This is a genomic window from Acinetobacter sp. NIPH 2100 (assembly GCF_000369805.1).
GTDB lineage: Bacteria > Pseudomonadota > Gammaproteobacteria > Pseudomonadales > Moraxellaceae > Acinetobacter.
In genome coordinates this window covers 461,371-519,041 of the sequence record NZ_KB850224.1, presented here as the reverse complement: position 1 = coordinate 519,041, position 57,671 = coordinate 461,371, and the positions used below count along the sequence as shown (strand labels likewise).

At 42.1% G+C, this 57,671-nt stretch carries 59 protein-coding genes, 2 tRNA genes and 1 riboswitch (2 of these 62 only partly in view); of the genes, 29 read left to right on the top strand and 32 right to left on the bottom strand.

Features of this window, described 5'->3' with window-relative positions; all coding sequences use genetic code 11:
- Window positions 1-348 carry the 5' portion of an endonuclease/exonuclease/phosphatase family protein gene (locus F887_RS15450; RefSeq protein WP_005291602.1) on the bottom strand. It extends 777 nt beyond the left edge of the window, so 348 of the gene's 1,125 nt are visible here — the first part of the coding sequence; its start codon is at window positions 346-348; the stop codon falls past the left edge of the window.
- 188 nt (window positions 349-536) lie between these two features.
- Between F887_RS15450 and asd the strand changes: the two genes are divergently transcribed.
- The 5 genes from asd to truA all read left to right on the top strand — a co-directional run bounded on the left by asd (window position 537) and on the right by truA (window position 6,415).
- A complete protein-coding gene (asd, locus tag F887_RS15455; protein ID WP_005210320.1) occupies window positions 537-1,655 on the top strand; it encodes an aspartate-semialdehyde dehydrogenase in 1,119 nt (372 codons plus the stop codon).
- Between the two features lie 140 nt (window positions 1,656-1,795).
- Window positions 1,796-3,271 (top strand): FimV/HubP-related protein, encoded by a 1,476-nt coding sequence (locus tag F887_RS15460; RefSeq protein ID WP_005291600.1) that lies wholly within the window; start codon window positions 1,796-1,798, stop codon window positions 3,269-3,271.
- A gap of 61 nt (window positions 3,272-3,332) precedes the next feature.
- Entirely contained in the window at window positions 3,333-4,589 is a 1,257-nt protein-coding gene (locus tag F887_RS15465; RefSeq protein WP_005291599.1) for a hypothetical protein, read from the top strand.
- Window positions 4,590-4,633: 44 nt separating this feature from the next.
- The gene (locus F887_RS15470; protein ID WP_005291598.1) at window positions 4,634-5,602 is read left to right on the top strand and encodes an asparaginase domain-containing protein; all 969 of its coding nucleotides are present in this window, start codon (window positions 4,634-4,636) and stop codon (window positions 5,600-5,602) included.
- A 15-nt stretch (window positions 5,603-5,617) separates the two neighbouring features.
- Entirely contained in the window at window positions 5,618-6,415 is a 798-nt protein-coding gene (truA, locus tag F887_RS15475; protein WP_005291597.1) for a tRNA pseudouridine(38-40) synthase TruA, read from the top strand.
- A 47-nt stretch (window positions 6,416-6,462) separates the two neighbouring features.
- Here truA and F887_RS15480 read toward each other — a convergent pair whose 3' ends face one another.
- On the bottom strand, window positions 6,463-7,470 hold the full coding sequence (locus F887_RS15480) for an AraC family transcriptional regulator (protein WP_005155109.1): 1,008 nt from the start codon (window positions 7,468-7,470) through the stop codon (window positions 6,463-6,465).
- A 229-nt stretch (window positions 7,471-7,699) separates the two neighbouring features.
- Here F887_RS15480 and infA point away from each other — a divergent pair, with 229 nt between their 5' ends.
- The gene (gene infA / locus F887_RS15485) at window positions 7,700-7,921 is read left to right on the top strand and encodes a translation initiation factor IF-1 (RefSeq protein ID WP_001284370.1); all 222 of its coding nucleotides are present in this window, start codon (window positions 7,700-7,702) and stop codon (window positions 7,919-7,921) included.
- Window positions 7,922-7,983: 62 nt separating this feature from the next.
- On the opposite strand, the gene F887_RS15490 is transcribed toward infA, so the two are convergent.
- Complete coding sequence (locus F887_RS15490) at window positions 7,984-8,355, bottom strand: lysozyme inhibitor LprI family protein (protein ID WP_005291596.1); 372 nt, start codon at window positions 8,353-8,355, stop codon at window positions 7,984-7,986.
- Window positions 8,356-8,503: 148 nt separating this feature from the next.
- On the opposite strand from F887_RS15490, the gene F887_RS15495 reads away from it, so the two are divergent.
- Complete coding sequence (locus F887_RS15495) at window positions 8,504-8,914, top strand: hypothetical protein (protein WP_005291595.1); 411 nt, start codon at window positions 8,504-8,506, stop codon at window positions 8,912-8,914.
- A gap of 50 nt (window positions 8,915-8,964) precedes the next feature.
- On the opposite strand, the gene leuB is transcribed toward F887_RS15495, so the two are convergent.
- The 4 genes from leuB to leuC form a co-directional block, all read right to left on the bottom strand.
- Window positions 8,965-10,044 (bottom strand): 3-isopropylmalate dehydrogenase, encoded by a 1,080-nt coding sequence (leuB, locus tag F887_RS15500; protein ID WP_005291594.1) that lies wholly within the window; start codon window positions 10,042-10,044, stop codon window positions 8,965-8,967.
- Between the two features lie 46 nt (window positions 10,045-10,090).
- Entirely contained in the window at window positions 10,091-10,669 is a 579-nt protein-coding gene (locus F887_RS15505; RefSeq protein ID WP_005291593.1) for a hypothetical protein, read from the bottom strand.
- Between the two features lie 136 nt (window positions 10,670-10,805).
- A complete protein-coding gene (leuD, locus tag F887_RS15510) occupies window positions 10,806-11,456 on the bottom strand; it encodes a 3-isopropylmalate dehydratase small subunit (RefSeq protein WP_005291592.1) in 651 nt (216 codons plus the stop codon).
- Window positions 11,457-11,468: 12 nt separating this feature from the next.
- Window positions 11,469-12,887: a 3-isopropylmalate dehydratase large subunit gene (gene leuC / locus F887_RS15515; protein WP_005291590.1), complete on the bottom strand. Its 1,419-nt coding sequence runs from the start codon at window positions 12,885-12,887 to the stop codon at window positions 11,469-11,471.
- Between the two features lie 342 nt (window positions 12,888-13,229).
- Between leuC and F887_RS15520 the strand changes: the two genes are divergently transcribed.
- Window positions 13,230-13,469 carry a DUF2061 domain-containing protein gene (locus F887_RS15520; protein WP_005291589.1) on the top strand — a complete coding sequence of 80 codons (240 nt, stop codon included), beginning with the start codon at window positions 13,230-13,232 and terminating at the stop codon, window positions 13,467-13,469.
- Window positions 13,470-13,490: 21 nt separating this feature from the next.
- Window positions 13,491-14,354: a LysR family transcriptional regulator gene (locus F887_RS15525; RefSeq protein WP_005291588.1), complete on the top strand. Its 864-nt coding sequence runs from the start codon at window positions 13,491-13,493 to the stop codon at window positions 14,352-14,354.
- 9 nt (window positions 14,355-14,363) lie between these two features.
- Here F887_RS15525 and F887_RS15530 read toward each other — a convergent pair whose 3' ends face one another.
- The 4 genes from F887_RS15530 to F887_RS15545 all read right to left on the bottom strand — a co-directional run bounded on the left by F887_RS15530 (window position 14,364) and on the right by F887_RS15545 (window position 18,243).
- A complete protein-coding gene (locus F887_RS15530) occupies window positions 14,364-15,149 on the bottom strand; it encodes a glycine-rich domain-containing protein (RefSeq protein WP_005291587.1) in 786 nt (261 codons plus the stop codon).
- A gap of 75 nt (window positions 15,150-15,224) precedes the next feature.
- Window positions 15,225-15,968 (bottom strand): sporulation protein, encoded by a 744-nt coding sequence (locus F887_RS15535; protein ID WP_005291586.1) that lies wholly within the window; start codon window positions 15,966-15,968, stop codon window positions 15,225-15,227.
- A 50-nt stretch (window positions 15,969-16,018) separates the two neighbouring features.
- Entirely contained in the window at window positions 16,019-17,455 is a 1,437-nt protein-coding gene (locus tag F887_RS15540; RefSeq protein WP_005291585.1) for a DUF2252 domain-containing protein, read from the bottom strand.
- Between the two features lie 137 nt (window positions 17,456-17,592).
- Complete coding sequence (locus F887_RS15545; RefSeq protein ID WP_005291584.1) at window positions 17,593-18,243, bottom strand: HAD family hydrolase; 651 nt, start codon at window positions 18,241-18,243, stop codon at window positions 17,593-17,595.
- Between the two features lie 183 nt (window positions 18,244-18,426).
- On the opposite strand from F887_RS15545, the gene F887_RS15550 reads away from it, so the two are divergent.
- Window positions 18,427-18,903: an RNA pyrophosphohydrolase gene (locus F887_RS15550; protein WP_004656060.1), complete on the top strand. Its 477-nt coding sequence runs from the start codon at window positions 18,427-18,429 to the stop codon at window positions 18,901-18,903.
- A 93-nt stretch (window positions 18,904-18,996) separates the two neighbouring features.
- Window positions 18,997-21,291 (top strand): phosphoenolpyruvate--protein phosphotransferase, encoded by a 2,295-nt coding sequence (ptsP, locus tag F887_RS15555; RefSeq protein ID WP_005192157.1) that lies wholly within the window; start codon window positions 18,997-18,999, stop codon window positions 21,289-21,291.
- Between the two features lie 80 nt (window positions 21,292-21,371).
- On the opposite strand, the gene F887_RS15560 is transcribed toward ptsP, so the two are convergent.
- Window positions 21,372-21,830 carry a hypothetical protein gene (locus tag F887_RS15560; RefSeq protein WP_005291581.1) on the bottom strand — a complete coding sequence of 153 codons (459 nt, stop codon included), beginning with the start codon at window positions 21,828-21,830 and terminating at the stop codon, window positions 21,372-21,374.
- A 616-nt stretch (window positions 21,831-22,446) separates the two neighbouring features.
- On the opposite strand from F887_RS15560, the gene F887_RS15565 reads away from it, so the two are divergent.
- From F887_RS15565 to F887_RS15575, 3 genes are all read left to right on the top strand, one after another.
- Window positions 22,447-23,967 carry a catalase gene (locus F887_RS15565; protein WP_005291579.1) on the top strand — a complete coding sequence of 507 codons (1,521 nt, stop codon included), beginning with the start codon at window positions 22,447-22,449 and terminating at the stop codon, window positions 23,965-23,967.
- A 92-nt stretch (window positions 23,968-24,059) separates the two neighbouring features.
- The gene (locus F887_RS15570; RefSeq protein WP_005291577.1) at window positions 24,060-24,500 is read left to right on the top strand and encodes a thiol-disulfide oxidoreductase DCC family protein; all 441 of its coding nucleotides are present in this window, start codon (window positions 24,060-24,062) and stop codon (window positions 24,498-24,500) included.
- Window positions 24,497-24,904 carry a DoxX-like family protein gene (locus tag F887_RS15575; RefSeq protein ID WP_005291574.1) on the top strand — a complete coding sequence of 136 codons (408 nt, stop codon included), beginning with the start codon at window positions 24,497-24,499 and terminating at the stop codon, window positions 24,902-24,904. Before F887_RS15570 ends, F887_RS15575 begins: the two co-directional genes overlap by 4 nt.
- On the opposite strand, the gene F887_RS15580 is transcribed toward F887_RS15575, so the two are convergent.
- A complete protein-coding gene (locus F887_RS15580; RefSeq protein WP_005291573.1) occupies window positions 24,891-25,943 on the bottom strand; it encodes an MBL fold metallo-hydrolase in 1,053 nt (350 codons plus the stop codon). The genes F887_RS15575 and F887_RS15580 overlap by 14 nt on opposite strands.
- Before the next feature lie 388 nt (window positions 25,944-26,331).
- On the opposite strand from F887_RS15580, the gene hcaR reads away from it, so the two are divergent.
- Entirely contained in the window at window positions 26,332-27,252 is a 921-nt protein-coding gene (gene hcaR / locus F887_RS15585) for a DNA-binding transcriptional regulator HcaR (protein ID WP_005291571.1), read from the top strand.
- 40 nt (window positions 27,253-27,292) lie between these two features.
- On the opposite strand, the gene F887_RS15590 is transcribed toward hcaR, so the two are convergent.
- The 4 genes from F887_RS15590 to F887_RS15605 form a co-directional block, all read right to left on the bottom strand.
- On the bottom strand, window positions 27,293-27,901 hold the full coding sequence (locus tag F887_RS15590) for a glutathione S-transferase family protein (protein WP_005291568.1): 609 nt from the start codon (window positions 27,899-27,901) through the stop codon (window positions 27,293-27,295).
- Window positions 27,902-27,953: 52 nt separating this feature from the next.
- Window positions 27,954-28,652, bottom strand: coding sequence for a helix-turn-helix transcriptional regulator (locus tag F887_RS15595; protein WP_005291567.1), 699 nt, complete (start codon window positions 28,650-28,652; stop codon window positions 27,954-27,956).
- Between the two features lie 74 nt (window positions 28,653-28,726).
- Complete coding sequence (locus F887_RS15600; protein WP_005291565.1) at window positions 28,727-29,401, bottom strand: HAD-IA family hydrolase; 675 nt, start codon at window positions 29,399-29,401, stop codon at window positions 28,727-28,729.
- Window positions 29,398-30,330: an RluA family pseudouridine synthase gene (locus tag F887_RS15605; protein WP_005291563.1), complete on the bottom strand. Its 933-nt coding sequence runs from the start codon at window positions 30,328-30,330 to the stop codon at window positions 29,398-29,400. Before F887_RS15605 ends, F887_RS15600 begins: the two co-directional genes overlap by 4 nt.
- 432 nt (window positions 30,331-30,762) lie before the next feature.
- Here F887_RS15605 and F887_RS18585 point away from each other — a divergent pair, with 432 nt between their 5' ends.
- The 5 genes from F887_RS18585 to F887_RS15625 all read left to right on the top strand — a co-directional run bounded on the left by F887_RS18585 (window position 30,763) and on the right by F887_RS15625 (window position 36,965).
- The gene (locus F887_RS18585; RefSeq protein WP_004637771.1) at window positions 30,763-30,909 is read left to right on the top strand and encodes a hypothetical protein; all 147 of its coding nucleotides are present in this window, start codon (window positions 30,763-30,765) and stop codon (window positions 30,907-30,909) included.
- 207 nt (window positions 30,910-31,116) lie between these two features.
- Complete coding sequence (locus F887_RS15610) at window positions 31,117-34,476, top strand: Rne/Rng family ribonuclease (RefSeq protein WP_005291561.1); 3,360 nt, start codon at window positions 31,117-31,119, stop codon at window positions 34,474-34,476.
- Between the two features lie 195 nt (window positions 34,477-34,671).
- Window positions 34,672-36,513 (top strand): long-chain-acyl-CoA synthetase, encoded by a 1,842-nt coding sequence (locus tag F887_RS15615; protein WP_005291559.1) that lies wholly within the window; start codon window positions 34,672-34,674, stop codon window positions 36,511-36,513.
- A gap of 184 nt (window positions 36,514-36,697) precedes the next feature.
- Window positions 36,698-36,773 (top strand) — tRNA-Lys (locus tag F887_RS15620).
- Between the two features lie 116 nt (window positions 36,774-36,889).
- Window positions 36,890-36,965 (top strand) — tRNA-Lys (locus F887_RS15625).
- 122 nt (window positions 36,966-37,087) lie between these two features.
- Here F887_RS15625 and hemW read toward each other — a convergent pair.
- Entirely contained in the window at window positions 37,088-38,242 is a 1,155-nt protein-coding gene (hemW, locus tag F887_RS15630; RefSeq protein ID WP_005291557.1) for a radical SAM family heme chaperone HemW, read from the bottom strand.
- A 139-nt stretch (window positions 38,243-38,381) separates the two neighbouring features.
- Here hemW and F887_RS15635 point away from each other — a divergent pair, with 139 nt between their 5' ends.
- The 4 genes from F887_RS15635 to F887_RS15650 all read left to right on the top strand — a co-directional run bounded on the left by F887_RS15635 (window position 38,382) and on the right by F887_RS15650 (window position 42,294).
- Window positions 38,382-38,843 carry a DMT family transporter gene (locus tag F887_RS15635; RefSeq protein WP_005291554.1) on the top strand — a complete coding sequence of 154 codons (462 nt, stop codon included), beginning with the start codon at window positions 38,382-38,384 and terminating at the stop codon, window positions 38,841-38,843.
- Window positions 38,844-38,873: 30 nt separating this feature from the next.
- On the top strand, window positions 38,874-40,235 hold the full coding sequence (locus tag F887_RS15640; RefSeq protein ID WP_005291552.1) for an MATE family efflux transporter: 1,362 nt from the start codon (window positions 38,874-38,876) through the stop codon (window positions 40,233-40,235).
- Window positions 40,236-40,485: 250 nt separating this feature from the next.
- A complete protein-coding gene (locus F887_RS15645) occupies window positions 40,486-41,778 on the top strand; it encodes an ABC1 kinase family protein (RefSeq protein ID WP_005291549.1) in 1,293 nt (430 codons plus the stop codon).
- Between the two features lie 261 nt (window positions 41,779-42,039).
- Window positions 42,040-42,294, top strand: coding sequence for a type B 50S ribosomal protein L31 (locus F887_RS15650; protein ID WP_005155032.1), 255 nt, complete (start codon window positions 42,040-42,042; stop codon window positions 42,292-42,294).
- A 99-nt stretch (window positions 42,295-42,393) separates the two neighbouring features.
- Here F887_RS15650 and F887_RS15655 read toward each other — a convergent pair whose 3' ends face one another.
- The 3 genes from F887_RS15655 to F887_RS15665 form a co-directional block, all read right to left on the bottom strand.
- Window positions 42,394-42,723 (bottom strand): DUF190 domain-containing protein, encoded by a 330-nt coding sequence (locus F887_RS15655; protein ID WP_005291546.1) that lies wholly within the window; start codon window positions 42,721-42,723, stop codon window positions 42,394-42,396.
- Between the two features lie 15 nt (window positions 42,724-42,738).
- A complete protein-coding gene (gene crcB, locus F887_RS15660) occupies window positions 42,739-43,119 on the bottom strand; it encodes a fluoride efflux transporter CrcB (RefSeq protein WP_005291544.1) in 381 nt (126 codons plus the stop codon).
- A 133-nt stretch (window positions 43,120-43,252) separates the two neighbouring features.
- Window positions 43,253-43,319, bottom strand: a riboswitch (Fluoride riboswitch).
- Between the two features lie 80 nt (window positions 43,320-43,399).
- On the bottom strand, window positions 43,400-44,257 hold the full coding sequence (locus F887_RS15665) for a DUF2071 domain-containing protein (protein WP_005291541.1): 858 nt from the start codon (window positions 44,255-44,257) through the stop codon (window positions 43,400-43,402).
- Window positions 44,258-44,395: 138 nt separating this feature from the next.
- Here F887_RS15665 and F887_RS15670 point away from each other — a divergent pair, with 138 nt between their 5' ends.
- Complete coding sequence (locus tag F887_RS15670) at window positions 44,396-44,728, top strand: HopJ type III effector protein (protein WP_005291539.1); 333 nt, start codon at window positions 44,396-44,398, stop codon at window positions 44,726-44,728.
- A 69-nt stretch (window positions 44,729-44,797) separates the two neighbouring features.
- On the opposite strand, the gene F887_RS15675 is transcribed toward F887_RS15670, so the two are convergent.
- Window positions 44,798-45,541 (bottom strand): SDR family NAD(P)-dependent oxidoreductase, encoded by a 744-nt coding sequence (locus F887_RS15675; RefSeq protein ID WP_005291537.1) that lies wholly within the window; start codon window positions 45,539-45,541, stop codon window positions 44,798-44,800.
- A gap of 212 nt (window positions 45,542-45,753) precedes the next feature.
- Here F887_RS15675 and F887_RS15680 point away from each other — a divergent pair, with 212 nt between their 5' ends.
- On the top strand, window positions 45,754-46,374 hold the full coding sequence (locus tag F887_RS15680) for a TetR/AcrR family transcriptional regulator (RefSeq protein ID WP_005291535.1): 621 nt from the start codon (window positions 45,754-45,756) through the stop codon (window positions 46,372-46,374).
- Window positions 46,375-46,433: 59 nt separating this feature from the next.
- Here F887_RS15680 and F887_RS15685 read toward each other — a convergent pair whose 3' ends face one another.
- The 5 genes from F887_RS15685 to F887_RS15705 all read right to left on the bottom strand — a co-directional run bounded on the left by F887_RS15685 (window position 46,434) and on the right by F887_RS15705 (window position 50,161).
- Window positions 46,434-47,072 (bottom strand): flavin reductase family protein, encoded by a 639-nt coding sequence (locus F887_RS15685; protein WP_005291532.1) that lies wholly within the window; start codon window positions 47,070-47,072, stop codon window positions 46,434-46,436.
- 18 nt (window positions 47,073-47,090) lie between these two features.
- Window positions 47,091-47,501, bottom strand: a complete 411-nt coding sequence (locus F887_RS15690) for a GFA family protein (protein WP_005291531.1) — start codon at window positions 47,499-47,501, stop codon at window positions 47,091-47,093.
- 118 nt (window positions 47,502-47,619) lie between these two features.
- Window positions 47,620-48,279, bottom strand: coding sequence for a hypothetical protein (locus F887_RS15695; RefSeq protein ID WP_005291529.1), 660 nt, complete (start codon window positions 48,277-48,279; stop codon window positions 47,620-47,622).
- Window positions 48,280-48,336: 57 nt separating this feature from the next.
- Window positions 48,337-49,524 (bottom strand): TIGR03862 family flavoprotein, encoded by a 1,188-nt coding sequence (locus F887_RS15700; RefSeq protein ID WP_005291528.1) that lies wholly within the window; start codon window positions 49,522-49,524, stop codon window positions 48,337-48,339.
- On the bottom strand, window positions 49,517-50,161 hold the full coding sequence (locus F887_RS15705) for a class I SAM-dependent methyltransferase (protein WP_005291526.1): 645 nt from the start codon (window positions 50,159-50,161) through the stop codon (window positions 49,517-49,519). The genes F887_RS15700 and F887_RS15705 overlap by 8 nt, the downstream gene beginning before the upstream one ends.
- Window positions 50,162-50,252: 91 nt before the next feature.
- Between F887_RS15705 and F887_RS15710 the strand changes: the two genes are divergently transcribed.
- Entirely contained in the window at window positions 50,253-50,444 is a 192-nt protein-coding gene (locus F887_RS15710; protein ID WP_005291524.1) for a DNA gyrase inhibitor YacG, read from the top strand.
- A gap of 264 nt (window positions 50,445-50,708) precedes the next feature.
- Entirely contained in the window at window positions 50,709-52,445 is a 1,737-nt protein-coding gene (locus F887_RS15715) for a hypothetical protein (RefSeq protein ID WP_005291521.1), read from the top strand.
- Between the two features lie 53 nt (window positions 52,446-52,498).
- On the opposite strand, the gene F887_RS15720 is transcribed toward F887_RS15715, so the two are convergent.
- From F887_RS15720 to F887_RS15740, 5 genes are all read right to left on the bottom strand, one after another.
- The gene (locus F887_RS15720; protein WP_005291520.1) at window positions 52,499-53,143 is read right to left on the bottom strand and encodes an MBL fold metallo-hydrolase; all 645 of its coding nucleotides are present in this window, start codon (window positions 53,141-53,143) and stop codon (window positions 52,499-52,501) included.
- A gap of 29 nt (window positions 53,144-53,172) precedes the next feature.
- Window positions 53,173-54,189 carry a ferrochelatase gene (gene hemH, locus F887_RS15725; RefSeq protein WP_005291518.1) on the bottom strand — a complete coding sequence of 339 codons (1,017 nt, stop codon included), beginning with the start codon at window positions 54,187-54,189 and terminating at the stop codon, window positions 53,173-53,175.
- A gap of 70 nt (window positions 54,190-54,259) precedes the next feature.
- Window positions 54,260-55,288 carry a DUF4062 domain-containing protein gene (locus F887_RS15730; RefSeq protein ID WP_005291517.1) on the bottom strand — a complete coding sequence of 343 codons (1,029 nt, stop codon included), beginning with the start codon at window positions 55,286-55,288 and terminating at the stop codon, window positions 54,260-54,262.
- A 96-nt stretch (window positions 55,289-55,384) separates the two neighbouring features.
- Entirely contained in the window at window positions 55,385-56,272 is an 888-nt protein-coding gene (gene murI / locus F887_RS15735; RefSeq protein ID WP_005291514.1) for a glutamate racemase, read from the bottom strand.
- Window positions 56,273-56,315: 43 nt separating this feature from the next.
- Window positions 56,316-56,939, bottom strand: coding sequence for a DUF1285 domain-containing protein (locus F887_RS15740; protein ID WP_005291512.1), 624 nt, complete (start codon window positions 56,937-56,939; stop codon window positions 56,316-56,318).
- A gap of 186 nt (window positions 56,940-57,125) precedes the next feature.
- Here F887_RS15740 and F887_RS15745 point away from each other — a divergent pair, with 186 nt between their 5' ends.
- Window positions 57,126-57,671, top strand: the start of a protein-coding gene (locus F887_RS15745) for an electron transfer flavoprotein-ubiquinone oxidoreductase (protein WP_005291510.1). 1,167 nt of this gene lie beyond the right edge of the window; 546 of the gene's 1,713 nt are visible here — the first part of the coding sequence; it begins with the start codon at window positions 57,126-57,128; the stop codon falls past the right edge of the window.

The window sequence follows — 57,671 nt, the reverse complement described above, 5'->3', positions numbered from 1 at the left end:
ATATTTATGATTTGGTGTCAGTACATTGGCAACCAATAATGAAATTTGTTGCTCGGGATTGGCTTGAGCCTTTTTCACTTTCTGGACCTGTTTCCGCCACAACGGGGTATAAGGCAAAACCATTTTTAATTGATAGGCAACTGCAGCCACCAACCCTAGAAAAAGTAGCTCTGTACTTAGGGTCCAGTCAGATAGGCCAAACAACATCGCAAGAAGTGTAATGATACCCAGTGCTAAAATCTGCAATCTAGGAAAATCAGCACCCCGAATCCACCATTCATCTCTGGGAATCAACGACCAAAATGAAAGCCATATCACCAATGCTGCGCAAATCTGAATCCATATCATGTTCATTTTTCTCTTAGACGTAGCATAGATTTACAATAAAGTTGCCGCTTTATCAATTTTCTATCTAATATAAACAAGTTATTCCACTCAATAAACGCACTGTTTTATTTCGGTAAAGCTTGCAGTTGTGGGCACTTTTGATACACTCAAACCCCTTTAAAATTTTTTACATACCGAGGCACAATGACATGAAAGTAGGTCTGGTCGGTTGGCGTGGGATGGTTGGTTCTGTCCTCATGCAACGTATGGTTGAAGAGAATGATTTTGCTCATATCGAGCCATTCTATTTCTCTACCAGTAATGCAGGTGGTGAAGCACCTTCATTTGGTGGTAAGACTGCCCCAGCACTTATGGATGCAACGGACATTAACAGTCTGAAGCAAATGGATGTCATTTTAACCTGTCAAGGTGGTGATTATACCTCTGAAGTTTTCCCAAAACTCAAAGCTGAAGGCTGGGATGGCTACTGGATTGATGCAGCATCGACTCTGCGTATGGCTGATGATGCCATCATCGTTCTTGATCCAGTCAACTTAAATGTGATCAAAGATGGTTTAGTCAACGGCACTAAAACATTTGTTGGTGGTAACTGCACCGTTTCATTGATGTTGATGGGCTTGGGTTCACTGTTCCAAAATAATTTGGTGGAATGGGCTACTTCTATGACCTATCAGGCAGCGTCTGGTGCAGGTGCACAGAACATGCGTGAACTGATCACTGGCATGGGATATTTGTATAACAATACCAAGACATTATTGGACGATCCTAAATCTGCAATTCTTGATATTGACCGCCAAATTGCGGACTTGCAACGTGGTGAAGGCTTCCCGAAAGCAAACTTTGGCGTGCCATTGGCGGGTTCATTGATCCCATATATCGATAAACAGCTCGAAAGTGGTCAATCAAAAGAAGAATGGAAAGGTCAAGTTGAAACCAACAAGATCTTGGGTAACCAACAAATCGTTCCGATTGATGGTCACTGTGTTCGTATTGGTGCAATGCGCTGCCATTCTCAAGCAATCACATTGAAATTGAAAAAAGATGTGCCACTTGATGAAATCGAAGACATGATTCGTAACTCTAGCCAATGGGCAAAAGTGGTTCCGAATACCCGTGAAGCATCTATGACTGATCTAACCCCTGTTGCGGTGACAGGGACATTGACTGTCCCTGTAGGTCGTTTACGCAAGCTCAATATGGGTAAAGAATACCTCGGTGCATTCACTGTTGGTGATCAACTACTTTGGGGTGCTGCTGAGCCATTACGCCGTATGCTTCGTATCTTGGTTGAATATAAGAACGCTTAAGCAAAAATTCCTAAAAATCAAAAGCCGATCACATTTGATCGGCTTTTTTATTGCGATGAAAGATGATTAATTTACAATTCATTTACATCACGGTAATGTATACTTTTTCCTGACATAACATCACTTTTTCATGGATCGAGATGACTGTTTATAACAAATTAAAAATTGCCATTTTAGCCATATTTTCTTCGCAACATCTTTATGCGATTACACTTGATCCAGTACAAATCCAGTCCGCGCCTGGTGAATTACTCTATGCAGAAATGAGTTTCCACCAAGCAGATGCCAACTCGAAATTAGATGTGAGTTTGGCATCACCTGAAGATCTATTGATGATCGGTGCGGCACATCAGCCTCCTTCCAGTCTTAATTTTTTTACGCGTCGTAATAATCAAGGTGAAGGAGTGATTGTGATCACCTCATCACGTCCAATGACGGATGCTGAACTGAATATTATTTTAAAAATTCAGGAAGGTGGAGCATCCCATTTAAAGCATATCCGTCAACCCATGCGTCAGATCGCAAAAATACCTTCAGTTAAAAATGCAAATGAAAAATCACTGACCCCCAAGTTTATTGTCAGTGAAAAAGACATCGCTTTGAACTTACCAGAAAGTACTCGTTTCAATGTTGCAAACGCCACACCGCAGCCGCAGGGCTTAAAACAGGAAAAACTCCTCAACGCACCTTTTGCCTTGCCGCCTGTATTAGAAACATCAAAACCAACGGTCACAGCATCTGTAAATGCCAGTGCTAATTCGATTGCTCCACCTGCTAAAGTCGCAACAACAGCAGCTTCAACAGTCGCATCGCAGCAGCCAACCACACCTGTTGCAGAGCAAACCAAACCTCAGCCAGCAACAGCAGCACTGAAGCAAGAAACAGCTCAGGCAACTTTGCCGCCAACAACGACCAAGAATAGTGAATCACTTGAAACTGAATTAAAGACTGCGAATCTGAAATCAACCACAGAGAAAGAGCAAAATAAAACCCCAAATCAGGTGAAAGAAAGTGCCCAATCTACCAAGAAAAAGGCACCAGCGAACCAGGCATCAACTCCGAATAATGAAAAGAACCAACAACATGTGGTTCAACGTAATGAGTCATTATGGAGTATTGCTCAACGCATTGCAGGGCAAACGCACCAACCTGTCTCTAAAGTCATGACGCAAATCAAAACACAAAATGAGCATGCCTTCATTGGGGGCAATGCCAACCGACTTAGACAAGGCTCGCATTTAAACTTTAATCTTGCTGCAACATCTACACAGCAAAATAAAAATACCAATCAAATTGCAGCACAGACACAAGGTCCTGCCGTAGGAAAAGCCAAATATCGTTTACAACAAGCGGAAATGTCTTTGGTCGCAGAAAGTAATCAAGATTCCAGCACTGGAAGTGCCAAAAAAGACACATTACAGAAAAAAACCAGTGCCGATTTATCATTAAAAGTTATGACAGCACGAGAAAAAACCGTTACATTACAAAGAAACGTAACACAGTTAGAATTGGCACTACGTCAGAAGGAACAACGTATTCAGCTGTTAAATGCTCGGCTTGCCGAACTCCAAGATCAGCTGAAAGCGCAACAGGACACTAAAAAGCCAACACGCTAGGTTACGAGAATATTCTCATAAATTTGCATAAAAGCGGCTCTATCTTTAAGGGGTATAGATCATGTCAACTATAATCATTGTACTGCTCGTCATTGTACTGATTGTAGCTATCGTTTTAAAAAAACGTGAAAGCAATCAAGCCAATACTGCGCCTAAAAAAGGTGCAAGCAAAACGACAAAAAAAGCAGCGACAAGATCGGCTTCACGTACCACGCTGGTCCGCGAAGAACAAGAATATGCCCCACCAGCAACCACTGCTATTTCTGAAAGTTTACGCCAAAAACTTGAGCAACAAATTCAAAGTGGTAATTTTCAATCTGCTGAAGCTCAGATCAATCAAGCTTTAAAGCAAGATAATTCTCAACATGAACTTTATCTTTTTTTACTTGATCTTCATTTGAAGCAAAAAGATGATTTAGCCATTGATCAATTGATCAAGCATATTCATGCCTTAAAACTTGAAGATATTGCTCAAGCAGCCGAAGCAAAACGTCGGGAATACGAACAGAATAAACAACCTGATTCGATTGAGTTTAATTCAGCGGCTCATAGCTTTCATCCAACTCACACTGCAACTGAATCGCATACACAAAACAACGCTGCTGATTTCGATGCTCTAGTTCAAACGCCAGCTGCACAATCTTTTGATGACTTACAATCAGAGTATGTTGCGCCTGCTGAAGAAGCTAAGCCTGTTGAACCTATGCCTGAAGTTCAGCCTTTGGACTTCGATTTTTCTTTTCAGCAAAAAGAAGCTGTTGAAGCAGCCCCTGCCCCAGTTGAAACACCTGAAAATAAGCAACAGCAGCCACTTGAGTTTTCTTTTAATTTAGAGCCAAATACTGCCGCTCCAGTTGAAGAAAGCAAAACTGAAGAAACAACACCTGAACTCGACTTTAATTTTTCAAACTTAAGTGTCGACTCAAATCAAACAAAATCACCAGAGCCTATTGCAGAAGCGGCGCCCAGCTTAGATTTCAATTTTGAACCGACACCAGCTAAAACAGAACAACAACCTTCACTTGAGACCCCAGCATTTTCATTTGAAGTTGCAGAACCTGCTGCGGTAGCTGAACCCAAAATTGAGGCTGCTGCCCCTGCTGCATCTACACCTCATGTTGTAATCAATGATCCTTTAGCTCAATCATTTCCAGACCTTCAACAACTTGATGAAGCACAGCTCAATTTAGAGCTTGCAGAGCAGTATATTGAACTGGGTGCTTATGATTCTGCCCGTGAATTATTAAAAAACAACCAGTCGTTTAATGCAGAGCAGCAACAACGCTCAGAAAATTTACTGAATAAAATAGCTTCCTGAATTTGATCAGTCTAATATAAGCAGTCTCTCAGACTGCTTTTTTTATGATGAAAACAATCGCTTTAATTTATATGGGTGGGACGTTTGGTTGTATTGGTGAACCGCTGATACCAATGCCTGAACAGCAATTTTTACCTTTATTAAGCAAGGTCATTCCACCACATTTACAAGTCGAATGTTTCGCCGCTCCAAGTATTAAAGATAGTAGTGCCTGCACAGCAACCGACTGGCTTGCACTGGTACAACAGATTCAACAATTACAACTCGATGGTTTTCAGCATTTTGTCATTATTCATGGTACAGACACGCTCAGTTATGCTGCTGCAACACTGGCACGTTTCTTAGGACATTCCTGTCATGCCATTATTACAGGCAGCCAATACCCTTTACTCAATGTTGAAGGTAACGATACACGCGAATTTACTGACGCCATTGGCAACCTGTATTTAGCCCTCGAACAGGTCTTAACCTTAGCCAGTGGTGTCTATCTTGCCTTTCATCAGCAAGTCTTTCATGCTCAAACTACTCTAAAAGCGCATACCACAGAACTAGATGCTTTTGTCGGCATCAAGGCTGAGCAAAACTGTCCAACAACTGCTGACTATTTTGTGGTTCAAAATGAACATATTGAACGGGCAGCGCAACTCAGCATACTGAATCTGATGCTGCAACCCATCGCCAAAGAGCAACTGGTTTTACAATTAAAAAATAGCTTAAACTCGCCTCCTGACTTTTTAGTTCTGCAAGGATTCGGAACGGGTAATATTGCGGTGAATGATGAAGTGATTGAACTATTTGATCGTTTATATCAGCAACAATGCCTGCCAATTATCAGCACGCAAGTGACTTTTGGTCAGCTCGATCAGCGTTATGCCATCAGCTCTTGGATCGAATCTGCTAAGGTTTTGGTCAATGATTGCCATAGTCATGCCGATTTATATGCAAAAGCCCTGCAAATGTATTTAAAATACCCGACCCACGGACAATGGTTCGAACATTGGCATCAACACTAATTTTGAGGTTAGAACATGCAGCGTTATGCAATTGGTATTGAATTTTGCGGTACTCAATACCGTGGTTGGCAAACCCAACAGGCTGGCGTTATCACTGTTCAGGAAACCATCGAAAAAGTCCTCAGTACCATTGCCAATGAACCCATCATGTTGCATGGTGCAGGCCGTACCGATGCAGGTGTGCATGCAACCAATATGGTGGCACATTTCGACACCGAAGCAATCCGTCCTGAACTTGGCTGGATCCGCGGTGCCAATAGCCAACTGCCCAAAGATATTTCCATCCAGTGGATTAAATGCATGGATGAAAGTTTCCATGCACGCTTTAAAGCTGTGGCACGACGTTATCGCTATGTGGTGTATAACGCCCCTACTCGCCCCGCTTTATTGCACAAGCAAGTCACGCATCTCTACCAAACGCTTGATGTAGCCAAAATGATTGCCGCAGCGAGCAAATTTGAGGGTACACATAATTTTGAAACCTTCCGTGCTGCGGCTTGCCAGTCCAATCAACCGGTTCGTCATGTGAAGCATTGCCGCTTATTTGAGCATGGTCGCTATCTGGTTTTAGATATTCAAGCCGATGGTTTCTTACACCATATGGTCCGTAATATCATGGGATGCTTACTGGAGATTGGACAAGGTCTTTACGAGATTGATCATATTGATAGCATGTTTGCCGCAGAAGATCGCACCGCCGCAGGTGTTACCGCGCCACCAGACGGCCTATATTTTATTCAGTCTTATTATCCAGATGAATTTGACTTACCACAGCTGCCTTTAGGCCCGCATTGGTTAAATTTGCCTGAATAAACAAAAGCCTTATCGCATTGATAAGGCTTTTTTAATTTTAGCAGCGCTTAACGTTGTTTTCGCTTACGGTATTCGACTGGCGTTTCATTGGTCCAGCGCTTAAAGGCGCGATAAAAAGTGCTTGGCTCAGAAAAACCTGTTAAATACACAATACGCTCTACACTTTCATTGGTATTCGCCAAGAGTTTTTTTGCCAAACGGCAGCGATAGTCAGAAAGAATTTGCTGAAAACTGGTATTGGCTTCGCTCAACTGCGTTCTTAAGCGGCGAGGCGTGATATTTAACTGGGCAGCAACCGTTTCCAAGGTTGTTTCACCACTCTCTAGCGTTGAACCAATCGCACGGCGTACTTCACCGACTAAATCATAGCGTGCCAACTCTTGTAATTTTTCAATCGCAAGTTGTTCATGTAATTGAAGCAACTCAGGTTCAGCTTGCCATAATGGATAATCCAAAACAGCAACATCAAAATAAAGCCGTGTTGCTTTTTGCCCTAAACTTACAGGACAACCATACACTCTAAAATATTCATCGTCAGCAGCACCCTCACTGAAATTAAAATCAATGTAAATCGGCTGGAATTGACCTTCAGTAATAAACTTAAAGAAACGTAAAATGCCTGACATGGCACATTCAGAAAAATGGCGGTTGACTAAATTATCTGACCAAAATTGTTCGGCATTGGTCAGATAGCAGCGACCATCTTCAACAACCAGCTTGGCATCAAATGCATCACTGATCAAACGCTGATAAGCCAACGCCCGTTTCAAACCTTCGCCAAAGGTTTCACTACTGATAAATAAGTGTTCAATGACTTGACCACGATACAGGGGGAGATACTCGCCTAAATGCAGCCCAATGTCTGGATCGTGACTGACTTCCTGTGCAGCAATCCAAAATGCATTTTGCGCACTTAATGGCGTTCTCGCATTGGTATCTATTTGATTTAATGCCACGCCGGCCTTTGTTAAAATCTCTTCAGTCGGTAATCCGGCTTTACGAATTGCCTGATAACCAAAGCGCAATACAACTGATGCATCTGTTAGCTGACCCACGCAGTGCCCTTCCCTGTAGATACGTTATTATGACAATGAACAACAATTTTAGATTAACGTTGATTGACCAAACTGACAACAATATTCTGCTTATTTTGTTAAAAAAAATCACGAATTGTCCGACAGTTCCTTTCGGTTAATATCTGACAGCCTCTCGCAGACTTGATCTTGTAAATTTTAAATAAATTGACTATAATTTGCGCCTTCCCAATTTGATCTCAGGTAGGCTATGGCCAATAAAGAGGAACTCATTGAGTTCGAAGGCGTTGTCACCGAAACGCTTCCTAATACGATGTTCCGTGTACGTTTAGAAAACGGTCACGAAGTTATTGCTCACATTTCTGGTAAAATGCGTAAACACTATATCCGTATTTTGACAGGTGACAGTGTAAAAGTTGAAATGACACCTTATGATTTAACTAAGGGTCGTATCACTTATCGTGCGCGCTAACTCAGATTAGTGAATGCAAAAAAGCCACATCATGTGGCTTTTTTTATATCATTGACTAGAGTTTATTCACTCAAACGCGTGGTTTTACAGCCCACTGTCTGACATTCGCGTATACGTTCTTGCAACCAGTTATTACGTTCTTGCGTGGTCGTTAATCGACACTGCACATTCACAGAGCTTTGCACGTCGTCCGTACACTCTGCATCACGGTGGCGAATCCAAGCCAGTTGTGATTTCTTCAAAATTTTTTGTTGTGTTTCATTCAATTGTTTTCTTAATTGCTGATAGTTCTTATTTAAATCGGCATCAGCACTGGCATAAATTTTATTGGTACAGTAGATATCATCATAAGTATTGCGAGCATTATCGCAATTATCTGCATAGCTCAATGTCGCCATCGCGCCACAGATCAGGCTCAATATTATTCTGCGCATGAAATTTCCAAATCGCTTAATTATCATCACTATCTAAGCATATTTTGCTGAACTTGAACATTGTCCTAAAGTAGACAAGTTTGTACATTTTTGTCTTTATCTTTTATTATTAGACTATATTTATGGACGATAAATTAAGGAAAATAAAATGATGAATTATAAAATATGTCTGGTTGCATCCGTTTTAGCATTACAAGGATGTGCAACGTCTGGATGGCAATCAGTGCGACTACAAGACTATTTACAACCTTATATTGGTCAATCAGCCGATCAGATTCAGCAAAATCTTAACTTGCGAACTTTAGGCTTTCAGACGCTAAAACAACCTCAAAGAAGCAATCAAAATTTAGTTTTTACCGTGCTTCGCCCAATCAATATTCCAGTTCCAATCGCACAATCTTATGGTGATGCAAGTTCACCCATGAGTGGCTCTGTACGTTTAGGCTCTGTCTCGACCAGCCAACAATCCTATGATGTGAACTTCTATTGCCATATTATTTTTGAACTTGATCAACAACAAATTGCGCGCTCAATTCGCTATGAAGGCAAAGCTTGCTAATTCTCCAATAAAAAAACGCAGCCGATGCTGCGTTTTTTTGATTTAGATACTTAGTACAGTGCTGCAACGACAGCCTCACCCATCGCATCTGTACCTACCTTACTCATGCCTTCAGACATGATATCCGCTGTACGTAGACCTTGATCCAAGACCTGACCGACTGCATCTTCAATCGCTTTTGCAGCAGCCTCTTCACGGAAGGTGTAACGCAACATCATCGCGACAGAAAGTACAGTCGCCAATGGATTGGCAATGTTCTGTCCTGCGATATCAGGTGCAGAACCATGGCATGGTTCATACATCCCTTTGCCATTTTCGTCTAAAGAAGCCGAAGGCAACATGCCAATTGAACCCGTCAACATGGCTGCTTCATCAGATAAGATGTCGCCAAACAAATTACCTGTAACAATCACGTCAAATTGCTTTGGAGCACGAACCAGTTGCATGGCTGCGTTATCGACATACATATGTGATAACTGAATATTTGAATATTGAGCTTGTTGTAAGTCAGTGACGGTTTGCTTCCATAGTTCAGTCACTTCAAGCACGTTCGCCTTATCGACAGAACATACTTTTCCACCACGTAATCCTGCAAGCTCAAAAGCAACTTTGGCAATACGCTTGATTTCACTTTCTGAATACACGTCAGTGTTATAACCTTGCTTTTCACCATTTTCAAGTTCACGAATACCACGCGGCTGACCAAAGTAGATCCCGCCTGTGAGTTCACGAACAATCAGAATATCAAGGCCTGCAACAATTTCTGGCTTCAAGCTTGAAGCATCTGCCAATTGCGGGTACAAAATTGCAGGGCGCAAATTGGCAAATAAATTCAATTCGCTACGAATTTTTAATAAGCCACGCTCAGGACGAATTGAACGTTCAATCGTATCCCACTTTGGACCACCAACAGCACCTAATAAAATTGCATCCGCTTTTTTTGCCTGTTCACTGGTCACAGCTGGATACGGTTCGCCATGTGCATCAATCGCTGAGCCACCCAGTAAACCATGTTCCCATGTCAAACCTAGATTAAATTTATCATTGACCTTGGTTAAAACCTTTTCTGCAGCAGTCACGATTTCAGGGCCAATGCCATCACCTGCTAAAATTAAAATATGTTTAGACATCTATTTTTCCAGTTTCCCTATGTGCAGCTTTGAGACTGCGAGCCGATTAAATCTTTTTCTCAACAAATTCACCAAGCCCTGTACTGACATCAAAGGGACGGCAGAAACGGCGAATGGTGTGTTGCTCTTGCTGTAAATCTACACACAACGGATCAGGTACAGAAACATTCAACAAACTGCCTGATGCACGACGTGTTCGGTCTCGATACATTTTAAAGGTATAGCGCACATGCGGTTTAAACGCATGAATGACATGGAAAGTCTCCGCACGATCTGGAGAAATTGGATAGAAACGGATCACGACTTCATATTGCTTGGCAGGCATACTTAAATAGACCTGCTGTTTTCGGCTAAACACCGAACCATGTAATCGTACAATGCCACGTTCCATTGCCTGTTGGCTAATCCGGTGTGTCTTTGCATCAATGACCGCAATATCACCGATTCGTTCAAACTCACAATTCTCAACACCTGAACAATATAAAGTTGTGTTGTCCGCTTTGCTTTCTAACGTGTTTTGTGCGATACGAACTTGATCAACCACATTGGGTGCGTTTTGACACGCAGTTAAAGTCGTAGCAGCGCATAGACACAGCAAAATACTGCGAGCGAGTCTTCTTTTCATTATTCAAGCCCAGTCCTCATGTCTTGTTAACATGTAAGCAAAATATTATCCGCTAGCATGTTAACAAGAGTTCAATCTCTGCGCTATGGCTATGTTACAAATGTCCAAGACCAAGTCTTATTTCTTGTTTCCAAACCTAAGCTTTGATCTCCTGAAATACCCAAGGGCGTGATTGTTTTGCTTTCTCTTCATAAGCACGGATATCATCCGCAACCTGCAAAGTTAAGCCAATATCATCCAATCCATTCAACAAGCAATGCTTACGGAATGGATCGATTTCGAATTTAAATGCCTCACCTTTCGGCGTACGAACTTCTTGAGCATCCAAATCAATCGTAAGTTGATAACCTTCTGCTTCAGCACATTCTTTAAATAACTGATCGACAATTTCTTCAGCCAAAATCACAGGCAACATGCCATTTTTAAAGCAGTTATTAAAGAAAATATCTGCAAAGCTCGGTGCGATTACGGTACGAAATCCATATTCATTCAATGCCCATGGCGCATGCTCACGGCTTGAACCACAACCAAAATTCGTACGCGCCAATAAAATGCTTGAGCCTTGATAACGTGGTTTATTTAAGACAAAGTCAGGATTCTTCGGGCGTTTGCTGATGTCTTGGCCTAAGAAACCTTCATCTAAATAGCGCAATTCATCAAATAAGTTGTCACCGAATCCAGTCCGTTTAATCGATTTCAAAAACTGCTTTGGAATGATCAAATCGGTATCAACATTGGCACGGTCTAAAGGTGCAACAACACCTTGCTCTACAGTGTATTTTTCCATGATATTGCTCCCTTAGAATGAACGAACGTCAACAAAATGGCCTGCAATCGCAGCGGCAGCCGCCATCGCTGGACTGACTAAATGAGTTCGCCCACCATTGCCCTGACGGCCTTCAAAGTTACGATTCGAGGTCGAAGCACAATGCTCACCAGGTTGTAACTTATCAGCATTCATTGCCAAACACATTGAACAACCCGGTTCACGCCATTCAAAACCCGCTGCCAAGAAGATTTGATCTAAACCTTCCTGCTCAGCTTGTTGTTTCACCAAGCCAGAACCTGGAACAATCATCGCCTGCTTAATACTTGCAGCAACGGTACGACCTTTCACCACATCCGCAGCGGCACGAATATCTTCAATACGCGAGTTGGTACATGAACCAATAAAGACACGGTCTAACTGAATATCAGCCAAAGCTTGACCAGCAGTTAAGCCCATATATTGATAAGCACGGGTCCAGTCATTGCGTTGTACATCATCTTTGGCTTGTTCTAATGTTGGCACTGCTTGTGAAACAGCAATTACCATTTCAGGAGAAGTTCCCCACGACACCTGTGGCTCAATCTCGGCACCGTTCAATACCACGACCGCATCAAATACAGCATCTTCATCCGAATGCAAGGTATCCCAGTAGGCTACCGCTTGATCCCACTGTTCGCCCTTTGGTGCATAGTTACGGTCTTTCACATACGCAATGGTTTTGTCATCAACTGCAACCATCCCGACACGGGCACCCGCTTCGATTGCCATATTACATACGGTCATACGGCCTTCGATTGACATATCACGGAATACTTGTCCGCCAAACTCGATGGCATAGCCCGTACCACCCGCTGTACCAATCTTACCAATAATGGCTAACACGACATCTTTTGAAGTCACGCCTTTGCCTAATACACCATCGACACGAACCAACATGTTTTTCGATTTTTTCTGTACCAAACATTGTGTTGCCAAAACATGCTCAACTTCTGATGTACCAATACCGTGTGCCAAACAACCAAAAGCACCATGAGTTGCTGTATGCGAGTCACCACAAACCACGGTCATACCTGGTAAAGTCAAACCTTGCTCTGGACCAACTACGTGGGCAATCCCTTGACGGATATCATTAATCCCGAATTCAACGATATTAAAGGTTTTACAGTTATCATCTAAGGTTTGGACTTGAATACGAGAAGTATCATCTTCAATTCCAGCAATCCCCTGTTCACGCTCTTTTTTAGAGGTCGGTACATTATGATCAGGTGTTGCCACATTGGCACTTAAACGCCAAGGTTGACGATCGGCAAGTTGTAAACCTTCAAATGCTTGAGGACTGGTCACTTCATGTAATAAGTGGCGATCAATGTAAATTAAGCTCGAACCATCATCACGTTGTTTTACTAAATGGTCGTCCCATAATTTGTCATATAAAGTCTTGCCTGCCATGTCGTCGCCCTCCATCGTGCTTGCCATTGGTCTGGGTATTTTTCATCTTGAATTAATTATAGCAATCACTTCACATAAATCTAATTTATCATTTTTATAAATTAACAAACTTTTAGGAATAATAATTTAAATTTTATATCTTGATCGCCTCATTAAATTAAAAAAAAATTTAAATAATCTTAGCTTAGTGCATTTCATACACACTATAGCTTTGAGCTACTTATTTTAAATGAATCATCTCACGATTTATAAATCCAATCGTCCTAAATTGAAATTTCTTTTTTACTTTGTATTCGATAATGATTATTATTTACAAATATAGAAGTTCTTAAGGACATCACCATGACTCGTATTAAAAGATTTGTACATAACAATCGTCGAACTTTTAAAAAAACTTTAAGTTATTATATTGTGCATATTAGCGTTGCAATGATGGTTGCTTATGTGATCACAGGCAACTTTTGGATTGCAGCAACGTTAAGTTTACTTGAACCAACGGTACAAGCCTTTGCATTTTTCTTTCATGAGAAAATTTGGAATCATTTTGAATTTAAACTAAATAAAGATACTCAACAGCTTTAAAATTTCTTTGGATACTTTTGTATGAATCTCGCTGCTTTTGAAGCATTTGTAAAAGTCATGGAAACCGGTTCAATTTCCATTGCAGCAGAACAATTATTTATTACCCAACCTGCAGTCACCAAACGGATTCATAGCTTAGAAGACTATTTTGGGGTCAAACTGTTTGAATCTGCAGGTCGGGGAATTCAGCCTACCCATGCAGCACACTCTCTATTACCGAAGGTTCGTACTTGGCTCAATGAGCTGGGAGAAATTCACCATACCTTAAGCCATGAACAAGCACAGGTCCAAGGTCGTTTAAAGATTGGTACCAGTCATCACATTGGTCTGCACCATTTGGGTGAACTGCTTAAAAATTTCGTCCAACATTATCCTCAAGTGACCTTAGACGTGCATTTTGTCGATTCTGAACAGGCCCATGAACAAGTCTTAGCCGGTGAACTTGAACTCGCATTTTTAACCTTGCCGCCGGTTGGGGATGATCGTCTTAAATATGTGACGATTTGGAATGACCCTTTGGTTTTTGTTGCCGCGCCCTTCCATCCATTGGCACAACAAACACCACTTAAACTCGAAGACCTGATTGCCTATCCAAGCCTATTACCTGCGGCACAGACCTATACCAGTCAAATCACCTTGGCTGAATTTGAAAAGAATAACCTAAAACCAAAAATTACCATGAGTAACAACCCTTTAGAATCTATTCGAATGTTGGTTTCAATTGGTTTAGGTTGGTCGGTTTTGCCAAAAACCTTGGTCAATCAGGATTTAAAACAGCTCGATTTGAAACTGGATATGCAACGTCAACTGGGTATGGTTTGGCATCCTGCGCGAATTCAGTCTAAAGCAGCAGAAGAACTGATTCGAATGATGCATGTTAGCTAGCAGCATCGATTAATCTCCACCACCCCCACCACAGCTGCTGCAACTGCTACAGCTATTGCTACTACTTCCACAACTTGAAGATGATGACGAGGACTGAGCCTGCAAGTATTGGGCATAATCCTTGGTCATCAACTCTAAATTAAAATATTGCCCCTCAGGCCAATGGAGTGCTTGATCAATTGCAAACAGTCTAGGCAACGAAGTGGTATTTCTTGGCTGATAAGCATGTAAAGTGCAACTCATTCGCCATGCTTCAAACAATTGCTGTGTTTGCTGCTTAGACGTGGTGGTTGCATTATAGGGATTATGATGCAACGGTCGACCTAGCACCTGCTCACATAATTGTTGATATTGTTTTGGAAACTCCAACATCACATGCCATAAGCTATCCACCGCATGCGAAGGCATTGCATAGGCTTGTTTTTGCATGACATGTAATGCCAAATAATCTTTAAACCCAGCTTCAACAAGTTGTCGTTGTTTTAAACCAAGTTCGGGATAATAGAATCTAAATTTATTCCAGAAGATCGGGTCAAATTTGAATCGCTCAATTTTTTGCAACTTCCCTCGTTTGGACCGAGCAATCAGGGCTAAATTCAACACAATGATTAACCATAGAAAAGGAAGTATCACCCAAGCACTAAAAACCTGTTGCCGCCAACTGTACATCAGCAGTAACACCACGATTGGAACGACGATCCATCGTGTTTTGATCATTGGCTGTTGTCGCTCTAGTTTCAATAATGCATCAAGCAAATTGGAAGTCTGTGCTTCCTGATTTATTTTTATTTTCATGCTTTGATTTTAAAAATAAATGATGACAGTAATATGACAAAAAAACCTCCCGTTGGGGAGGTCAAATTAAACAGATCAGATTTGTAATAAACGGCGAATTTGTTGCGCCATCTGGTCGACATCCAGATTGTGATGCAACAAGGTCATGGTGAGTAATTGATCGGAACGAAAGTGGCGATCAACCTCAAGCATGACATGGGTTTGAGTTGCTTCGGCGACAAAAGAAACTTCAACCTCATTAAAACCACTGAACATATGCGAAGAAACAAACTCTAGCTCTTGGTAGCAACCGATTGTTGAACTAAAATTTTGCCCAGTAAGTTGACCTTTTTCCACATCAACAGAAGAAAGTACAAAACCACATTGCTGCATGGCCTGTAAAAACGCGTGCATTGCTGGGGTTGGTAATACACTCAAATAGTCTCGATCCGTAGCATCCAATCCCCAATCCACATCCATGTGGGTATTGATCCACATCCGCGTACCATTTCGGCGACAAATGACTTCGGTGATCGGCGTTTCATGCGGCAAATCTATGCTAAATGGAACATGGTGGGTTTGATGTGCTAGTAAAGAAAAATTTGAACTGATTAACCATTGGACAAGCACCAAAGGCTGATTAAATTCATGCTCTCCCGACTCAACTTCTGCCATGGTCATCAATTGCAAATATAAACCTTTAATGTCCTTATCGGATGAGCCCCCTTTAAAACTAATCTCTCCCTGTAATGTTGCACCTGCTTGTACTGTTGGATTTTGCAAATGTGTTTCAACAGTGACGCCTTGCAAGCCTAAACCCGACATAATTTTATTCAACATTTTTCTTTCAGATCCTGACGACGATTTCATCTTTAGCAGCAAACTTATGATTAAAGTGCTTCTTCTCCAGCGAGCTGAATTTTACCATCGGCAATCGCATTCATGAATTGCAGATAATCACTTAAATTTCGCTCCGCGTACTGCGTCGCATAGTCCTGCAAGATCTGGATTATCGCCCCGCCTTCCCCCAGATATCCAATCAAAACGTCGGCATTACCTGCTTTGGCATGCGCATGTGCCAAAGCCAAACCACAGCTATCGGCATATTCATAAAAAAATGCATCATCCATCCCAACCAAATCGATAGACACTTTCATATCACGTAATTGACGGATCAAATAATGTTGCTGCTGAGCAGTTGAATATCCCAAAAAAATATCACTGGCGGCTTGCATAAGCTGCTGGCCATACACCACCCGTTCACCTTCATGAGGCACTTTCTGCAAAAACAGTGGGCTTAAAATCGAAGAGTTCGCTTCTTTCATTTGTAAAATAAGCGGTTCTCGATCAGCATCTTCAAATAACGCAATGGCTGAGCGCGTTCCCACACTCCCGACACCCACCACTTTTAATGCGATGTCAGTACATTGGTAACGATCAAATAAAACTTGGCGATCATATTTCAGCGTGCTGCGATAGCGCTCAAAAAATGCATCATTCTCCTGACTAAATGGCTCACCTGCTTTGGGATGCCAAAGTAAAGGCTCATCCTCAATAAAATGCCGAAATCCAGTCTCATCATCCTGTTGGGTCAGTTTTGGCAACACCGAAGCACTGTCTCGAGCTGAAGCACTATTCACTTTCTTTGCTAATTTTTTACGGACTTTTTGGTTTTCAGTTTTTTCCAATAAAATACTGGCATCAATTTTCTCATACCAGATTTGCAAAGGAGACAATGCAATTTGTTGATCTAAGTGCAAGATATAGGCGTTGAGCATGCGCTGAATCGCTTTTAAACCCGTGCTCTCGCCTAAACCGATCTCTTTTGCTGCAATCACAAAGCTAGTGACCAAGCGCTTGAGATCCCATTCAAATGGCGCAACCAGCGTTTCATCAAAATCATTAATACCAAATAAAAGATTACGTTCTGGACTGGCAAATCCACCAAAATTACTTAAATGACAATCCCCACAAATCTGTTGAAATAGGCCTGAATTGTGCTGTTCCCACACTTGGTCAAACAACATCAGCGCAGGCACCCCTCGATAAAAAGTAAATGGAGATACACTCATACGCTTGGCACGAATGGGTTTTAGTCGCTCTAAACGACCTTCATTACTCCAATCATAGAGTGTTAAGGCCGTGATATCTTTGGGCCGTTCGGACAAGTGAGCCAATTGCTCACGTGGAATTTTTTTACGTTGTGCTTTTCCCAAAGCAAAGCCATCACTTTTGGTGAGCAATTTGCCTTGGTAACGGTGTCGGGTGAGATCAATACTTTGTTCTGTCCAAAGTTGTTTTGGTAATGCAATGCGTTGTTTTGGCATATCACGCGCTCAATCTATTTAGTTATATTTTCTATATTTCTCTAAACTATAATGCGTCATTCAATATTTTTTATTGTTGTTCATACATTGCCAAATATCCCTTTGCTTAAGGTGATATTTGGCATTAAATTACTGATTTATATCGACCAGTCTTGGATCTCCCAAGCCTGTTCTTGTGCCAATTTTTCTAAGCGATCATCAGGATTTACGGCAATCGCATGCGTCGCATATTCCAATAGGAAACGATCATTGATTGAATCTGAATAGGCCCAAGATTCATTGACCGTCCTTCCAGCCAACCACTGATCCAAACGCGCCAACTTACCTTTCTGATAACAAGGAATGCCTGTGACCTTGCCTGTATATTGACCATCAATCACTTCGGCATTGGTGGCAATAATTTCAGTAATGCCAAATTCACGAAAAATAGGTGCCGTAATAAAATCACTGGTCGCGGTAATTCCAACCAGCTCATGACCCAGTGCTTGATGTCGTTTAATCGCCTCAAACCCTTTAGGTCGCATCTGCGGACGGATTACTTTCTGCATAAATAACTGATGTAACTCAGTTAAATAATCATTATCGTGTTTGGTTAGAAATTGAAAAACAAATTCATTATAGGCAATCGGGTCAAGTTGCCCTGCTTTGTAATCTTCATAAAACTTGTCATTCATTTGGCGATGATGAATTGGATCAACCAAACCTTCATTGACCAAAAATTCACCCCAAGAGTGATCAGAGTCAGTATTTAACAGGGTGTGATCTAAATCAAACAAAGCCAATTTCATATAAATGCTCATTTAAATGCAAATTAAAGAAAAAAAACGTAAATCTATTTCCGTAAGTCACTAAAAATTCGTTAAGATCATAGCAATTTAAACATTTTACTTTGACCTTTTTCGAGTTGGACATGGAAGATAGTCTGTCCCCGAGATCAAAGTCAACGATATAGATAAAATTTAGGTAGCCAAATGATCGACTCAGAAGGTTTCCGACCCAACGTCGGGATCATTTTGGCAAACGATGACGGACAAGTTTTATGGGCAAAACGCATTGGTCACAATGCTTGGCAATTTCCACAAGGAGGGATCCAATTTGGAGAAACCCCTGAACAGGCACTTTTTCGTGAACTGAGAGAAGAAGTCGGTTTATTGCCCGAACACGTCCAAATTATAGCGCAAACAAAAGGTTGGCTGCGTTATCGTTTGCCACATCGGTACATTCGGTCAGATTCAGATCCGGTATGTATTGGACAAAAGCAGAAATGGTTTTTACTGAAGTTAACGGCCTCGCCGCATCATATTCAGTTAAACCTATCAGACCCACCCGAGTTCGATGAATGGCAGTGGGTAAGTTACTGGTACCCATTGGGTCAAGTGGTCAACTTCAAACGTGATGTTTACCGTAAAGCCATGATGGAATTATGTTTACAACTACCTCAGCGCTAATTGTCGTGAAATCATCATTTTAAGCAATGATTTTTGACAACAGAGCTGTTATAACTAGGCCTATAACGATTCAATAAATTGGAGTAAACATCCATGTCAAACATGCAACTCGACACGCTTAGACGCATTGTGCAAGAAATCAATGCGTCCGTCAGTTTGCATGATTCCTTGGACATTATGGTCAATCATGTGGCCGATGCCATGCATGTCGATGTCTGCTCGATTTATTTATTGGACGAACGTAATCGCCGCTATGTGCTGATGGCCTCAAAAGGTTTAAAACCTGAAGCGGTTGGTGCGGTGTCGCTCAGTGTCGGTGAAGGTCTGGTCGGTCTGGTTGGTCAACGTGAAGAAATCGTTAACTTAGACAACGCACCCAAACACGAACGCTTTGCCTATTTACCTGAAACAGGTGAAGAACTGTTCAACTCATTTTTAGGCGTTCCAGTGATGTATCGCCGCAAGGTGATGGGTGTCTTGGTGGTTCAAAATAAAGAATCTCAAGACTTTAGCGAAGCTGCTGAATCCTTCTTGGTTACACTGTGTGCCCAACTCTCAGGTGTAATTGCCCATGCACATGCTGTGGGAAATATTGATGTTTTTCGTAAACCCAGCAATGGTCCTAGCTACAAGACCTTCCAAGGGGTTTCAGGTGCAGGTGGTGTCGCTTTAGGCCGTGCCATTGTTCTTTATCCGCCTGCTGATCTTGCTGCGATTCCAGATCGCGAAGCAGAAGACATCAGCGATGAATTGGAATTATTGGATCAAGCCATTGCTGCAGTACGTTTAGAGATTCAATCTCTAGATGAAAAAATGCAAGATTCGCTCATGTCTGAAGAACGTGCCTTGTTTAGCGTGTTCTTAAGAATGCTTGATGAAAATGCCTTACCAAGTGAAATTAAAGACCACATTCGTGCAGGCAGTTGGGCCCAAGGTGCCGTGCGTAAAGTCATCGATAAACATGTTGCGCTATTTGCTCAAATGGAAGATGACTACCTACGTGAACGTGTTTCAGATCTGAAAGATCTCGGTCGTCGAATTCTGGCTTGCTTGCAAGAAAATGATACCAGTCACCGCGAACTCAGTCCCGACAGCATTCTGATTGGTGAAGAAATCAGTACCGCAGCATTGGTAGAGCTTCCAGTGGATAATATTGCGGCAATTGTCACTTCTGAAGGTGCTGCCAACTCACATATGGTAATTGTGGCACGTGCGCTAGGCATTCCAACCGTCGTCGGTGTGACCGAATTACCAATTACCACACTCGACGATATCGAGATGATTGTCGATGCCTATCAAGGGCGTATCTTCGTCAATCCTCCTCGTCGCTTACGTCAACGCTATAAAGAAGTTCAAAAAGAAGAAGAACAAATTGCAAAAGATTTAAAGCAATACGAAACCAAAGACGCAATCACCCCAGATGGCGTGTCGGTTCCATTGTTCGTCAATACAGGTTTGATGATTGATGTGGTCCGTGGCGTACAACGTGGCGCCAAAGGTGTTGGTCTGTATCGTAGTGAAATTCCATTCATGCTACGTGAGCGCTTCCCTGGTGAAGAAGAGCAACGTGCCATTTACCGCCAGCAGCTCAGCCATTTTGCCAATAAACCCGTAATTATGCGTACCCTCGATATTGGTGCAGATAAAGACTTGCCTTACTTCAGTATTGAAGAAGAAAATTCGGCATTGGGTTGGCGTGGCCTTCGCTTTACACTGGATCATCCAGAAATTTTCTCTGCGCAAATCCGTGCCATGCTCAAAGCTAGCATCGGTTTAAATAATTTGCATATCTTGTTGCCCATGGTAACGAGCGTCAGTGAAGTCGAAGAGGTTCTATACCTGTTAGAGCGTGACTGGATCGCGGTACAAGAAGAAGAACAGGTTAAAATTACCAAACCGAAGATCGGCATCATGGTTGAAGTGCCAAGTGTGCTGTTGCAGATTGATGAGTTTTCCGAACTGGTCGACTTCTTCTCTGTGGGTTCCAACGATTTAACCCAATATTTACTGGCAGTGGATCGTAATAACCCACATGTGGCCAACGTCTATTCGCATTTCCATCCATCCATCCTGCGTGCCTTAAAACGTTTGGTACAGGACTGTCATGAGCATCAAAAACCCGTCAGCATCTGTGGTGAAATGGCAGGAGATCCATTGTCTGCGATTCTCCTGATGGCAATGGGTTTTAATACCTTGTCGATGAGTTCAAGCAATATTCTGAGAGTCCGCAAAGCAATTTGTCATGTTCCAATGAGTGATGCCAAGAAACTTTTGGATGATGTTCTGCAAATGAATAACCCGCTGGTGATTAAAAGCTGGCTCGAACATTATTTTAGAACCCACGGTCTGGCTGATATGGTGAAATCAAATCGGATGTTGAACGTATAATTGTCTCCATCCAATACAAGCAACAATGCTAAAAAAGGCGATCATTCTCGAATGATCGCCTTTTTTGTTGATGCGGTTATTTATTTGGCAAAACGTAGATAAATCTGCTGTTTGCCACCATTCAAGGTCACGCTTGGAAATTTACGATCATAATCAATCATGATCGCATCTTTACCCGTCAAATTCTTGGTATCCGATTCCAACGTCACGTAGTACTTGATATTCGCATCATCGCGAACTGAGGGCTGAATAAGCTTACGGTGATCCGCAGGCACCGTAAAATCAACCGTAAATGGAACTTGAGAGATTTGAACTTTTTTCTCCTGAATCAAAGTCGCTGGTACATCAGCAATCTGGCTATCTACCGCATATAAACTGGCCGTACCTTGCTGTTGCTTCACGCTATACGTACCTTCTCCCACAAACTCAACACTGAATGAGTGTGAAGCGTTGGTCTTCTTATCCTCATTTTGCTGTGTGGCACTACAACCTGCTAGAACGGTTAAAGATAAACCTAAGCCTAATGCTAATTTTTTCATTTATTTTAATCTCATAAAAGTAAGCTAAAGCAATATGCTAGCAGCTAAAATCTGAAGATTTACATATCTCCTACTCATGCTTTCTGTTTTGAAACTTTAATTGCATAGGGGCAGCAATCATCTTTTTAGAATGCGGCTCAAGCAGTATTAGCGATACGGCAAAATTAATTCTAGAAATCTATTTAGGCCTTTTTACATAACTGCAACAGGCAAAAGTCATCCTTCTTAGAACAAATTGGAGTCTATTTACTCCCTCTAAATGATGCCGACACTGACTTTATATTTAACCTGGCCAAAACAGTAAGTCTTTATTTTTCCATTATCTTTTATCTTTTTTTAACAATTTTCATATCCACAAAAGCATGACTCATGTTTAAGATTTAGACAGCTTCAATCGAATAAAGCATTTATGACATCAACTTTAATCCATTGGAAAAAAAGCTTTCATCAACCTAGAGTAAAAATACAAAGGCTGAGCTTAATCATTGCAAATCACACTTAGGCATCTGAAATTTCGATACCCAATTGATGAATGATACGGCGAAGCATTCATATCTTAGAACGGTCCAACAGTTGAGATGACCTAGCTCACAGGTCATGTTGACGGAGATAGAACATGAGCCAAGACGATAAAAAATGTCCTTATAGCCACTTAACCACTGATTTTGGTGCCCCTGTCGTTGATAACCAAAACAGCATGACCGCTGGCGCTAGAGGGCCATTATTAGCCCAAGATTTATGGCTAAATGAAAAACTTGCCAACTTTGTTCGTGAAGTCATTCCTGAGCGTCGTATGCATGCCAAAGGTTCAGGTGCATTTGGTACGTTCACGGTCACCCATGATATTACCCAATATACCCGCGCGAAAATCTTTAGCGAAATTGGTAAAAAAACTGAAATGTTTGCACGCTTTACCACGGTTGCAGGTGAACGTGGTGCTGCAGATGCTGAACGAGATATACGTGGTTTTGCTTTAAAATTTTATACTGAAGAAGGCAACTGGGACATGGTCGGGAATAATACCCCTGTGTTCTTCCTACGTGATCCGCGTAAATTCCCTGATTTAAACAAGGCAGTAAAACGCGACCCTAAAACCAATATGCGTAGTGCAACCAATAACTGGGATTTCTGGACTTTATTACCAGAAGCGTTACACCAAGTCACGATTGTTATGTCTGATCGTGGTATCCCTTTAAGCTACCGTCATATGCATGGTTTTAGTAGCCATACCTATAGCTTTATCAATGCTGCCAATGAGCGTTTCTGGGTGAAGTTCCACTTTAGAACTCAACAAGGCATTAAAAACTTAACCGATGCTGAAGCTGGCGAATTGGTAGGTCAAGATCGTGAAAGTCATCAACGTGATTTATTTGATGCAATTGAACGCAAAGATTATCCAAAATGGACTTTGGCTGTACAAATCATGCCTGAGCAAGATGCAGAAAAAGTTCCATATCATCCATTCGATTTAACCAAAGTTTGGCCGCATGGCGACTACCCATTGATTGAAGTCGGTGAATTTGAGTTAAACCGCAATCCTGAAAACTTCTTCCTTGATGTTGAGCAATCTGCTTTCGCGCCAAGCAATCTAGTTCCAGGGATTAGTGCTTCACCAGACCGTATGTTACAAGCGCGTTTATTTAACTACTCTGATGCACAACGCTACCGTCTCGGTGTGAATTACCAACAAATTCCAGTCAACGCAGCACGCTGCCCTGTACATAGTAATCACCGTGATGGCCAAGGCCGTATCGATGCCAACTATGGCGGTTTACCTCACTATGAGCCAAATAGCTTCGGCCAATGGCAAGAGCAGCCACAGTACAAAGAGCCTCCATTGAAAATCAATGGCGATGCTGATTTCTGGGATTATCGTGAAGATGACAATGACTATTTCAGTCAGCCACGTGCGTTATTTGAACTGATGACACCTGAGCAACAACAAGCCCTGTTCGGTAATACAGCACGTGCGATGGGTGATGCTTTAGACTTCATCAAGTATCGTCATATCCGTAACTGCTACGCATGCCACCCAGCTTATGGTGAAGGTGTTGCCGCAGCATTAGGACTCACCGTTGCAGATGCTCAGGCAGCGCGTGAAACTGATCCAGCGCGTCATTTACCAAGCTTCCTATAAGCTTTGAAAGATTAAAACAAAAGCCATCTTCGGATGGCTTTTTTTATGCAGTTAGGTGACAATTTATTCAATGTCCAATTAGAAAAATAACCATGCAAAAACCATTAGAGCAACTGATTCAAGACCATCACATCATCTTGTTTGATGCAGAGTGTGTGCTGTGCTCAGCATGGGCTGACTTTATGATCAAACAGGATACCCACTATCAATTCAAACTGGTCTCTGTGCAATCCAATATCGGACAACAACTACTCGCCTATTACAGTCTTCCGACTGATCATTTTGAAACCATGGTATTACTAGAGAATGGTCAATGCTATACCGAATCAACTGCCTTTCTACGCATCATTCAGCGCCTAGATTCCCCTTACGCCAGTTTGAAATACGCCAGCGTCATTCCAAAAACCATCCGTGATTTTGCTTATCGCCGAATTGCACTCAATCGTTACCGCCTCTTTGGGAAAACCCAACAATGCTATCGCGTCACACCTGAAACTCAGCAACATTTTCTATTAGATGAGGCCCTAATATGAACAGCGAGAACCAAACCCTTCAACAGATCTTAAGATTTTGTCAGTTGATTATTGCAAGCCTTTGGATTTATCAAGGGCTGATTCCCAAGTTGATTTTTCAGGTGCAAGATGAGCAGTATGTCTGGCAACAACTCAATATCACTCCAACCTATATTGCTTGGATGATTTCATTCTCAGGGATTGCTGAAATGATTTTTGGCGGCCTATTTTTATGGATTAGCCATCAATATTTGCACTGGCTCAACATCATCAGCCTGATCAGCTTATTTATTTTCGTGTTGTACATTTATCCAGACAAGATTTATCAAGCTTTCAATCCCGTTGTCATGAATATTGCGCTTGCAAGCCTTTCAGTGGTTTCATTGTGGTGTATCAAAGCACTGCAAAATGCTAAGCACGAATAAAATGTCCTTCACGGATGCAATAAAATGGATTGACCAATTTAGAAGATGATTTCATGGCTTGCTGTAGTTCATGCTCAGGGTCATCACGATCTTCATCAGTTAGTTGAAAGGTTCGATAATGAATCGCCAGAGAACGGTGGGCATGTAGATCGAGATGTGCATGAAATGCATCTTGTGGATTCATATGCACATAGCGCATCAGCATACGTGGTTCATAAGCACCTATTGGCAATAAAGCCACACGGACATCGCCATAACGCTCATGGATTTGCTTAAAGTGCGGGGAATAACCGGTATCTCCAGCAAAGAAACAATGTCCTGTTTTAGCAACTAATGAAAAACCGCCCCACAGTGCTCTATTTTGATCACGTACACCTCGTCCAGAAGTATGCTGCGCAGGTGTGTAGGCAATTTTCAGCTCATCATGAAACGGAATCTCCTGCCACCAATCCATCTCGATGACATGCAGATGCTTTGGCAAGTAATAGGCATTACCCAAACCTGTATAGATTGGCATTTCAAATTTTTGATGCAGCCATTCTAACGTCGCCAAGTCCATATGGTCATAATGATTATGACTCAACAGCACGCCATGAATCGTTGGGAGGTGTTCTAAAGCAATCCCTGCAGGACAGACACGGCGTGGGCCATTCCCCTGTTTCGGGCTGACATATTCACACCAAACGGGATCGGTTAGAAAATTATAAGGGCCAATTTGAATTAAAACGGTGGCATGTCCAACAAACCAGATTTGCCAGTCATTGAGATCGGCATGTGTACGGTTTTGTGGCAGCTCCAACATGTGATTTCGCATATTCCACTCATGCGAGCGATCAACAGTCCAAGTAGATGATTGACGAGTCGCCAACCATTTTAACAGGCCTTTACGATCAAAAGGTGTGAGCGGTTTCTGCAAATTATAGAAACGATCTATGCCACAATGATCAGAAGCCTCATGTGGAAATGGAGGTTTCCCCCAAGTATGGCTCAAGCAAGATTGGGTCGGCAATTGGTAGGTTAATGTCGGCTTATCTTTCATGTACGTCTTCTTTGGTGGAATCTCATCGCATGAGGTGGGTAATGTTATATCCCGTTCAGATCATCAATCCTGTTTAAGCTGAACCTTTCAAACCATGATGATTTTTTTAGGATTCTCGTCTTATTCCAGATTCATAAAATCGGTCTTTGATCCTAACATAAGCTTGTTAGTTATGCTGATTTTCTGATGCAGAGTCAACACAATTTTACCGAACTAATAAACCCTGCTGACAATTCAGGCCAATCAGTAAACATGAGTTTTTTATCTTTTTTTATATTTTATAAAAAAGCATATTGTATATAAAACAACCTTGGTTATAATGCGCCAATAGCATGGTGTTCTCATCACTAAAACTACAAAAACAGTCAGACACCTTTGGACCTGCCTTATGGAATTACGTCATTTACGCTATTTCATTACCGTTGCTGAAGAGCTCAGTTTCAGTAAAGCGGCACTCAAATTACACACGGCTCAACCCTCTTTAAGTCAGCAAATTAAAGATCTTGAAGATGATGTGGGCGTACAGCTTTTACATCGTACTAAACGAAAAGTTGAATTGACCGATGAAGGTCAGGTTTTTCTGGAGCAAGCGCGTTTAACGCTGACGCAAGCAGATAAAGCCGTGACCATGGCAAGACAAGTCGCTGCCGCCAAAGTGCTGTGCTTAAGAATCGGTTTTGTGCCTTCTGCTGAAATTCGTATTTTCCCTTATATTTTGCCGCGTTTGAGAGTCAGGCTACCTAAACTACAAATTCGCAGCCTCAATCTCAAAGAAAGTGACCAAATTGCCAAACTGAAGAAAGGTGATTTAGACATTATTTTTATTAATCAAAAATTTGAAAATGAAACTTTTGCCAGCCAACTGGTATTAAAAGAAGCGTTGGTTTTGATGCTACCCAAGCAACATCCGCTAGCCCAATGTTCAGAAATCACCGCAGCCCAATTACAAGGCCTGATTCTCACCATATTAACTCACAAGCTTTCTCAGCCCCTCGCCAAAACGATTACCCAATACATCAAACAGCAGCAGATCCATTTTCAAAGCATCGATGAAGCCAATACGATTGGCGAAGCAATTCAAGCGGTACACTCTGGACAAAGTTGTGCGATTTTACCAGCATACATTCAAGCCTTGGCCACCAATCAAATCGTGGTACGACCATTAGAGCATGCTCTCCCTTATCTCGATGTGTTTATGAGTTACCCAAAGCACGAATCCAGTACGGCAACACAGCACCTCATCGATGAAATCCAAACTGTATTTGGCTTAGAAAAGCCGTTTGCATCCACGCAAAGTTACATAAATTAAAAAAGCCGAATCAATCAGCTTTTTTACTGCGATTTAATCTCTACACATTACTAAAGAATGCTGCAAATTTCTGATAGCTTGGCCGTTGTTTGATGTTTTCCAAATAGTGCTCAATAGCAGGATGAGACTCGACCTCTCCCATTTTAAGTTGCCAAAATAACATCGCGGCAACGGATACATCCGCAGCGGTGAACTGTTTACCACATAAGTACGGATCAACCTCAGTTAAGCCCTGTACAAACGCATTGTAAGCATCTTGATAGTCACCATACCCTACCGATGATTTTTGCTCAGGTTTAACCTCGACGCCTAACATTTTGTTGGTCGCCGCGGCTTCCCAAGGACCAGAAATAAAAAACAGCCAGCGATAATACACACCACGTTTTGGATCATTCAGAGCAGGCGCTAAACCTTTTTCGGCAAATTTATCTGCCAGATAAGCACAAATTGCATCCAGTTCATACACCACAATATCACCATCAACCAGGACAGGTACTTTGCCAAATGGATTGATTTTTAAATATTCTGGTGCTTTCATTTCGGTTTGAAAAGCGACTTCGATGCGTTCACATTCAATGCCAAGTTCGATCAGCAACCAGTCAACAACGACGCCACGCGAAAAACTATTGGTATAAAGTTTAAGTGCCATTTTGATATTTCCTTGATGAGTTATTCTTATTTCAATGTAATTGTTTTGATTGTCAGTTTTTGTCAGTAGCCGAACGACACACCTCTTGTGTCCACCATTGTTGAAATAGTTGTTGTTTGAATTGAGGATACAGTTCCTGACTCAAACTTAACTGCCGCATACGATCGATCCGAAAATGCCGAAAACTCTGCCTTAGCTCGCACCATGCCGCCAGTACAATCCGATCATTAAAATAACCTAAAGCAAACGGCCAAATGGTCCGCGAACTCACACGTTGCTGCTCGTCAGCATAATCCACCACAATTTTAACTTGTTGACGGATGGCCAAACGTACCTGTTCCACCAACGTTTCATCTACGGGTAACCAAGTGTTGATTGATCGTAAAGTGGTATGTTCAAGCTGATGCTGACAATGCTCAGGCAATACCGCATTGAGCTTGGCCAATACTGAAGTCGACGCTGATTTCAAAGCCAGATCAGGAATTTCACTCAACCAGTTTAAGGCCAAAAAGATGGCCTCGATTTCAGTTTCATTCAACGTCATGGGAGGTAATAAGAAATCTTGTTTCAGTTGAAAGCCTAATCCAGCCGCAGCATCGATACAAACGCCTTGCTCACGCAAGGTATCAATATCGCGATAAACACTGCGCTGACTAATCTGCAAACGCTCTGCTAATACCTGTGCGGTCACAGGATAGCGATATTCTCTGAGTAGCTGTAATAGATTAAGCAAACGGATTGAACGACTCATACGGTCCCTATTGTTATTATGGATGATGGGACAGCGCACTCTCCCATCATTTTTGTTTTATCTCAATAAACAGTTTAACTTGCAGTGACATCAACTACAGGTAAGATGCTTTGCAAAGCAGCATGTAAGTCCTGCACATTGTGCGCAATCACCAAAGGTTGGTACTGCTGCAAGGTTTCAATGCTATGCACCCCATAACTCACACCAATACGTGGCATATTTAGATTTCGAGCCATTTCGAGGTCATAACTGGTATCACCCACCATCACAGCACGATCAGCCGCCACATCCATCTCGGCAAGAATTTCCTGCAACATCAATGGATCAGGTTTGGATTTGGTTTCACTGGCTGCACGGGTAATGTCAAACAGCGCATGGCTATTGGTTTGTGCCAAAACTCGATCTAAGCCCTTACGGCTTTTGCCTGTTGCCACCGCGAGCTTTAAGCCTTGCTGTTTTAAATCTGCGAGTAATTCTGAAACACCATTAAACCAAGCATCACCTTTTGAATTGGCAACATAATGGTCTGCATAACACTGCAAAATATCTTGCTGTAGGTGTGGTACCTGCGGGAATAAAATCTGCATCACTTCAGGCAAGCCTAAACCAATAATGCTTTTTGCCGCGTCATCCGTGAGGGGTTGCTCAAACTGTTGTGCAGCATATTGCAGACTTGCGACGATTTGACCCACCGAATCAAATAAGGTGCCATCCCAATCGAAAATAACCAGTTCGATATTTTGGTTCATTTCTGCTTTCTCAATTCGTTAATCACCTGTTGCATGTCTTCAGGCATTGGCGCTTCAATGGTTGGATAGTTCGGAATGTCTAAACGCATGGCATGCAGGCACAAACGGCGTGCCTCAGGACCTGCATATGGCGTGTTGTGTCCATATTTATCATCACCCACCAAAGGATGACCGATACTCAAACCATGAACACGAATCTGATGGGTCCGACCCGACAGCGGAGAAGCATGAACCAAAGTCGCTGCTTTATAACGCTCAACCACTTTCCAGTTGGTCTTGCTTGGCTTGCCTTCTTTGGTCACACGAACACGACGTTCGCCATTGGCCAATTCATAACGCAATAGTGGCGCGTCAATCATTTGCTGATCTAAACTGACCTGCCCTTTCACAATCGCAGCATAAGTTTTTTGAATTTTATGCTCACGTAATAAATCTTGCAGCAATTTTAAGGTACTGCGCTTTTTACTGATCATCACCAGACCCGAAGTGTCGCGGTCAATACGATGAATCAATTCTAAATATTTTTTGCCTGTCGCAGCACGTAATGCTTCGATCAAGCCATAGGCCACACCACTGCCGCCATGTACAGCAATCCCTGAAGGTTTATTAATCACCAACAAGCCTTCGTCCTCATAGACCACGCGGCTCAGTAGGCTTTGGGCCACATCATCACTCACGGGTACATCAGATTCATCTTTTTGTTCGTAACGAATTGGAGCGACCCGAATTTGGTCACCAATGCTCAAACGTGATTCTGCTTTTATTCTTTTTTTATTAACGCGTACTTGCCCTTCACGAATTAAACGATAAATGCGACTTTTTGGAACACCTTTTAATCGGGTAAATAAAAAATTATCTATTCGCTGCCCTTCTTGATGTTCATCCACGTCAAACCAAGTGACACTTTGCCATTGTTGTGTAGAATTCATACGCTCGATTAATCCAAGATTTGTTAAATATGATTAAAAATTGATCATTTAGCTAAGTTATTTCACAAGAAACCTAAACTTAGCCCATAGGCAGATGCCGCAAGGTTTGATATATTCAGCGCACGGATACCACCGTAAGTGAGCATCAAATCAAAAATTTTATTTAGATAAAATTTTAAATCGATGAGATATTCACCAACAACTCGGATAGGTCCTAAAGAATTATGCCGACGCCGAAGGCTTATTATATCGGCAAAATGGCAAACTGTTGCGTTTAATTGTGCATCTGCACATACAGTTTGTTCAGAAAAAATATGTCGCCAGCAATTTGCTGGTTATTAAACGTAAACTGATCCACATCAGACAATTTGCTCCCTGATGTCGCATTCAGGCTAAAGCGTTGATGCATTGGAACTGCTAAGCAGAGATACGATGATCATTCCGTATCAAGACTTCCAGATGGATCGACTTCAATGCTTAATGACAGTGAAAGTCACCATCCAATGCACCGCTCACCCGCCAGTGAAGCGTACAGGAAACTTTGATTATGTCGGATCTAGTGATATTTCACAGATGTAAGACATACATGAAATATCAACGGATTCAAGATTGAAGCAATATTGCTGACATCGAAGTAACCGTATCAAAACCCAGCTGGATATTTACAGTCAGTGGTTTCAGAGCAGCCTACACAACGTTGCTTCTGAGTCTTGATCGCGCCAATTTGATGTCTGCTCAAAATATTGAGCCGGTTGTTTGTGTGCATCACTATTAGGTGTCACACCCATGAAACGTATGTTGATTAATGCAACCCACGCAGAAGAAGTTCGCGTTGCACTTATCACTGGTAATCGTCTTTACGATTTCGACTTAGAGAATCGTACACGCGAACAAAAAAAATCAAATATCTATAAAGGTCATGTCACTCGCGTAGAACCGTCTTTAGAAGCGGTTTTCGTTGAGTACGGCGCACAGCGTCAAGGCTTTTTATCAATGCGAGAAATTGCAAACTCGTACTTCAAAGCTGACCCTCGTCAAACCTCAAATATTCGTGAACTTATCACTGAAGGCACTGAATTACTGGTTCAAGTTGAAAAAGAAGAGCGCGGCAATAAAGGTGCTGCCCTGTCTACTTTTATCTCACTTGCAGGTCGTTATTTGGTCCTCATGCCAAACAACCCGAAAGGTGGTGGTATTAGCCGTCAGATTTCTGGTTCAGTTCGTGAAGAACTAAAAGAAATTTTAGCGTCTTTAAATCTACCACGTGGCATGAGCGTCATCGTTCGTACCGCTGGTATTGGTCGCACCCAAGAAGAGTTACAACTCGACTTGCAACATTTACTTGATCTCTGGGCACAAATTCAAGGTTCAGCAAGTTCTGGCCCATCCCCAATGCTGGTTCATCAAGAAGCGGGGGTAGTTACCCGTGCGATTCGTGATTATTTACGCGATGATGTTGCTGAAATCCTGATTGATAGTGAGCAAGCCTACAACGAAGCTTATAACTTCGTAAAAGCAGTGATGCCACGTCAGCTCGACAAATTAAAAACCTATACTTTGAATGAGCCTTTATTTGCTCACTTCGGTATCGAAAGTCAAATCCAGACTGCATATGAACGTGAAGTAAAACTTCCTTCTGGTGGTTCAATCGTGATTGACCAAACTGAAGCATTGGTATCGATTGATATCAACTCGGCAAAATCAACACGTGGTCATGATGTTGAAGAAACTGCACTCAACACCAACTTAGAAGCTGCTGAAGAAATTGCACGCCAATTGCGTTTACGCGATATCGGTGGCTTAGTCGTGATCGATTTCATCGACATGACCAAAGACCGCAACCAGCGTATGGTTGAAGCGAAATTACGTGAAGCAACGCAAAGCGATCGCGCACGTATCCAGTTCGGTCAGCTTTCACGTTTTGGTCTGATGGAAATGAGCCGTCAACGCCTACGCCCTTCTTTAGAAGAAGCGACTGGCTATGTTTGCCCACGCTGTCATGGCACAGGCATGGTACGCGACTTACGTTCACTATCACTTTCGATTATGCGTAAAGTGGAAGAAATCGCTTTACGTGAGCGTCAAGGTGAAGTTCAAGTCGAAGTCCCTGTTGAAATCGCAGCATTCTTACTGAATGAAAAGCGTCACAGCCTAGTTTACCTTGAGCAAACATCCAATGTTCGTGTGACGGTATTACCTCACCCGCACTTAGAAACACCACACTATCAAATCCAGTTCAACCCAGATGGTTTTGCACCGTCTAGTTATGAACGTACAGAAGCAACCCGTTCAAGCGAAAAAGAACTCGGTTATGAATCTTCCGACTGGCATTTAGAAGATGCAGAGCACCACCATGCTGCACCAACACAAAATAATGCAGCGCCACAAAAGAAAGCAGCACAACAGCAACAAGCTGCTCAAGCAAAACAAACACAAGCTACGACACAAAAGTCAGCAAGTCCTTGTGCATGGTTAGAGAACTTATTTGTTCAAAAGCAAGCGCAAACGACGGACCAAGCACGTTCTGCACAAAATGCAGCGGCAGCCATTGAGCAAATGGTGAATAATGGTGCTGTAAGTCGTGGTCAATTTGGTCAGGTGAATGCACCTGCGGTTGCTGAAGTTGCAGCCCCAACGGCAAACAATGCTTATATTTCACAAAATCCTGTGAAACAAGAAGCACGTGAGCAATTTGATAAAGACGAGAAATCAAACCGTCCAAATCAAAACCAGAAGAAGCGCAAGCACAAAGAACAACGTGAGCAACATGCGCATGCACATGAACAACAAGCTCAAGTGCATGAAGAAGTGGTACAGCTTTCACGCCAAGAACAGCGTCATGAGCAACGTGAACTAAAACGTCAGCAAAAACGTCAGCAACCTCAAGAGCAACAAAACCAGCAACAGCACAACAATGATGCTGCACATGCTAATGAGGCAGCGCCGTTACCACGTCGTGATCGTAATCAACAACGTCCAAATCGACCAAATCGTCATCGCGACCAAAGCGTGTTGAATGAAGCTCCTGCGACAACTGAAGCAGCAGCCAATCCACAGCAGGTCAAAGTTGATGTGGTCGATGTACCACGCTCAGCACCAATGAACACAGCATTGGTTGTGAACATTGATCAAGGTCAAAGTGAAATTGTGGCACTCAACGCACAACAAGCACCTGCTCCAACAGCTAAAGTTGAAGCTGCTGCGAAGGTTGTAGAAAAAGTTGAAGCTGCACCTGAGGTTCAAGCAGAAAAGGCGGCGGTTGCTGAACAAGCTCCTGCGACTGAAGCTACTCAAGCACCTGTAAAACGTGCTGCCAATGACCCGCGTTCACGTCGTCGTCAACGTGGTGCACAAGCAGCTCAAAAAGCAGCACCTAAAGTCGTTGTGGCACCATCGCAAATTCCGACTTTGGGTCAATACACGGTCAGCAGTTTGATTCGTCATGTGTATGGTGAGGATTGCACCATTCTGATTGATCAATTTGGCTTAATCACCACGTTTAACCGCGCGCTACAAAAGTTTGCTGAACAATATGCAAGCTCTTTAGTGGTGGAAACATCTGTCCAAGAAGATAAGCGTCCTGTTACGCGTGATGCTGAGCTTCCAAGCAAAAAAGTAGTGGAAGAAGCTGAACCAGCGCCAGTATTAGCACTGACACCGCCTGAAGCTGCAGCGATCCGTGTTGCCAATGACCCGCGTGAACGTCGCCGTTTAGCGAAAATGGCTGCGGAACAAGCAAAAGAAGCACATGTTGCTTCAATTGCGACGCCACCTCCTGTAGAAAACACTGAATCGAAAGAAGAAGTGAAAGTAACAGAAGAAGTTGCGGCTGTTGTAGAGGAAGCTGTTGTTGCAACACCTGAACAGCAACCTTTGGAACTTGCCAATGCCGAAGTTGCTTCAGCAGAATCTGCACCAGTTGAAACAGTCGCAGAACAACAACCTGTTGTTACTGATGAGGTTAAAGCTGCTCCAGAAGCCGCTGTAGAAGTTACTGAGACAGCTCAAACTGTTGAAAAAACTGAACCAGCGACAACTGCTACAGAAGCAGAACTAGACGATGAAGCAGCGAAAGCTGAAAAAGAAAAGTCGAGCCGCCCTCGTCGTCCACGTGGTCGTCCACCTAAAAAAGCCACAGCTGAGTGAGTAATTTGCTAAATTGCACTCAATAAGGCTAAGCCTAGTCATTTCGATGACTAGGCTTTTTTGTTATTTTGTCAAATTAGGTTGATTGCTCTAGGCACTTACCATTACAAAACAGCATCAACAACAATGGTGTGAATGGTTGTGTTCTAACGGATAGCCATTTCTTGGATTGATCGAAAAATAAATAGGATTGATATGAGCCAAACTACGCAGACCGATATTATTACCCTTGGTGATGTTGCTACTCGACTTCCGAACTTCATCACTAAAGTCCCTCATATCCTGAATGGTCTTAAACAAGCATATTTGCGAACGCCAACATCTCCCGCAGGTTTAGGTATTGCCTTTGAAAAAGCAGTCAAGCGTAACCCTCAAGGCATCGCACTGTTATTTGAAGATCAAAGCTATAGCTATCAAGCACTTAATGAATGGGCAAACCAAATTGCACATTACTATTTGTCACTTGGGGCAAAAAAAGGCGATGTCATTGCCGTGATGGTTGAAAACCGTCCTGAGCTGATTGCCTCTATCGTTGCTTTAGCAAAAATCGGGGTAACCATTGCGCTTGTGAACACCTCGCAAGTCGGTAAGGTACTGGCGCACAGTATTAATTTGGTCAATCCAATTGCGGTGATTGCAGGTGAAGAAGTTCGTGCTGCAATTGATGAAGCACGCCAAGACTTAAAGGTTGCTCAAGATCGTTTCCACTGGTTTGCTGACCAAGAAACCCGTAAAAATGCAGGGACTGCACCACAAGGTTACGTAAATCTTGCCCAGCAAATTGATCAATTTCCAAAATTCAATCCATCAACCACACGTACTGTGACAGGTAAAGATGGACTGTTCTATATCTATACTTCGGGCACGACAGGTCTACCAAAGGCGGTGATTTTCACCCATAGTCGCTGGACGCTCGCTTATGGCACCTATGGTCACATTCTCAATCTGGGCAAAGATGATGTAATGTACGTGACCCTACCGCTTTACCATGCTACGGGTGTGGTGGTGTGCTGGTGTGGTGTAATCGCAGGCAGTGCAACACTTGCGGTGCGTCGTAAATATTCAACCAGTGCATTCTGGAAAGACGTACAGAAATTTAATGCATCTGCGATCGGTTATGTGGGTGAACTATGTCGTTACCTCATCGATGCACCCGTGACCGAAGAAGATCGTGCACACCGTGTGACCAAGATGATTGGTAATGGTATGCGCCCAAATATTTGGGGCAAGTTCAAAGAACGTTTTGGTGTAGAAGAAGTACTTGAGCTCTATGCATCAAGCGAAGGTAATGTGGGTTTCAGCAATATCTTTAACTTTGACAATACCGTTGGTTTCTCACCAACACCATACGCCATCGTTGAATTCGATAAAGAAAAGAATGAGCTGGTACGTGATAAAAAAGGCTACTGCAAAAAAGTGAAAACAGGCGAAGTTGGCCTACTGATTGGTAAGATCACTAGTCGTTCACCATTCGATGGCTATACAGATCCTGAAAAGAACAAATCTGTGATCTTGAAAGATGTGTTTACTCAAGGTGACTCTTATTTCAACACTGGTGACTTGGTTCGTGATATCGGTTTCCGCCACGCACAGTTTGTGGATCGTTTAGGCGATACGTTCCGTTGGAAAGGTGAAAACGTTTCTACAACGGAAGTTGAAAACATGGTCTGCGAGTATGAAAAAATCGTAGAAGCGGTGGTATACGGCGTAGAAATTCCAAATACCAATGGTCGTGCAGGTATGGCAGCGATCACCTTGGTTGATGGTGCCGAACTGACTGACGCAGATTTAAGCGACATGGTCAATGTATTTAAGAAGTGCTTACCTTCTTATGCCATTCCCGTGTTTTTACGTGTTCAAGAGAAAGTTGAAACGACTGGTACATTTAAATACCAGAAGAATAAACTCAAAGAAGACTCATTTAATCCGAGTAAAACGTCTGAACGTTTACTGGTTTTATTACCAGGTTCAAGCAGCTATAGTGATGTAAACACTGAGATCTTTGATAATATTCAAAGCTATCAATACCGTTTCTAGTTTATTTTTTAGCTAAACAAGAGGAAATCGTGCTTTTTATAAACAATCATGCACATGTTTTTGAATTTCCTCTTGTGTTAGCTGAATAAGTTGCTAGAATACGCAACATCAAAACGAAGACGCATTTAGAACAAATTAGTTTTTCTTGCGTAGCATATTTAAGCGATGCTTAAATACTTGCTCAGGGTCGTTAGCTCAGCTGGTAGAGCAGCGGACTTTTAATCCGTTGGTCCCGCGTTCGAATCGCGGACGACCCACCACTTAATGTTTTGATACTCCTGAAAAGGATTGATAACCGAAAGTTATCGAGATTTGTAAGACTACGCGCTTTGCTTGTCTTGCAATAATTTTAGAGTGTTACTCTAAAATTCTTTCAGGGTCGTTAGCTCAGCTGGTAGAGCAGCGGACTTTTAATCCGTTGGTCCCGCGTTCGAATCGCGGACGACCCACCAAATTCTAAAAAGCCTCATCATTGATGAGGCTTTTTTATTTTCTACCCAATTTCTTTCTAAAAGATGACAACAATATTTAGATGGGTTTAAGCATCCTTGCTCAAACTCATCATATACTTAAATTATAAAAACTCTTCCAACACCGAATTTAAAAAGATATGCCCCTGCTCAGTACAAGCAATTCGATTGGTATCGGCAATCAATAATTTTTTCTCACGCAATTGCGTGAGCGTTTGATTCAACTCATCCAATTCAAGTCCAGTACGCTGAGCATAAGTTTCCGCAGCGACGCCTTCATTTAAACGCAATGCATTCATCATAAATTCAAAAGGCAATTCTTCTGCTTCGATACGCTTCATTTGCACATGTTCAGCAGGCACTTTAGCCAAATAATCTTTCGGCAATCGGGTCTTCTGAAAACGATAGATGCCATCTGCGCGAGTGACCTTACCGTGTGCACCTGCACCAATTGCTAAATAATCACCAAACTGCCAATAATTCAAATTATGTACAGAGGGCTTTTCCTTACGCCATGCTGAAACCTCATAATTTACATAACCATTGGCTTTCAAATAGGCCTCACCCTGTTCCTGAATATGTTCTAAAACTTCATCTTGTGGCAATACCGGTTGGGTTCTAAAAAAAACTGTATTGGGTTCAATGGTGAGCTGATACCAGCTAATATGCGTCGCACCATGCTCCACTGCCAATCTGAGGTCCTTTAAGGCCTGTTCTTGGCTTTGGTCGGGTAAACCATGCATTAAATCAACATTGACTCGCTCAAAGCCTGCTTGAAGGGCTTGCTGAATCGCATCTAGTGCATTATTAACCGAATGGATTCGCCCCAAACGCTGTAAATGCTCTGTATCAAAACTCTGTACCCCAATCGACAACCGATTAATCCCTGCGGCAAGATAATCTGCAAACGGATCATGCTCTACCGTACCCGGATTGGCTTCCAGTGTAATTTCACAATCTTCTTCGAAGTTTAAGCGAGCTTTGAGCTGCGCAAATAACCACACGTACCCTTGTGCAGAAATCAGTGAGGGTGTACCACCGCCAATAAAGACACTGTGAATTGAACGACCTTGTGCCATTTCAACCTGAGTTTCAAAGTCAGCCACCAACGCAGCAAGATATTGCTGTTCCAAATCCATCGACAATTGTCCATCAGGCACAGCATGCGAGTTAAAGTCACAATAAGGACATTTACGTACACACCAAGGCATATGGATATACAAGGACAGTGGAATATTTGCTGGATTTAACGGACTCAAGATACAAGCTCAGTGACAGAACCTGATTATTTTAACATGACTCGACTAGGCGCGGTTGCGGCTTCAACACAGTACACGGCTTATCATCCCGTGCGTATTGGGTTAGACTGAGACAATAAAGAACAATTAGACCAATAATATGATGAAAATCTCCAGCCAGTTGCTATTTATTCTTCCGCTTGCCTTAGGGATCGGGATTGCAATGGCCTTCCAAACGGCCATCAACGCACAACTTCGAGAATATCTTCATTCCCCTCTGCAGGCGGCGTTACTGTCATTTTTGATTGGCACGCTTATTTTGGCATGTCTGGTTTATTTTCAAGGCGCAACAAAACCCAGTTTAAGTGAACTTTCACAAATTCCATGGTTTCTTTGGTTAGGTGGCTGCCTTGGGGTTTATGCAATCAGTATGAGCATTTATACTGCACCTAAACTCGGATTTTTAACTTTCTCTGGTTTAGTTATTTTCGGGCAATTGGTGATTTCGATGTTAATCGATCACTTTGGCTGGTTAGGTACAGACAAAACACCCATTAACTGGCAACGCCTACTGGGCAGTATTGTGATTTTTATTGGTGTTTTATTCACACTACAACGCTAATCCTCCCTCATTTTAATAAGAGTAATTTTTGTGTCCCATGCCACAACCAAGCGATTTGAACTTAAACAACTATTTCATTTGATGTTTCCAATCCTGATCACACAGTTTGCCCAAGCTGGATTAGGTTTAATCGATACCATTATGGCAGGTCATCTTTCGGCTACTGATCTAGCAGCCATTGCAGTCGGTGTAGGCTTATGGATTCCGATCATGCTGTTATTTGCAGGAATCATGCTGGCTACCACGCCATTGGTCGCTGAAGCACGTGGTGCCAAAACACCTGAAAAAATTCCGACCATTGCCCGTCAATCGTTATGGGTTGCAGTGATTCTCGGCATTGTAGCGATGTTGATTTTGCAATGTATGCCAATGTTCTTACCGCTATTTGGTGTGCCTGAAAGCTTACTTCCCAAAGCAAGCCTGTTCTTGCATGCGATTGGCTTTGGTATGCCTGCGGTGATGATGTATGCAGCCTTGCGCAGTTATTCTGAGGCATTGGGACATCCACGCCCAGTGACGGCGATTAGCTTGATTGCCTTGTTGGTACTGATTCCTCTGAATTTTATGTTTATGTATGGTTTTGGGCCAATCCCTGCCTTGGGTAGCGCGGGATGTGGTTTTGCAACGGCAATTTTACAATGGTTGATGTTTATTACCCTCGCCATTTATATTTCAAAAGCAAAAGCCTATAAACAGGCACCTATTTTCACCAAATGGGAAAAAATCGATCCAACTTGGGTGAAGCGCATTCTAAAGCTTGGCCTACCCATTGGCTTAGCGGTTTTCTTTGAAGTCAGTATTTTCAGTACAGGTGCGATTGTACTCAGCCCGTTAGGTGAAAATGCGATTGCCGCGCATCAGATTGCGATTTCAGTCACCTCACAGCTATTCATGATTCCGTTATCCTTAGCGATTGCATTGACCATTCGAGTTGGGATGTATTATGGCGAACAAAACTGGCACGCAATGCGTCAGGTTCAGATGGTAGGATTGATTAGTGCAACGGTTTTTGCGGCTTGTACCATGACGTTGATTGCGCTTGCACGCCCTTATATCGTGGCGATCTATACCACTGACCTGAATGTCATCCCTGTTGCAATGTATTTACTTTGGTTCGCGATGGCTTATCAGTTGATGGATGCTTGGCAAGTCGGTGCCGCAGGTTGCTTACGTGGCATGCAAGATACCCAAGCGCCAATGTGGATTACCTTAATGGCCTATTGGATTATTGCGTTCCCGATTGGTTTATATCTTGCCCGTTATACCACTTGGGGAGTCGCTGGCGTTTGGCTCGGCCTGATTATCGGCTTAAGCATTGCCTGTGTTTTACTGATTGGTCGTTTATATTTCAACAATAAACGCTTGATGCAAATGACAAATCCAAAACTCTAAGCAACTTGCTCTGATGAGGCGGCATGAATGCCGCCACTCTTATACTTCACGTACGATCAATTTTAATCATTCAAAAATAGAATAAATACCGATATATCCTACATTCAATTGTCATCATCACAATTGAATCATGCAAATTTTTGATTATTCCATGCTTACATCACTTAACATTTTGTTATAGGCAATTTAAGTTTTGTCGCCTATGATCAAGGTATCACTTTGAAACTAGATCGATCGAGGTCAAGCGCATATGGCAAAGCATGCAAGCTCTCCCAGTAGACGTTTTTTGAAACTGGCTGGCATGACCGCAAGTATTGCCAGTAAAAGTGTTGCCAATTCCATTCGAAATCTCACAGCAGACGAAGAACAAAAAAATGCTGCGCGTAGCAAACTGTTTCAGGACATCGGTTTGCAGATTGCAGACACCTTGGGGGAAATGAAAGGTGCAGTCATGAAAGTTGGGCAAATCGCCTCACAATATAAAGATATTTTCCCACCAGAAGTGGCGAAAGCAATTGCAAAATTACAGCGTCAAGCACCAGCCATGCCCTTTTCAGCCATTCAGCAACAAGTTGAAAAAGAGCTGGGTAAACCGTTAAACCAGATTTTTAGCTCTTTTGAAACAGAGCCTTTTGCTGCCGCCTCAATTGGACAAGTACATCGTGCAGTGCTGCCAGATGGTCAGGCTGTGGTGGTGAAAGTGCAATATCCTGGGGTCGATCAAGCCTGTGAAAGTGACTTAAAACAAGTACGTCTTGCCTTACGCTTAATGGGTGTTTTAAAGATTGATAAAAAATTGCAAGATCAACTGTTTCAGGAAATCCAAGACAGTCTCTCTGCCGAATTAAACTATGAAATCGAAGCACAAAATCTAGAAGTCTTTAAAACCTTCCATGAAAAGCTCGATGATCAAATCATTATCCCCACCGTATATAAAGACTACTCTTCTCGTCGTGTACTGACCCTCAGTCTTGAACAAGGTGAATCCATTGAAACAGCAAGCACATGGTCGGTTGAAACACGCAATCAAATCGGACGTCGCCTGATTCGTGCCTTAGGGCAGGAAATGTTTTTCTTGAAGCGATTCCACTGCGACCCGCATCCAGGCAACTTTGCTTTCCGTGCAGATGGCAGCGTGATTATTTATGATTACGGCAGCGTAAAGACCCTTTCACCTGAAATCATTCAACACTTTAAAGCATTGGTGAATGCAGCGCGACAAGAAGATATTGCCCAAGTTGAAGATTTACTGGTGGAACTGCATTCGATTGCCGAAAAGCAGAAATTTCCAAGTGAGCTGTATACGCAATGGATTGAAATTCTATTGCGTCCTCTAAGCACACATTATGATTTTGCCGAAAACTCGTCGCATCATGATGGTATACGTCTGGTCAAACAATCATTGAAATACTGGGATGTGTTTAAACCCTCTCCAGACACGCTCATGGTCAATCGAACCATTTCTGGGCATTACTGGAATCTCATTCACCTCAAGGTGCATGACAATCTTAATGATTTATTTGAAGAATTAGTGCCAAACTAATACATATAAAAAATGCCAATCACCTGATTGGCATTTTTATTCAGTCATTTATTTGAGCCCATCAATTTTCGTTGTTTTCAACCATACTCAGTCGGGTATCAGACGATTGAACAAATAAAATCACCTGATTAAAGCTCCATTTTTTCCATGCTTGCTGATTCACTCTTCGTAAACAAGCGCCAACAAAACTTGAAATTAAGAAGATTGACTTCATATATTGTTATGTTATAACATTTCTATAAATAATAGGAGTCATTCAAAATGCGTAAAGGTATTCATCCAACCTATCAACAAGTGCTGTTTCACGATACCAATGCGGATACTTACTTCTTAATTGGTAGTACCCTGCAAAGTAAACAAACTCGTGAATATCAAGGTAAAGTTTATCCTTACGTGACCCTTGATATCTCAAGTGCATCGCATCCGTTTTATACCGGTGAAGTACGTCAGGCAAGTAATGAAGGGCGTGTCGCAAGCTTTAACAAACGCTTTGCACGTTTTAACCGCAATAGTTAATCTTCAGTTAAGTTTCACATACTAGGCTGTAAACATTAGAAGTCTAAGGTTATCTCTCCTCCACTTAGACTTCTTTTTTTATACCTAGATTCCCCTACGTTAAGAATCTGTAGCGACTCTCCCAACGACACCAAATTCAATCGGTGTTTTTACATAAAACAAAGAGATTTCTTTGTCATTCAAATAATTCATTAATTCTGTTGCCTGCTCATTTGTCACTGCAAACTGAATCTGCACAGGTCGATCCGCCAACTCAAAGAAACTGGCGGAATGAAATAAACCATGATGATCAACTCCTTCCATTCCAGCGAGTACTGTCGCACCACGCAAATTCATTTGTTTTGCGACAGACAATAACCATTCGCTGATCGGTTGTCCCTGATAGTTACGATTCTGGGCGGTATAAAACGTAATTAAAAATCCATTCATATAGTTACTCCTCAACTATGCAGCACTGAGCCATTGATGCAGACTCATTCCCAAAATAGTAAACAGCAACGACCCCAGCACATGAATCAAAATTGCTGTGCAGGCATAACCCAACTTACCGCTTTGTAATAAGGCAAGAATCTCGGCAGAAAAGGTCGAAAATGTCGTTAATGCACCACAAAAGCCTGTAATCACGAACAGTTTATAATTGGGACTCAGTGAACTTTGAGAAAAATATGAAATTGCAAAACCAATAATAAAGCCACCGACAAAATTAACCGTGACAGTCCCCAAAGGAATATTGGGAAAAATCGGATTCAGCTTTAGACCTAAGAACCAACGCAGCCATGCACCTAATACAGAACCAAGTGCAATTGAAAGTAATGGATAGTACATAGTTTACTCCAAAGACAAGATTGGAGTGAAAGCGACAATAGACATAGAATTATAAATATTGTTCTGAAGATTTTTCATGGGCGAACTCCAAACATGGGAACAGAGCACGCACGAACCTACGCCCCCTGTTCAGGGTAACGTAGGCATCATTAGCCATTATGGCGGTTTGTGACAGGAGGAATGCCATCTCCTTTGTTCTAAAATAACATATTTTTTAAGCAACTCAACCCATTTTTTCAACTCGCGTTGAACTGTGTATAAACATAAAGTTATCCACAACTTAGTCTGAGGTAGACAAAATCTTTTCCCCAACCACATAAAAGTCTAATGCGGGTACAACAAAAGCAAAGGCTTCTGCGGTGTCATCTAAACCAAATTGTTGCAATAATTTCGGAGCTTGCAAGGTACGAATCTTGACGGCCTGAATCTGCTGAAACTGAAATGGCATTTTGATATCGCCTTGCGACATTCGTGTAGGTTGATCAACCCATTCTGCCCATGCATGATCTTGGTCTACCAAAAATCGAACAGCTTCATCCCATGATGGAAATAGCATTTGCCATGTGGTCGGTAATTGCTTCTCCCCCGTAATTTGTACATCACTGATCAAGCCATAGTCCTCATCTACTTTAAGTTCAGTGCAAATACTCTGCATTTGCTCATCGAATTGATGATGAAATACCGAAGCATATTGTGCTGGCATCACATCACTGGTAAGGCGACCACCGATCACATAGAGCGCTTGATCGACAATGACTTGCTCAAAAATCACAGTCTTTGGCTGCGACTCATCCAGATAAAAACGCCAGTTACTTTGTCGAGGTGAAGGCATTAACTTGCGTAGCCAACCGGAAAACTTAAATCCAAAATGATGATGTTGATACGTTAAAACCGTAAAAATAGTTTTGCCATCTTTTTCCCAGAGCGGTACAGATTGCGGATAGTGCTGACGTACCTGCTCAACATCCACCAGCCACGACAAATACACAATATTGCTGACGCGGCTCTGCAAAGGCATAAATGGCAATATTCGCATCATCAAACGGCGCAATTGTAATAAGAAACGGCAACTTAAAACGGCTGCTAAAAATCGAAATAAACGTTTGGATGGTGGTAATTTAAAATGATGTCGATTCATTATTATTCAATACTTTCATAATCGCTCTGAGCATAAACTGCCAACGCTATAACGTCTAGTTCAGAGATCGATGACTTCTCTTCTCCATTTTCAATGTTATGATGCTGCCATTGATTCAATAAACATGGAATTTTAGCAATGGCTCAAAGCTTATTGGCACAACTTAAAGATGGCTCGGCAAAATTTGCAGATGTATTGGCATTTATCGAAGCTGGTTATCAACATACACCAACGGCATTCCAAAATGGTGCGCAATTCAATGCTGCGACTGAAAACCAAGGCAGTGCCAAAGTACTCAGTTTTGCTAAAATTGAAGGCTTAAATCAAGCGGATACTTTAAGTTTATTTGCAGAACACTATGCATCTGTGCTGGCAACGCCTGAAGCAACAGACCACCAAAATATTCGCCAGTTTATGCAAAATGGCTGGGACGGGGTAAAGTTTGAAGGTGAAGCTTTAACTGCAAAATAAGAAAAAAGGAGGCATTTTGCCTCCTTTTCCCTTCTTGTATTCAATAGAAAGCTTTTTTATTCGATCATTTTAAGCATTAAAACCACCATCTACATCTATGACTGCACCAGTAATATAGCGCCCACTTTCTCCCACCAAATGAAGTACCGTTGCGGCTATGTCCTCGCGATGTCCATAAGCGGATAATGCTAAAGTAGCTCGAACTGCATCTGCATGAGCGCCATCAGCAGGATTCATATCTGTATCGGTTGGTCCTGGCTGAACGACATTGACTGTAATCCCACGCTTGCCTAAATCTCGTGCTACGCCCTTGGTCAAGCCCACTAAAGCTGCTTTGCTGGCTGCATATAAACTAATACCTTCACGACCAGCCCTTGAAGCAAGACAGCTCCCAATCGAGACAATACGTCCACCATCAGGCAAATATTTGCTTGCCTGCATCGTCGCTGTAAACACTGCACGTAAATTGACGGACATGGTCTGGTCATAATCATCAAGTGTGAGCTGATCAATATGTCCAGTCAGAAAATTACCTGCGTTATTGACCAGAATATCCAATCGTCCAAGTCTGCTCACAGTTGTATCAACCGCAGCGATAACCTGTGTTGCATCAACGGCGTCAGCTGCAATCACTTCGGCACGTTGACCTAATGCCTGAATCTCCTCTGCAACAGCCTGTGCCTGATCTTTTGATCTACTGTAAGTGATTGCCACATCTGCGCCCTGTGCCGCTAACAGCCGAGCTATAGCAGCACCAATACCTCGACTTCCACCTGTAACCAGTGCGACTTTTCCTGTGAGTGCATTATTCATTATGAAAATTCCTGTTTTAGGATTAAAGGGGGATTTAGCGGTCTACAAGCTCATCTATATTCATCCACAAGCACCGGAAGCAACAATGAGATTGAAAGACCTCAATATCCACCAATATATGTATCGATCGATATAAATGTAAGCCTCTACACAAACCTTGTCAACGACTTTTGTATCGACTAGTATATATCTCATTAAAAGAGGAGTTCCAAATGGCGCAAATGGGCCGCCCACGTACCTTTGATCGAGATGAAGCCATCCAACAGGCAATGTTCCTGTTTTGGGAATATGGTTATGATTCGACGTCCTTGTCACTGCTTAAATCAAACATTGGTGGCGGTATTACTGCACCGAGCTTCTATGCGGCCTTTGGCTCAAAAGAAGCACTGTTCCAGGAAGTGGTCGAGCACTACCTTGCCACGCATGGTCAAGTCATTTCCAGTCTGTGGGATGAAAACCTTAGGCCACGAGAAGCCATCGAACTCGCATTACGCCGCTCTGCAAAGATGCAAACTGAGCTTAATCACCCGAAAGGATGCCTCTTGGTATTGTCCGCAGGTGCCTGCTCTCCAGAAAATGAACGTATTCAAAAATTTCTCAGCAAGCAACGCGCAAAAACTCGCGAAAAGTTCCAACAATGTATACAACGTGCTGTCGATACACTTGGCCTTCCGACCGATACCGCGGTGTGTGCTTATGCTGCCAGCTTGCATAGTTTTCTACTCGGATTATCAATGCAAGCTCGCGATGGCGTGTCGGGTACTGTACTCAATCATGCAGTAACAGAGCTTATGCGTGACTGGGATGCGCGTACTGCATCCATAAAAATATAGCTATAAAATGATGAGAATGGTCTCAGATTTAAACTCTAAAATAATAAAAAAGGAGGTATTTAACCTCCTTTTTTATGCTCATCTGTTGATGAAATGACGGGTCTGGCAAGTGTGCGCAAATCTGTCGTTAAGCTATAAAAATCGCCGCCCATTTTCCCGACACTATCGAGTTGTTGCTGATCAATCATCTGTCCGTCCCAAATTTGATCATCGACATAAATCGATTTCACCTCCAGCAAAGCCACTGTGCCACCTGATGGAAGCGTACTGAGTTGAAGGACTTCTCTTAACTGACATTCATAGCGAATGGGTGCATGTTTAACCGCTAACGCTGCAACAGAATGGCTTGGTTCAGACTCAATCTCGGCAAACTCAAATTCACTTTGCTCTGGGGGCAATAAAGCACAAGATAAATTCATCTTTTCCAGCAATTGTGAATTCACGATATGTACCACGCACTCTTGAGTATCAATCAAATTACGAATGGTGTCTTTATCCTGACCATTTCGTGGATTGACTTGGGAATACCATAAAATGGGCGGGTTACAGCTGGCGACATTAAAAAATGAATAAGGCGCAATATTTGCCACGCCATCCGCAGAGAGTGTGCTAATCCACGCAATCGGTCGTGGTGAAATGCCACCGACCAAGAGTCGATAGATATCATTTGGCTCTAAATCAGAGGTCTCAAAAATCATTGTAAGAATAGATCCGATTTAAGGACGTTCAGCATATTGAGGTAAATCATCCGCGATACAATCCCACTCTGCTTTAGAGGCAGCAAAAATATGCATGCTTGGCTTTTGCTGTAATGGTGTATCTAAAGTCCCGATTCTTAAGCGATAAAGCTCAGGCTGGGCATCACGCGAACTGATTAAAGGGGAACCACACTCGCCACAGAACCAACGATACACACCTGATGCAGCAAACTTTTTAACAAGCTCTTCACCTTTTACAATTTTAAAAGCAGTATTGCTAATTGGTGCATTGGTTGCATAGGCAGTGCCATTGGCCTTACGGCAACGTTGACAATGGCATTGTATAATCTCACCAATTTCACCATCGATCTCATAATGAATCCCATCACATAAACAACTGCCGCGATATATAGGTGAAGTCTGAGACATATCCTTATTCCTGATGAACATTTACTCAAAACTAGCATTTTTAAATGCCGCATCACAAGGCAAATCTACTCAAGAAATACGGCATGAATTGGTGAAGTATCACACTGTCCTTGCAAACTCAACTGGTTAGAGCGGAAAATGCACCAATGATTAAAACATAGAAAAGGATTGGTAGTCCTAAAAACCAAAATTTTGCCCAGCCATTGGTATTAAACACTTGTGTAGCACCACGGTAACTCACCCAACACGACAAGAATAAAAATGGAATCGGAATCAATCCTAAAACTGTAGAATGATTATAGGCTGCAAAATAATTTGGATATAAAAATGTTTGAATCACTGTTGTAACCACAATTGGCAGCGCAACGACCAAAGATTGCAATACAAATACATGTCGGGCAAGTTGTGGATCGGCCTCTTTGGCACCTGAAAACTGTAATCTTTTTTTATACCACCAACCTTGAATCAACCAAGCAAAGGTTGCAGAAATAATCCCGACGCCAAGAACCCATAACCAATAACTTAACCAAGAATCCGCAGCTGAGGTCAGGAAAGAGGTTCTATTTGTTGTTTCGGCACGTAATAGCTGCTGATCGATTCGGTCCATCACAGCCACAATACCTATCAAGTAAGCAATTAAAATAATGCTTTGATGATGATAGTTTTTAGATTGTGAAAAGAATTTTTTCGGTTGGAAGAATAAAGTGATCACTTGCTGCGGTTGCAATGGTTTTATTATTTCGTCGTCTGATGTTTCCACAATCGGCTCAATATTCATATACCCTCTTCATCATTTGATTTAGCTTATTTTTGTTGAAAAATTTTAACTTATATATCATTTGATAAATGCATTTACCCCCTCTGCCGCAGCTCTTCCCGTCGCAAAACAGGCTGTCAATAAATAGCCACCTGTCGGTGCATCCCAGTCCAGCATTTCACCACAGCAAAACACATAAGGATTAGATTGCAATTGCAGCCGTGGAGATAAAACATCTTGCTTCACCCCGCCTGCACAGCTAATGGCTTCTTCGATTGGACGGAAGCCATCTAAAGAAATACTGAGATGCTTGATCTGCTGCACCATTTGCTTGGCATCTGACCATAAGCTTTTATCGACGATTTCCCGAAGCAGATTAATTTTGACCTGATCCAACCCTGCTTTGCGCCAAAGATTGGTGAGAGACTGCTTTTTATTGCCTTGTAGCCTCTTTTCTAACTGTTCAACGCTGACATCTGGTAGCAAATCCAGATGCAATTGTAGAAGTTGCTGTTGGGCAATTTGCGCTCTGAGATCACGACCCAATTTATAAATCACACCACTCTCAAAACCATAATGCGTAATGATGATATCGCCATGTGTTTGCTGTTCAGGCCGTACCCAAGCATTGACGCGCTTAAGCGGCTGCCCGAAACATTCCTGCATAAATGAGGACCATGTTTTCAAGACACCTGCATTGCTGGCTTGAAATGGCTCAATTTCATGCTTTGGTAGCCACTGCTGCCATGCACCATCACTCCCCAATTGCGACCAGGATACCGCACCACAGGCCAACACAATCGCATCATAAGTTGCACTAAATTGCTGAGTCTGATTCTCTATGGTGAGTTGATTGTTGGATAAATCCACACAACGATGACGGTAATGAAATTTTACACCATCATTCATCAATCGCTTTAACCAAGCACGGAGTAACGGTGCTGCTTTCATTTCTACAGGGAAGACGCGTCCAGAACTGCCCACGTAGGACTCAATCCCCAACCCCTGCATCCAGCCCTGAATCCATTGTGCATCCCATTGTTTCACCCAAGGCGCTAACCATTCAGCACGATCATAACGCTGGGTAAAGGCTTCAACAGGTTCCGCATGTGAAATATTCAGGCCCGTTTTGCCTGCCATTAAAAACTTACGTGCAGCTGAAGGCTTCTGCTCAAACACCTCGATTTCATAATCGTATTGGCTGAGTACTTCAGCAGCCATCAAACCCGCTGGACCCGCACCAATAATGGCAACACGCTTAGGCATCGCGATGCTCTGGGGCATTTTGACCTTGTAGCGGCGCAAAACCATCAAAACGGGTTGAGTAATCTTCTGACTTACGAATGATCAACTGTTGGCAAAGTTCACCACGTTCTAAATATTTGATTTCAAAATGGGTTCGTGCAGAACATGCTGCAATCACTTGTTTTTCATAAGGTAATTTCCATATCTCAAGGAGTTGCTGCTCAGCTTCCTCAATATATTCAGGAATATTACTCGCTAAAGTAATTGTGCCATTCGGTTGAAGGCGTGAAAGAAGAAATTCGAAAAATGGCATATTGAGCCAGCGCTGCGCTGGATTATGCGGTTCTGGATTTGGATAAAGGATAAAAAATTGTTGTACTTGTGCCGGGAACAATGCATGCACGACCCAAGGTAATGCATCTGCATGAATCGGATGTAGATATTCACGTGGTTCTAATTGATGCTGTTTTTGCATCGCCACAAATTTTTCTTTGGTTCGCTCAATTGCATACAACGTGGTTTGCGGGTTTTGCCCTGTAAACAGCAAGGCATGTTTGCCTTTTCCAGCCCCAATTTCAACGCAAATCGGCGTATTGGGAATGGCAATAAAATCACGAGGGGCTTGCATACGTTGTGCTTGAAATTGACGAATCGACATAATCTCATCAAACTATCTAGAAATCGGCACAAGTCTAACAACTCACCTTACTTTTGCCTAATCTATTTGCTCTTTGTTTTAGGAATTTTCTATGCCACGTACATTCCCCTGCCCACGTTGTGGTGAAACCAGTACTTGGGAAGCGAATGCGTTTCGTCCGTTCTGTTCAGAGCGTTGTAAAATGATTGATCTTGGTGCCTGGGCCAGTGATGAATACAAACTGCCGACGCAAGATGCGCCACAAGCAGACCTCAAACGCAATGAAGATGATTATGAAGACTAATCATCTTCATTTTTCAAAAAAACAAAAATAAATCCTGCTTATCTTTGATTCATTTTAATAAAAATTTACACATTTTAAATATGAGAATTACATCACAGTAATTTACTTTTCCATGATGCTATGCAAATCTTAAGCTACACATTGTATTGAATAAAAATACCAAATAACACTACAACTTATCGTTCATACTGATACAGCCTTAATCAAAATTCTAAAGGTATCAGTTTGTTTAATAAAAACATTTAGACTTACTAGGATGTAATAATGAATCAGTATATTCCCTATCAACTGAAAGTTTTAGTCAACCAAATTGATCCTAACTTAGATGCCAATTGGCAGACCAATTTGCAAACACTTTTCGCGACCTGCTCCAATGAAGACTGCGAAAATATCTGCCAACAGATTTTGCAACTCAAAAAGATTCACTGGAACCCAAAAGATCAAAGTTTTTCTTATCTGGCCAAACATGATATCCATTTGCTGGCGGACAAAATTCATGATGCACCTATCAAGGCACTGGTCAAAACCATTGGCGACTCGCTGGAAAAATTAAAACAATACAATGATATCTATGCAATTTCAGATTATTTAGAGAATATGCTCAGTCAAATCCATCGTATCAACACCGAAGATGACTTTGATCTACAAGCGCAAAAAAAACAGGTGTTAAAAGAATTTATTTATGCTGCCGCACAAATTATCTTGGCAAAAGAACGGATTCAACTCCCCAACAATCAACGCAATATCAATACGGATATCATTAAGACCTTTATTAGTGAAGTATTTTTAAAACAACAACTACTCAAATATTCTTTTAACATCATTCGTTCGCATCAACTGCGAGAACAAAAACCTCATATTCTTAAATATTTTTTATATAAGCAGCAGAAATCTCGACAGCTGGATATCGTGAGAACCTCTCGATATATTTTTGCGCTCGCACCAAGTAAGGAAGGATTAACCAATACATTTTCAATTCGGCGATTTTTACAAGAAGAACAATTTGAAGCCTGCGAGAACGTTTATTTTAATGCTGCCATTTTAGATTTAGACCAGATCGAAAACGAGTCACAGCATCAACAATTCCAATGGCAAGTGAGCCACATCATTACGATTGATAAACAGGTCAACCAATATGTCTCTGATGTTGTTCGCCAAATTGAACTCTACGCCAATAAAACCCTGATTCCATTTTTGATGGAGCCGCTCAATCCTCAAGGGGTTTTTATTGAAAAATTGGTTGAACAGCGACTGATTGATTTTGAGCAAAAGTTATGTCGCAATATTCTTGAACCAATCGCAGATGCTTTAAAACACGCTGTTCATCATAGCGATGAATGCAGCTATCTATATCTGAGTGTCAAACAAACGCTGGATGATCTGATCAGCCATTTTGTTGAATTTCACTCTCAACCTTCGATCATCTTCAATAAACAGGTCAATCTGTTCATTGCACGACTTAAATCTTATGCCACCTTGTTGCAAAAACGGCATGCGGATGTGTTTACTGTTTTTTCTTATGAGGAATGGAAAAAACATCATGCAGAAGCATTGGAACCAACCAATATTCTTAAAGATATCAGTATCAGTTGCTTACAAGAATATAAAGATGCATTTTCAGAATTAAAGGAAAATCAACGCCAGCTAAAACAAAGTGCGTCATTTCTGAGTAAGTTGCTGAACAAGCCTCAGAAAATCAAAGATAATATTATTAAATTAAAAGAAAAAACCACACAAATTAAAAAACATGCGCATCAGGAAATTATCCGCATCCAGCGACGCTTTCCTTCACTGATTGTTTATTTAGAATTTGAATCACTGATCTCAATCAATCATAAAGAACGCCATTATGCATTCCCTACAGGCGACAATGGCATTACGCGCCTGCCAATTCTGATTCAAATTCCAGAGGACAAAGCTTCTTTCGATTTACAAACCATTTGTAATAGTTTGAATTTTGATGTGAATCTTGCCAATCAAAAATGGCTAGAAGCAATTTGAACTGCAAGCTTCTGTATAACCGCGAATAGTTATACAGAAGCTTAAATCAAGGATTAACCCGCTTTGCTTGCAACAAATGGATTAAATTGCTTTTCATAACCAATGGTACTCATTGGTCCATGCCCTGAAATAAATTGAGTTGCATCAGGCAAACTAAAGCATTCGCGTTGAATCGAGTCTAATAACTGTTGGTGATTACCTTTTGGAAAGTCTGTCCGCCCAATCGAACCTTTAAACAGTACATCGCCAGTCCACAGCAAACCATGTTTAGCGTTATAGAACATCACATGACCTGGGGTATGCCCTGGTGCAAAACGAACTTCAAACTCATCATCACCGAGCTTTAATACTTCTCCACCCTCAAGCCATTGATCAACTTTTACAGGTTGTGGGATCGGAAAACCATAACGTGCCGAAACTTCCTGAATCATATCCAACCAAAATTGATCTTCTTTATGCGGACCAATCACAGGGATCTGCCACGTTTCAGCCAACTCCCCTACTGCGCCCGCATGGTCAAGGTGTCCATGGGTCAACCACAGTGCCTTGACCTTTAAACCCAAGCTTTCCACTTCTTTTTTTAGTACAGCCGCATCACCGCCTGCATCAATCAAAATCGCTTCTTTGCTTTCACTGTCCCACAAAATTGAGCAGTTTTGGGCAAATGCAGTAACAGGGACAATTTTGACTTGTAGCATAGAAACCTCTGGCGAAATAAAGCGTCGATTTAACGATGGGCTAAGGTATGAGTGAGTGCATCAAGATTAGCCTGAACCAGACTGGCAAGCAAATCTATATGTGCTTGATCTGCATTCAAAGCGGGAATATAGGCATATTCTCCACCGCCTGCATGCTGGAAAATCTCTTTATTCTGCATCGCCAACTCTTCCAATGTTTCCAAACAATCGGCTGAAAATGCAGGACTAATCACCTGTACAGATTGAACCTTTTGCTCCCCCCACTGCTGTAACACCTGATCCGTATAAGGCTTGACCCATTCTTGCTTACCAAAACGTGACTGGAAACTGATCGCCCATTCATGTTCTTGCAGATGTAAAGCCACTGCAACTAAGCGAGCGGTCATGCGACAACGATCCGCATAAGGGTCGCCCTTATCTGCATAAGGCTGAGGAATACCGTGAAACGACATGAGTAACTTTTCTGCTTTACCATGCTGCAATTGATAGTTTAATACGCTATCTACCAATGCCTGAATAAACAGAGGATGCTGATAATAATCTTTAATTAAGGTCATGCCGGGCAAATGACGTTGCTGTGGAATCCATTTGGCAAAGGCATCATATAAAGGTGCAGTTGACGTCGCAGAATATTGTGGAAACAGTGGTAATAAAATCACATGCTCTTGCGGTGTTTTCGCCAGTTGATCAAGCACATCATGAATACTGGGTTGACCATAGGTCATTGCAGGGACAACGGTAAGATCAAACTGATGATTTTCTTCTTGTAGACGCTGCTTAATCAGCAGTGTTTGTTCCAATACAATTTCACGCATGGGTGAGTCATTTGACCAAACCGAAGCATACGCTTCAGCCACACGTTTTGGACGAAAGGTCAGCACAAATAAATGCAAGATGATCCACCAAAGTAACTTGGGAATCTCAATCACCCGCGTATCTGACAAAAATTGCTTTAGAAAGCGTCGTACTGCTGGGACAGTGGCTGCATCTGGTGTACCAAGATTGGCCAGAATCACAGTTACTTTTGGTTTTTGTGTCACTAACATAGACCGTATCCGCTTTTCATTGAGTTCATTCAATTACTTTAGCAGTTTTAGGCCTTTTTGCTAAATTGGATTAGTGCATGGTCTTAATTTGAAAAACCCGATTGCTATCCAAGACATTACTTTCCAGCAATTTCTGCCCTTTAGACGTCAGTTGCCACAACATCCGCTGGCGGTCATCCCGTCCAGTGGGCACAATCCATTCATTTTGACGCATTTGCAATTTGATCTCATGCAAAGCACGAATATTCACCTGTGCTCGCGACACTGCATGCGCTCGAGGCATTTCTTTACGCGCATCGTCCAAACCCGTTTCATTCAAATATTCATTCATTCTTTTGGAAAAATATTCTTCAGGTGTGGGAATCACAAATGCTGCACCTAAAACATTTAACAATTGTGCCCAAGTCATTTTACGATGAGGTTTAACTTCCTTGAAGTTACCATCTTGGTAAGCATGCATACGATATTCAAATGAATAGAGCTCATGCATGGAGACTTTGGGTACATTGGTCAGCGGATCTGCTTCACGGTTACCCAGCTCAGTTTCTAGTTGCTTCACTTTGGCACGCAATGCATCAATTTCATCACGCAATACCTGTGTATTTTGTGGGCGGACCCAACCCACGACAGGATAACGCTCTAACATCTGCGGCATACTGGAACGCACCGCCAACTCTAAATCTCTGAGTGTGCGATAACAAAATACTTGGTCAACTTCGTGTTGAAGCTGCCTTCTAAACTCTTTAAATTTTTCTTTTAATTCAGATTTGTGATCATGTAGTTTTGCGTCACGCGATTCTGGATCTTCATGCATAAACACAATGACAGGCTTTTGTTTGGTCATTGCATAAATATATTCCAGATGCATATAACCCACACCTGAAACGGATTGTTCACCATATTGGCTACCCAAGAGAATCACCACATAATCACAATCATCAATTTGACGGCGTGCGATTGAAGTACTTAAAGGTGTGCGTTGTTCTAAACCCCAAGACAGGAATCCCATTCCCACAAGAGTTTGTGCCAAAACCGCTCGCTCTGGTTGCATTTCATTGCCAGAGGTAGAAATAAAGACTTGATAACGAGTATCTTGCATAGGCTAAGCCCCAATTCATTTATCAATAATATCAAGTATGCATCTTGATTTTTATTAACAGCTATTCCCCAATAAAATATATAAAACTGGCTCAATTTAGGTATGAGAAACGCCTAAGTCGTCCAAATTTCTAACTTTCCATGTTAATTGTTCTGGTATAAGGTGCTGAAGGACTGGTTGCAGCGCGACAGCATTGTTACCACTGACATAACATTCAATACGGGTAATGTTATGACGCAATTTGTCACATAATAACCCATTTTTAATTAAAATATACGTAGTTTGTCGTGCAACTGCTTGTCCAGAATCAATTAATTTTAATTTTTCTGCAAAAATCTGATGAATCGCCTGTTTTAGAAATGGATAGTGCGTGCATCCCAACACTAAATAATCAGCGCCTTGCTCAACCACAGGTTGAAGCAGCTGTTGCAAAACAGTTAAACACGCCTGACTCATCTCCTGACCCGCTTCTACAAACGGCACCAGTTCTAAATTGGTCACTGTTAAAACTTGGACACCCGCAGGTTCCGCAAATTTAGAAATGACATCTTTAATCAGCTGACCACGAAAGGTTGCAGGTGTCGCCAATACGGCTACAACTTTTGACTGGGTTTGAATCACCGCAGGTTTCAATGCAGGGACCAAGCCAACAATTGGAAACCGCTCACCATAGTGTTCTCGTAAATAATCCAAGCTAAATGCAGAAGCGGTATTGCATGCCACAACCGCAATTTTGCAGCCTTGACGATACAGCCATTCAATCGCTTGAGCCGTGAGTTGGCGGATTTCCTGATCACTACGTGCCCCATACGGAACATGTGCCGTATCGGCATAATAGATAATCTGCTCATTCGGTAAATGTCGAGCAATCTCTTGCGCAACCGATAGTCCACCCACCCCTGAATCAAAAACACCAATCGGTGCATCTGATGATGCATGTGGCATAGGATTGAGTAAAAGAGGCATCGATTGAACAGCTGTCATACACACTTAGGCATTGGTTTATTCACTCTTTTAAGCTTAAACCTCAGGTGCTCAAATGCAAGACCAAATCACCACTTTTTAGTGTTAAAACCGTCTCGCCTTGTGCATTTTCAGACAAGCTGCCGTAGTTCACGAGATGATAAAAACTCTGACGCTGGATCAAGGCATTCATCCCAAAGCGAACATGCACATAGGGTCTTAACTCACCATCATATTCACGCATAAAAATGGGATGCTGCTCATCGACAATCACCACATCCTGATTGATTGTAGTCAGTTGTAAATAGGTTTTACCCTCTATTTCCACCTGATCTGCCTGATTAATCAGCAAAGGCTCATCTTCGACTTCAATTTCAATCTGTTCAACGGGGGTTTTGAGATAGAATTTGCCATCTTCTTTCCATAGCACTTTGCTAAACAGGTCAAGTAACGCTTGTCGCTTGACCAATTGACCTTCGTGCCACCATTCGCCATTGGCTTTTATGCGTAAATCCATTTTGCCGCAATGCTTCGGATGCCACTGGTCTAATGGGGGAATTGACCTTTTGTGACTTTGCTGTACATCTTTTATGTATTGTGCAATGTCGATTAAGTTTTTATCATCAGAAAACATGATTTTTCCCTGATTTTCTAAAGGGTTTTGTGGAGAATCATTTTCATTTATCATAGTTTATGCCTTGATGACGAGAAAATATGACCGCTCAGCCAATTGGCGAGACCAAGGTTTAAAACTATACTAGCCCAAACGTTTGCGAGCACATACTATCATTTGTGTTCGGCAATTCAGAACACTCATGGCAGCACCGAATCGCAATATTACGGTTGCCACCCTTAAAAATATGAGGAGTCCTACATGGAACACATCGAACGTGAAGCGATGGAGTTTGACGTAGTGATCGTTGGCGCAGGACCTTCGGGTTTATCTGCTGCGATTAAAATTCGTCAATTAGCGATTGAAAACAACCTACCTGATCTTTCTGTATGTGTTGTTGAAAAAGGCTCTGAAGTAGGTGCGCATATCCTTTCTGGTGCTGTACTTGAACCACGTGCCATGAACGAATTATTTCCAAACTGGAAAGAAGAAGGTGCACCACTGAATGTCCCTGTAACGGGCGACGAAACATATTTCTTATTGTCTGATACCAAAGCACAAAAAATGCCGCATTGGATGGTACCTAAATCAATGCACAACGATGGAAACTATGTTGTTTCCCTTGGTAACGTTGTTCGTTGGTTAGGTCAAAAAGCGGAAGAACTTGAAGTTTCAATCTTCCCGGGTTTTGCTGCTGCTGAAGTGCTTTATCATGAAGATGGTACGGTAAAAGGCATCCAAACAGGTGATATGGGGATTGGCAAAAATGGTGAGCCAACACATAACTTCACGCCTGGTTATGAGCTA

Bases quoted from the DNA above. Each gene is read 5' to 3' on its own strand.
- asd (WP_005210320.1), top strand. From the start codon at position 537: ATGAAAGTAGGTCTGGTCGGTTGGCGTGGGATGGTTGGTTCTGTCCTC.
- F887_RS15460 (WP_005291600.1), top strand. From the start codon at position 1,796: ATGACTGTTTATAACAAATTAAAAATTGCCATTTTAGCCATATTTTCT.
- F887_RS15465 (WP_005291599.1), top strand. From the start codon at position 3,333: ATGTCAACTATAATCATTGTACTGCTCGTCATTGTACTGATTGTAGCT.
- F887_RS15470 (WP_005291598.1), top strand. From the start codon at position 4,634: ATGATGAAAACAATCGCTTTAATTTATATGGGTGGGACGTTTGGTTGT.
- truA (WP_005291597.1), top strand. From the start codon at position 5,618: ATGCAGCGTTATGCAATTGGTATTGAATTTTGCGGTACTCAATACCGT.
- infA (WP_001284370.1), top strand. From the start codon at position 7,700: ATGGCCAATAAAGAGGAACTCATTGAGTTCGAAGGCGTTGTCACCGAA.
- F887_RS15490 (WP_005291596.1), bottom strand. From the start codon at position 8,355: ATGCGCAGAATAATATTGAGCCTGATCTGTGGCGCGATGGCGACATTG.
- F887_RS15495 (WP_005291595.1), top strand. From the start codon at position 8,504: ATGATGAATTATAAAATATGTCTGGTTGCATCCGTTTTAGCATTACAA.
- leuB (WP_005291594.1), bottom strand. From the start codon at position 10,044: ATGTCTAAACATATTTTAATTTTAGCAGGTGATGGCATTGGCCCTGAA.
- F887_RS15505 (WP_005291593.1), bottom strand. From the start codon at position 10,669: ATGAAAAGAAGACTCGCTCGCAGTATTTTGCTGTGTCTATGCGCTGCT.
- leuD (WP_005291592.1), bottom strand. From the start codon at position 11,456: ATGGAAAAATACACTGTAGAGCAAGGTGTTGTTGCACCTTTAGACCGT.
- leuC (WP_005291590.1), bottom strand. From the start codon at position 12,887: ATGGCAGGCAAGACTTTATATGACAAATTATGGGACGACCATTTAGTA.
- F887_RS15520 (WP_005291589.1), top strand. From the start codon at position 13,230: ATGACTCGTATTAAAAGATTTGTACATAACAATCGTCGAACTTTTAAA.
- F887_RS15525 (WP_005291588.1), top strand. From the start codon at position 13,491: ATGAATCTCGCTGCTTTTGAAGCATTTGTAAAAGTCATGGAAACCGGT.
- F887_RS15530 (WP_005291587.1), bottom strand. From the start codon at position 15,149: ATGAAAATAAAAATAAATCAGGAAGCACAGACTTCCAATTTGCTTGAT.
- F887_RS15535 (WP_005291586.1), bottom strand. From the start codon at position 15,968: ATGTTGAATAAAATTATGTCGGGTTTAGGCTTGCAAGGCGTCACTGTT.
- F887_RS15540 (WP_005291585.1), bottom strand. From the start codon at position 17,455: ATGCCAAAACAACGCATTGCATTACCAAAACAACTTTGGACAGAACAA.
- F887_RS15545 (WP_005291584.1), bottom strand. From the start codon at position 18,243: ATGAAATTGGCTTTGTTTGATTTAGATCACACCCTGTTAAATACTGAC.
- F887_RS15550 (WP_004656060.1), top strand. From the start codon at position 18,427: ATGATCGACTCAGAAGGTTTCCGACCCAACGTCGGGATCATTTTGGCA.
- ptsP (WP_005192157.1), top strand. From the start codon at position 18,997: ATGTCAAACATGCAACTCGACACGCTTAGACGCATTGTGCAAGAAATC.
- F887_RS15560 (WP_005291581.1), bottom strand. From the start codon at position 21,830: ATGAAAAAATTAGCATTAGGCTTAGGTTTATCTTTAACCGTTCTAGCA.
- F887_RS15565 (WP_005291579.1), top strand. From the start codon at position 22,447: ATGAGCCAAGACGATAAAAAATGTCCTTATAGCCACTTAACCACTGAT.
- F887_RS15570 (WP_005291577.1), top strand. From the start codon at position 24,060: ATGCAAAAACCATTAGAGCAACTGATTCAAGACCATCACATCATCTTG.
- F887_RS15575 (WP_005291574.1), top strand. From the start codon at position 24,497: ATGAACAGCGAGAACCAAACCCTTCAACAGATCTTAAGATTTTGTCAG.
- F887_RS15580 (WP_005291573.1), bottom strand. From the start codon at position 25,943: ATGAAAGATAAGCCGACATTAACCTACCAATTGCCGACCCAATCTTGC.
- hcaR (WP_005291571.1), top strand. From the start codon at position 26,332: ATGGAATTACGTCATTTACGCTATTTCATTACCGTTGCTGAAGAGCTC.
- F887_RS15590 (WP_005291568.1), bottom strand. From the start codon at position 27,901: ATGGCACTTAAACTTTATACCAATAGTTTTTCGCGTGGCGTCGTTGTT.
- F887_RS15595 (WP_005291567.1), bottom strand. From the start codon at position 28,652: ATGAGTCGTTCAATCCGTTTGCTTAATCTATTACAGCTACTCAGAGAA.
- F887_RS15600 (WP_005291565.1), bottom strand. From the start codon at position 29,401: ATGAACCAAAATATCGAACTGGTTATTTTCGATTGGGATGGCACCTTA.
- F887_RS15605 (WP_005291563.1), bottom strand. From the start codon at position 30,330: ATGAATTCTACACAACAATGGCAAAGTGTCACTTGGTTTGACGTGGAT.
- F887_RS18585 (WP_004637771.1), top strand. From the start codon at position 30,763: ATGATCATTCCGTATCAAGACTTCCAGATGGATCGACTTCAATGCTTA.
- F887_RS15610 (WP_005291561.1), top strand. From the start codon at position 31,117: ATGAAACGTATGTTGATTAATGCAACCCACGCAGAAGAAGTTCGCGTT.
- F887_RS15615 (WP_005291559.1), top strand. From the start codon at position 34,672: ATGAGCCAAACTACGCAGACCGATATTATTACCCTTGGTGATGTTGCT.
- F887_RS15635 (WP_005291554.1), top strand. From the start codon at position 38,382: ATGATGAAAATCTCCAGCCAGTTGCTATTTATTCTTCCGCTTGCCTTA.
- F887_RS15645 (WP_005291549.1), top strand. From the start codon at position 40,486: ATGGCAAAGCATGCAAGCTCTCCCAGTAGACGTTTTTTGAAACTGGCT.
- F887_RS15650 (WP_005155032.1), top strand. From the start codon at position 42,040: ATGCGTAAAGGTATTCATCCAACCTATCAACAAGTGCTGTTTCACGAT.
- F887_RS15655 (WP_005291546.1), bottom strand. From the start codon at position 42,723: ATGAATGGATTTTTAATTACGTTTTATACCGCCCAGAATCGTAACTAT.
- crcB (WP_005291544.1), bottom strand. From the start codon at position 43,119: ATGTACTATCCATTACTTTCAATTGCACTTGGTTCTGTATTAGGTGCA.
- F887_RS15665 (WP_005291541.1), bottom strand. From the start codon at position 44,257: ATGAATCGACATCATTTTAAATTACCACCATCCAAACGTTTATTTCGA.
- F887_RS15670 (WP_005291539.1), top strand. From the start codon at position 44,396: ATGGCTCAAAGCTTATTGGCACAACTTAAAGATGGCTCGGCAAAATTT.
- F887_RS15675 (WP_005291537.1), bottom strand. From the start codon at position 45,541: ATGAATAATGCACTCACAGGAAAAGTCGCACTGGTTACAGGTGGAAGT.
- F887_RS15680 (WP_005291535.1), top strand. From the start codon at position 45,754: ATGGCGCAAATGGGCCGCCCACGTACCTTTGATCGAGATGAAGCCATC.
- F887_RS15685 (WP_005291532.1), bottom strand. From the start codon at position 47,072: ATGATTTTTGAGACCTCTGATTTAGAGCCAAATGATATCTATCGACTC.
- F887_RS15690 (WP_005291531.1), bottom strand. From the start codon at position 47,501: ATGTCTCAGACTTCACCTATATATCGCGGCAGTTGTTTATGTGATGGG.
- F887_RS15695 (WP_005291529.1), bottom strand. From the start codon at position 48,279: ATGAATATTGAGCCGATTGTGGAAACATCAGACGACGAAATAATAAAA.
- F887_RS15700 (WP_005291528.1), bottom strand. From the start codon at position 49,524: ATGCCTAAGCGTGTTGCCATTATTGGTGCGGGTCCAGCGGGTTTGATG.
- F887_RS15705 (WP_005291526.1), bottom strand. From the start codon at position 50,161: ATGTCGATTCGTCAATTTCAAGCACAACGTATGCAAGCCCCTCGTGAT.
- F887_RS15710 (WP_005291524.1), top strand. From the start codon at position 50,253: ATGCCACGTACATTCCCCTGCCCACGTTGTGGTGAAACCAGTACTTGG.
- F887_RS15715 (WP_005291521.1), top strand. From the start codon at position 50,709: ATGAATCAGTATATTCCCTATCAACTGAAAGTTTTAGTCAACCAAATT.
- F887_RS15720 (WP_005291520.1), bottom strand. From the start codon at position 53,143: ATGCTACAAGTCAAAATTGTCCCTGTTACTGCATTTGCCCAAAACTGC.
- hemH (WP_005291518.1), bottom strand. From the start codon at position 54,189: ATGTTAGTGACACAAAAACCAAAAGTAACTGTGATTCTGGCCAATCTT.
- F887_RS15730 (WP_005291517.1), bottom strand. From the start codon at position 55,288: ATGCAAGATACTCGTTATCAAGTCTTTATTTCTACCTCTGGCAATGAA.
- murI (WP_005291514.1), bottom strand. From the start codon at position 56,272: ATGACAGCTGTTCAATCGATGCCTCTTTTACTCAATCCTATGCCACAT.
- F887_RS15740 (WP_005291512.1), bottom strand. From the start codon at position 56,939: ATGATAAATGAAAATGATTCTCCACAAAACCCTTTAGAAAATCAGGGA.